The 56886-nt window shown below is 58.8% G+C and carries 55 protein-coding genes, 1 tRNA gene and 1 riboswitch (2 of these 57 running past the window's edge); of the genes, 22 read left to right on the plus strand and 34 right to left on the minus strand.

What is annotated here, in order from left to right; translation table 11 throughout:
- Positions 1 to 376, minus strand: the 5' end (the start) of a protein-coding gene (locus tag ABVT35_RS24375) for an MG2 domain-containing protein (RefSeq protein WP_368470111.1). It extends 5084 nt beyond the left edge of the window; 376 of the gene's 5460 nt are visible here — the first part of the coding sequence; its start codon is at positions 374 to 376; its stop codon lies off the left edge, out of view.
- A gap of 131 nt (positions 377 to 507) precedes the next feature.
- Positions 508 to 597, plus strand: a riboswitch (TPP riboswitch).
- On the opposite strand from ABVT35_RS24375, the gene thiD reads away from it, so the two are divergent.
- Complete coding sequence (gene thiD, locus ABVT35_RS24380; RefSeq protein ID WP_368470113.1) at positions 592 to 1392, plus strand: bifunctional hydroxymethylpyrimidine kinase/phosphomethylpyrimidine kinase; 801 nt, start codon at positions 592 to 594, stop codon at positions 1390 to 1392. It overlaps the preceding riboswitch by 6 nt.
- Positions 1393 to 1934: 542 nt before the next feature.
- Here thiD and ABVT35_RS24385 read toward each other — a convergent pair.
- Positions 1935 to 2024 (minus strand) — tRNA-Ser (locus ABVT35_RS24385).
- 440 nt (positions 2025 to 2464) lie between these two features.
- On the opposite strand from ABVT35_RS24385, the gene ABVT35_RS24390 reads away from it, so the two are divergent.
- The 14 genes from ABVT35_RS24390 (at position 2465) to ABVT35_RS24455 (ending at position 15413) form a co-directional block, all read left to right on the plus strand.
- Positions 2465 to 3187, plus strand: a complete 723-nt coding sequence (locus ABVT35_RS24390) for a 50S ribosomal protein L21 (protein WP_368470114.1) — start codon at positions 2465 to 2467, stop codon at positions 3185 to 3187.
- A 29-nt stretch (positions 3188 to 3216) separates the two neighbouring features.
- Positions 3217 to 3486 (plus strand): 50S ribosomal protein L27, encoded by a 270-nt coding sequence (gene rpmA, locus ABVT35_RS24395; RefSeq protein ID WP_368470115.1) that lies wholly within the window; start codon positions 3217 to 3219, stop codon positions 3484 to 3486.
- A 113-nt stretch (positions 3487 to 3599) separates the two neighbouring features.
- Complete coding sequence (locus ABVT35_RS24400) at positions 3600 to 4199, plus strand: GNAT family N-acetyltransferase (RefSeq protein ID WP_368470116.1); 600 nt, start codon at positions 3600 to 3602, stop codon at positions 4197 to 4199.
- Between the two features lie 214 nt (positions 4200 to 4413).
- Positions 4414 to 5448, plus strand: a complete 1035-nt coding sequence (obgE, locus tag ABVT35_RS24405) for a GTPase ObgE (protein WP_368470117.1) — start codon at positions 4414 to 4416, stop codon at positions 5446 to 5448.
- Positions 5449 to 5453: 5 nt separating this feature from the next.
- Positions 5454 to 6620, plus strand: a complete 1167-nt coding sequence (gene proB, locus ABVT35_RS24410) for a glutamate 5-kinase (protein ID WP_368470118.1) — start codon at positions 5454 to 5456, stop codon at positions 6618 to 6620.
- Positions 6621 to 6639: 19 nt separating this feature from the next.
- Positions 6640 to 7923, plus strand: a complete 1284-nt coding sequence (locus ABVT35_RS24415) for a glutamate-5-semialdehyde dehydrogenase (protein ID WP_368470119.1) — start codon at positions 6640 to 6642, stop codon at positions 7921 to 7923.
- A gap of 56 nt (positions 7924 to 7979) precedes the next feature.
- A complete protein-coding gene (locus ABVT35_RS24420; RefSeq protein WP_368470446.1) occupies positions 7980 to 8600 on the plus strand; it encodes a nicotinate-nucleotide adenylyltransferase in 621 nt (206 codons plus the stop codon).
- A 176-nt stretch (positions 8601 to 8776) separates the two neighbouring features.
- Complete coding sequence (gene rsfS, locus ABVT35_RS24425; RefSeq protein WP_368470447.1) at positions 8777 to 9232, plus strand: ribosome silencing factor; 456 nt, start codon at positions 8777 to 8779, stop codon at positions 9230 to 9232.
- A gap of 196 nt (positions 9233 to 9428) precedes the next feature.
- Positions 9429 to 9911, plus strand: coding sequence for a 23S rRNA (pseudouridine(1915)-N(3))-methyltransferase RlmH (rlmH, locus tag ABVT35_RS24430; protein ID WP_368470120.1), 483 nt, complete (start codon positions 9429 to 9431; stop codon positions 9909 to 9911).
- Between the two features lie 217 nt (positions 9912 to 10128).
- Positions 10129 to 11577, plus strand: coding sequence for a murein hydrolase activator EnvC (locus ABVT35_RS24435; RefSeq protein WP_368470121.1), 1449 nt, complete (start codon positions 10129 to 10131; stop codon positions 11575 to 11577).
- On the plus strand, positions 11567 to 12928 hold the full coding sequence (locus tag ABVT35_RS24440) for a S41 family peptidase (RefSeq protein ID WP_368470123.1): 1362 nt from the start codon (positions 11567 to 11569) through the stop codon (positions 12926 to 12928). Before ABVT35_RS24435 ends, ABVT35_RS24440 begins: the two co-directional genes overlap by 11 nt.
- A gap of 63 nt (positions 12929 to 12991) precedes the next feature.
- On the plus strand, positions 12992 to 14200 hold the full coding sequence (locus ABVT35_RS24445; protein ID WP_368470125.1) for a divergent polysaccharide deacetylase family protein: 1209 nt from the start codon (positions 12992 to 12994) through the stop codon (positions 14198 to 14200).
- A 3-nt stretch (positions 14201 to 14203) separates the two neighbouring features.
- Positions 14204 to 14716, plus strand: coding sequence for an RNA pyrophosphohydrolase (locus ABVT35_RS24450; RefSeq protein ID WP_368470126.1), 513 nt, complete (start codon positions 14204 to 14206; stop codon positions 14714 to 14716).
- A 4-nt stretch (positions 14717 to 14720) separates the two neighbouring features.
- Complete coding sequence (locus ABVT35_RS24455) at positions 14721 to 15413, plus strand: aspartate/glutamate racemase family protein (RefSeq protein ID WP_368470128.1); 693 nt, start codon at positions 14721 to 14723, stop codon at positions 15411 to 15413.
- A 49-nt stretch (positions 15414 to 15462) separates the two neighbouring features.
- Here the strand turns inward: ABVT35_RS24455 and ABVT35_RS24460 are convergent, their stop codons facing one another.
- The 8 genes from ABVT35_RS24460 to ABVT35_RS24495 form a co-directional block, all read right to left on the minus strand.
- Positions 15463 to 15861 carry a F0F1 ATP synthase subunit epsilon gene (locus ABVT35_RS24460; RefSeq protein WP_368470129.1) on the minus strand — a complete coding sequence of 133 codons (399 nt, stop codon included), beginning with the start codon at positions 15859 to 15861 and terminating at the stop codon, positions 15463 to 15465.
- 68 nt (positions 15862 to 15929) lie between these two features.
- The gene (atpD, locus tag ABVT35_RS24465) at positions 15930 to 17453 is read right to left on the minus strand and encodes a F0F1 ATP synthase subunit beta (RefSeq protein WP_368470131.1); all 1524 of its coding nucleotides are present in this window, start codon (positions 17451 to 17453) and stop codon (positions 15930 to 15932) included.
- A gap of 25 nt (positions 17454 to 17478) precedes the next feature.
- Positions 17479 to 18360, minus strand: coding sequence for a F0F1 ATP synthase subunit gamma (locus ABVT35_RS24470; RefSeq protein ID WP_368470132.1), 882 nt, complete (start codon positions 18358 to 18360; stop codon positions 17479 to 17481).
- A 42-nt stretch (positions 18361 to 18402) separates the two neighbouring features.
- A complete protein-coding gene (gene atpA, locus ABVT35_RS24475; RefSeq protein ID WP_368470134.1) occupies positions 18403 to 19932 on the minus strand; it encodes a F0F1 ATP synthase subunit alpha in 1530 nt (509 codons plus the stop codon).
- Positions 19932 to 20492: a F0F1 ATP synthase subunit delta gene (locus ABVT35_RS24480; RefSeq protein ID WP_368470135.1), complete on the minus strand. Its 561-nt coding sequence runs from the start codon at positions 20490 to 20492 to the stop codon at positions 19932 to 19934. Before ABVT35_RS24480 ends, atpA begins: the two co-directional genes overlap by 1 nt.
- Positions 20493 to 20807: 315 nt before the next feature.
- Entirely contained in the window at positions 20808 to 21164 is a 357-nt protein-coding gene (locus ABVT35_RS24485; protein WP_368470136.1) for a hypothetical protein, read from the minus strand.
- A gap of 389 nt (positions 21165 to 21553) precedes the next feature.
- The gene (locus ABVT35_RS24490; RefSeq protein ID WP_368470137.1) at positions 21554 to 21943 is read right to left on the minus strand and encodes a DUF4345 family protein; all 390 of its coding nucleotides are present in this window, start codon (positions 21941 to 21943) and stop codon (positions 21554 to 21556) included.
- Between the two features lie 22 nt (positions 21944 to 21965).
- The gene (locus ABVT35_RS24495; RefSeq protein ID WP_368470138.1) at positions 21966 to 24164 is read right to left on the minus strand and encodes a primosomal protein N'; all 2199 of its coding nucleotides are present in this window, start codon (positions 24162 to 24164) and stop codon (positions 21966 to 21968) included.
- Positions 24165 to 24589: 425 nt separating this feature from the next.
- Here ABVT35_RS24495 and fsa point away from each other — a divergent pair, with 425 nt between their 5' ends.
- On the plus strand, positions 24590 to 25243 hold the full coding sequence (gene fsa / locus ABVT35_RS24500; RefSeq protein WP_368470139.1) for a fructose-6-phosphate aldolase: 654 nt from the start codon (positions 24590 to 24592) through the stop codon (positions 25241 to 25243).
- An 83-nt stretch (positions 25244 to 25326) separates the two neighbouring features.
- Here the strand turns inward: fsa and ABVT35_RS24505 are convergent, their stop codons facing one another.
- Complete coding sequence (locus ABVT35_RS24505) at positions 25327 to 25683, minus strand: DUF1428 domain-containing protein (protein WP_368470141.1); 357 nt, start codon at positions 25681 to 25683, stop codon at positions 25327 to 25329.
- Positions 25684 to 25959: 276 nt separating this feature from the next.
- The gene (locus tag ABVT35_RS24510) at positions 25960 to 26946 is read right to left on the minus strand and encodes a LysR family transcriptional regulator (RefSeq protein ID WP_368470142.1); all 987 of its coding nucleotides are present in this window, start codon (positions 26944 to 26946) and stop codon (positions 25960 to 25962) included.
- A 42-nt stretch (positions 26947 to 26988) separates the two neighbouring features.
- Between ABVT35_RS24510 and ABVT35_RS24515 the strand changes: the two genes are divergently transcribed.
- Positions 26989 to 27633: a class I SAM-dependent methyltransferase gene (locus ABVT35_RS24515; protein WP_368470143.1), complete on the plus strand. Its 645-nt coding sequence runs from the start codon at positions 26989 to 26991 to the stop codon at positions 27631 to 27633.
- A gap of 165 nt (positions 27634 to 27798) precedes the next feature.
- Here ABVT35_RS24515 and ABVT35_RS24520 read toward each other — a convergent pair whose 3' ends face one another.
- The 5 genes from ABVT35_RS24520 to ABVT35_RS24540 all read right to left on the minus strand — a co-directional run bounded on the left by ABVT35_RS24520 (position 27799) and on the right by ABVT35_RS24540 (position 32685).
- Entirely contained in the window at positions 27799 to 28218 is a 420-nt protein-coding gene (locus ABVT35_RS24520; RefSeq protein ID WP_368470144.1) for an MAPEG family protein, read from the minus strand.
- 114 nt (positions 28219 to 28332) lie between these two features.
- Positions 28333 to 29466, minus strand: a complete 1134-nt coding sequence (locus tag ABVT35_RS24525) for an AAA family ATPase (protein ID WP_368470145.1) — start codon at positions 29464 to 29466, stop codon at positions 28333 to 28335.
- A 54-nt stretch (positions 29467 to 29520) separates the two neighbouring features.
- Positions 29521 to 31173, minus strand: a complete 1653-nt coding sequence (locus ABVT35_RS24530; protein WP_368470146.1) for a methyl-accepting chemotaxis protein — start codon at positions 31171 to 31173, stop codon at positions 29521 to 29523.
- Between the two features lie 3 nt (positions 31174 to 31176).
- Positions 31177 to 31485, minus strand: a complete 309-nt coding sequence (locus ABVT35_RS24535) for a hypothetical protein (protein WP_368470148.1) — start codon at positions 31483 to 31485, stop codon at positions 31177 to 31179.
- A gap of 270 nt (positions 31486 to 31755) precedes the next feature.
- Positions 31756 to 32685, minus strand: coding sequence for a GNAT family N-acetyltransferase (locus ABVT35_RS24540; protein ID WP_368470151.1), 930 nt, complete (start codon positions 32683 to 32685; stop codon positions 31756 to 31758).
- A gap of 246 nt (positions 32686 to 32931) precedes the next feature.
- On the opposite strand from ABVT35_RS24540, the gene ABVT35_RS24545 reads away from it, so the two are divergent.
- Positions 32932 to 33873: a tyrosine recombinase XerC gene (locus tag ABVT35_RS24545; protein WP_368470152.1), complete on the plus strand. Its 942-nt coding sequence runs from the start codon at positions 32932 to 32934 to the stop codon at positions 33871 to 33873.
- A gap of 114 nt (positions 33874 to 33987) precedes the next feature.
- Positions 33988 to 35088: a TraB/GumN family protein gene (locus ABVT35_RS24550; RefSeq protein ID WP_368470154.1), complete on the plus strand. Its 1101-nt coding sequence runs from the start codon at positions 33988 to 33990 to the stop codon at positions 35086 to 35088.
- 15 nt (positions 35089 to 35103) lie between these two features.
- Here ABVT35_RS24550 and lpdA read toward each other — a convergent pair whose 3' ends face one another.
- The 10 genes from lpdA to ABVT35_RS24600 form a co-directional block, all read right to left on the minus strand.
- On the minus strand, positions 35104 to 36516 hold the full coding sequence (gene lpdA / locus ABVT35_RS24555; RefSeq protein ID WP_368470155.1) for a dihydrolipoyl dehydrogenase: 1413 nt from the start codon (positions 36514 to 36516) through the stop codon (positions 35104 to 35106).
- A 34-nt stretch (positions 36517 to 36550) separates the two neighbouring features.
- Positions 36551 to 36979, minus strand: coding sequence for a hypothetical protein (locus ABVT35_RS24560; RefSeq protein WP_368470156.1), 429 nt, complete (start codon positions 36977 to 36979; stop codon positions 36551 to 36553).
- A 104-nt stretch (positions 36980 to 37083) separates the two neighbouring features.
- Positions 37084 to 38322 carry a 2-oxoglutarate dehydrogenase complex dihydrolipoyllysine-residue succinyltransferase gene (gene odhB / locus ABVT35_RS24565; RefSeq protein WP_368470158.1) on the minus strand — a complete coding sequence of 413 codons (1239 nt, stop codon included), beginning with the start codon at positions 38320 to 38322 and terminating at the stop codon, positions 37084 to 37086.
- 47 nt (positions 38323 to 38369) lie between these two features.
- On the minus strand, positions 38370 to 41354 hold the full coding sequence (locus ABVT35_RS24570; RefSeq protein WP_368470160.1) for a 2-oxoglutarate dehydrogenase E1 component: 2985 nt from the start codon (positions 41352 to 41354) through the stop codon (positions 38370 to 38372).
- A 276-nt stretch (positions 41355 to 41630) separates the two neighbouring features.
- On the minus strand, positions 41631 to 42542 hold the full coding sequence (gene sucD, locus ABVT35_RS24575) for a succinate--CoA ligase subunit alpha (RefSeq protein ID WP_368470162.1): 912 nt from the start codon (positions 42540 to 42542) through the stop codon (positions 41631 to 41633).
- A 3-nt stretch (positions 42543 to 42545) separates the two neighbouring features.
- Entirely contained in the window at positions 42546 to 43742 is a 1197-nt protein-coding gene (gene sucC, locus ABVT35_RS24580; RefSeq protein ID WP_368470163.1) for an ADP-forming succinate--CoA ligase subunit beta, read from the minus strand.
- Positions 43743 to 43757: 15 nt separating this feature from the next.
- A complete protein-coding gene (mdh, locus tag ABVT35_RS24585; RefSeq protein WP_368470164.1) occupies positions 43758 to 44720 on the minus strand; it encodes a malate dehydrogenase in 963 nt (320 codons plus the stop codon).
- 196 nt (positions 44721 to 44916) lie between these two features.
- Entirely contained in the window at positions 44917 to 46083 is a 1167-nt protein-coding gene (gene zapE, locus ABVT35_RS24590; RefSeq protein ID WP_368470166.1) for a cell division protein ZapE, read from the minus strand.
- Between the two features lie 19 nt (positions 46084 to 46102).
- Positions 46103 to 46609, minus strand: a complete 507-nt coding sequence (locus ABVT35_RS24595) for a protease inhibitor Inh/omp19 family protein (protein ID WP_368470168.1) — start codon at positions 46607 to 46609, stop codon at positions 46103 to 46105.
- Positions 46610 to 46755: 146 nt separating this feature from the next.
- On the minus strand, positions 46756 to 47199 hold the full coding sequence (locus tag ABVT35_RS24600) for a VOC family protein (RefSeq protein WP_368470170.1): 444 nt from the start codon (positions 47197 to 47199) through the stop codon (positions 46756 to 46758).
- 134 nt (positions 47200 to 47333) lie between these two features.
- Here ABVT35_RS24600 and ABVT35_RS24605 point away from each other — a divergent pair, with 134 nt between their 5' ends.
- Entirely contained in the window at positions 47334 to 48479 is a 1146-nt protein-coding gene (locus tag ABVT35_RS24605; protein ID WP_368470172.1) for a YHYH protein, read from the plus strand.
- 87 nt (positions 48480 to 48566) lie between these two features.
- Here ABVT35_RS24605 and msrA read toward each other — a convergent pair whose 3' ends face one another.
- Positions 48567 to 49142 (minus strand): peptide-methionine (S)-S-oxide reductase MsrA, encoded by a 576-nt coding sequence (msrA, locus tag ABVT35_RS24610; protein ID WP_368470448.1) that lies wholly within the window; start codon positions 49140 to 49142, stop codon positions 48567 to 48569.
- Between the two features lie 318 nt (positions 49143 to 49460).
- On the opposite strand from msrA, the gene ABVT35_RS24615 reads away from it, so the two are divergent.
- The gene (locus ABVT35_RS24615) at positions 49461 to 51068 is read left to right on the plus strand and encodes an APC family permease (protein WP_368470174.1); all 1608 of its coding nucleotides are present in this window, start codon (positions 49461 to 49463) and stop codon (positions 51066 to 51068) included.
- Between the two features lie 18 nt (positions 51069 to 51086).
- On the opposite strand, the gene ABVT35_RS24620 is transcribed toward ABVT35_RS24615, so the two are convergent.
- From ABVT35_RS24620 to ABVT35_RS24640, 5 genes are all read right to left on the minus strand, one after another.
- Positions 51087 to 51866 carry a succinate dehydrogenase iron-sulfur subunit gene (locus ABVT35_RS24620; protein ID WP_368470176.1) on the minus strand — a complete coding sequence of 260 codons (780 nt, stop codon included), beginning with the start codon at positions 51864 to 51866 and terminating at the stop codon, positions 51087 to 51089.
- A gap of 14 nt (positions 51867 to 51880) precedes the next feature.
- A complete protein-coding gene (gene sdhA, locus ABVT35_RS24625) occupies positions 51881 to 53704 on the minus strand; it encodes a succinate dehydrogenase flavoprotein subunit (protein WP_368470178.1) in 1824 nt (607 codons plus the stop codon).
- A 7-nt stretch (positions 53705 to 53711) separates the two neighbouring features.
- A complete protein-coding gene (sdhD, locus tag ABVT35_RS24630; protein ID WP_368470180.1) occupies positions 53712 to 54092 on the minus strand; it encodes a succinate dehydrogenase, hydrophobic membrane anchor protein in 381 nt (126 codons plus the stop codon).
- 12 nt (positions 54093 to 54104) lie between these two features.
- Complete coding sequence (sdhC, locus tag ABVT35_RS24635) at positions 54105 to 54497, minus strand: succinate dehydrogenase, cytochrome b556 subunit (RefSeq protein ID WP_368470182.1); 393 nt, start codon at positions 54495 to 54497, stop codon at positions 54105 to 54107.
- Positions 54498 to 54761: 264 nt separating this feature from the next.
- Positions 54762 to 55220, minus strand: a complete 459-nt coding sequence (locus tag ABVT35_RS24640) for a GNAT family N-acetyltransferase (RefSeq protein ID WP_368470184.1) — start codon at positions 55218 to 55220, stop codon at positions 54762 to 54764.
- Between the two features lie 235 nt (positions 55221 to 55455).
- Between ABVT35_RS24640 and ABVT35_RS24645 the strand changes: the two genes are divergently transcribed.
- Positions 55456 to 55776, plus strand: coding sequence for a hypothetical protein (locus ABVT35_RS24645; protein ID WP_368470185.1), 321 nt, complete (start codon positions 55456 to 55458; stop codon positions 55774 to 55776).
- Between the two features lie 34 nt (positions 55777 to 55810).
- On the opposite strand, the gene ABVT35_RS24650 is transcribed toward ABVT35_RS24645, so the two are convergent.
- Positions 55811 to 56886, minus strand: the 3' portion of a protein-coding gene (locus ABVT35_RS24650; RefSeq protein WP_368470186.1) for a GGDEF domain-containing protein. Its footprint extends 118 nt past the window's final position; the window shows 1076 of its 1194 coding nt (coding positions 119-1194); its start codon lies beyond the right edge, outside the window; it ends in the stop codon at positions 55811 to 55813.

Genomic DNA, 56886 nt, shown 5'->3' on the forward strand with positions numbered 1-56886 from the left:
TTTTCAGCCGCGCCGCTTCTGAATACAGGCCGCCCGGGAGAAACCCGAGTTTGGGTGGCGCACCGATGTCAGGCGCCGAGGTGGTGGAGACGACCTTTCCGGCGATGGCGCCGTCGAACGAATCCAGTCGGTTGAAATCCGATTTGAGAAAACACCACTGCGCATTGGTGTTGTAGGTGAAGGCCCGGCAATCGTCGTCGGCAAGACACATGGCCTTGCAGCGGTCGAGCGTGACCTCTTTTTCCGCCCGCAGGTCGAAACCATAAAAATCGGCATTATCATAGGTTTCGATCTGCCGCGTGTCGGCGGCAAAGCCGCTACCGGCGAGCACACCAATTGTCACAGCGACAGCCGCCGCCTTGAAATGCCTGAACATCAATTCCTCCCATCAAGGACAGATTCCTCAAATAGAACGCAACAGGAAAGTGCGAAGATTTCAAGACGTTTAGTAAAAACAATCGCCTCACGGCACTTAGGTTGTTGACATCATAACCGCCTTGGAGTGGATTGCCGTTACCGGGGTGCCGCAAGGCTGAGACCATACCCGTTGAACCTGATCTGGATAATGCCGGCGAAGGGAGTTGATCGCACATGACGATACCCAACATTCTGACGATTGCAGGTTCCGACCCCTCGGGCGGCGCCGGAATCCAGGCGGATCTAAAGACCATCGCCGCCAATGGCGGTTACGGCATGTCGGTCGTTACCGCCCTGACGGCACAAAACACCGACGGTGTCAGAAGCATACAGATCGTGGACTGCGCGTTCGTCCGTGATCAGATAACGGCTGTTTTGGATGACATCCGCATCGATGCGATCAAGATCGGCATGCTGGCAAATGCCGGCTTGATTAGCACGGTTGCCGATTGTCTCCGTCGGGCCGAAGGTGTTCCCGTTATCCTCGATCCAGTATGCATGGCAAAAGGCGGGGCGCGGCTGCTCGAACCCGGCGCAATCAGCGCCCTGAAGAGTGAACTGGCTCCTCTGGCCACGATACTCACGCCGAATCTTCCGGAAGCCGCCGAGTTGCTTGCCATCGACGAGCCCGCGAGCCGCAAAGACATGACCCTGGCGGCCAATGCGCTCCTGTCGTTTGGTTCACGCAACATCCTTCTGAAGGGCGGGCATCTCGGCAGTCGCAAGAGTTGCGACCTGCTGGTCTCAAATGACACACAGGCGTGGCTCGAAGCCGAACGGATCGACACCGCAAACACCCACGGCACCGGCTGCACACTGTCTTCCGCGATTGCCACGCTCATGCCGCAGAGCACCTCGGTCCTCGAGGCCGTCGCCGCCGCCAAGGATTACATCCACGGCGCCATACTGCACAGCGGCATGCTCTCGGTCGGTCGCGGACACGGTCCGGTGCATCATGCCTGGCGGCGGGTCTGAACCGGCCCGCCAACATCGTTACTTCCGATGTTCGGCAGTGCGGTTTCGAGCCTTCGAACGACCTTACAGAATTTCCGACTTTTCAACCTGGATCTTCGATTGCAAGATAATCGGTACAGTTTCAGAGATGGGCGATCTCCGCTGGCACCAACCGGCACCCCGGGATCCGGTCCTGCTCCATTGAGCCGTAAGCCGCATGAAGCCACCGGTAATGCAGCGTGTCGCTTTCGACGATTCCTTCGAATTCGGAAACGCCCAGGCCGTATGTCGATCTCCCGCGGCCATCGCACTGATCTCAACCGAGGACAGGCCGTTTGCAGTATAGTCCGCGGCGGTAGCCTCAAACGCATTAGCAAAATCGCTGAGGCGTCCAGCGGATGCATGCGTGCGGCCAGACGTAACCCAGGCTCGGCATTGGAGCAAAGTCCTCCCGGGCCTCCTACCATTCAATTCCTGCGTGAATTATACGGCGACATCAAGAGCGTACGCGGATTGAAGACAGGCCGCGCCAGGTCATGGAATATCAGAATTTCAAAGTGTGATGGCGGAGAGGAAGGGATTCGAACCCCCGATACGGTTGCCCGTATGCCGCATTTCGAGTGCGGTGCTTTCAACCACTCAGCCACCTCTCCGCTTCGTGGTATGCGCATGGATATGCGGGCGCTGTAATAACGATTCAAGACCGCTGACACAAGAGGCTTGTTGCACAATGGCGACCGGAAATTAATTCCTGAAAATCGGCTTTTGCCGGCAATGGGCCGAAGATGTATAAGGGGCGGTTGCAGGCATACGCGCAACGGTCTTCGAAAGCGGCAAAAATCACCCCTCCCGCCTTGACTTGGACGCGTCTTTCCCGTATCTCCCGGCTATCCATGGCGTGAGGCGACTTGCGCCATCTGTTTTGTCGGGCTCAGGCAATGTCAAAACGGCTTCGGGAAAATCCGCCATATGGCGCTTTCGGGTCTGATTTGGACTGTTGGCAAGATCTGGCGATCATTCGCAATCGACTGAATAAAAAGACGGCTGTGCGGTTCTCCGCGACAAGCCGGACCGAGCATGGAAAGGCTAAAAAATGTTCGCAGTCATCAAAACAGGCGGAAAGCAGTATACTGTTGCCGCTGACGACCTTCTGAAGGTCGAAAAGCTCGCCGGCAATGCCGGTGACACAGTTGAATTCACGGAAGTTCTGATGGTCGGTGAAGGCGCCGATGCAACCATCGGCAAGCCCTTCGTAGACGGCGCGCTGGTTACAGCCGAAGTTGTCGAGCAGGGCCGTGCGCGCAAGGTTATCGCGTTCAAGAAGCGCCGCCGGCAGAACTCCAAGCGGACCCGCGGTCATCGTCAGCACGAGACCACAATCCGTATCGCCGAAATTCTGACGGGTGGTGCCAAGCCGAAGAAGGCTGCCGCGCCGAAGAAGGCCGCAGAAAAGAAAGCTGCGGAAAAGAAGGCTGATGCAGCGCCGAAGGCAAAGGCTGCGGAAAAGCCAAAGGCGGCAGCTCCCAAGGCTGCAACCAAGGAGAAGGCTCCGGCAAAGGCGAAAGCCGCCGATGATGCGCCGGCAGCAATCTTCTCGGCACCCAAGGGTGATGCCGACGACCTGAAGAAGATTTCCGGTGTCGGCCCGGTCCTTGAAAAGAAACTGCATGCATTCGGCGTTACGCAGTATGCTCAGATCGCAGCCTTTTCGAAGGATGATATCGCCAAGCTCGACGAAGCCCTGAATTTCAAGGGCCGCATTGAGCGCGACGACTGGATCGGCCAGGCCAAGGCGCTGGCTGAGGCAGCGAAATAACCGGGTTCGAGGATTAAAGGAGTAGACCAATGGCACACAAAAAAGCTGGCGGTTCATCGCGCAACGGACGCGATTCAGAGTCCAAACGCCTCGGCGTGAAGAAGTTTGGCGGCGAAGCCGTCATTCCGGGCAACATCATCGTGCGTCAGCGCGGCACAAAGTGGCATCCGGGTCAGGGCGTCGGTCTTGGCAAGGATCACACGATTTTTGCGGTCGTGGAAGGCAATGTGAGCTTCCGCACGAAAGCCAACGGCCGCTGCTATGTGTCCGTAATGCCGCGTGCGCAAGCAGCAGAATAGCCGGTTGAAACAGCCGGCGTCTCATCGACCCGGCTGACATTTTTCAGGCCAAAAGTTCAAGGGGAGATGGGACAACCATCTCCCCTTTTCATTTGCAACCGGAGGACTGAAAAATGGAATTGGAAAGTCAGGACGACGAAAGCCATCATGAACGGGGCGGATGCCCGGTTCTGGTTACCGAAAGGCTGGTTTTAAGGACCCCGCATCTCGAAGACACAGACGCACTTACCTGTCTCGCCAACAATGCCCGGGTCGCTACGATGGTATCGCGCATGCCGCATCCCTATACCCGCAAGGACGCCACGGATTTTATCCGTCGCTCCAAAACGGGCGCGATCGGTAAATGTGTCTACGCCGTGACGAATTCCGATGACGGCCGGTTTCTCGGTTGCTGCGGGATCGAACCGCAGGACAATCCCGCAACACTGGAGCTCGGCTATTGGATCGGCGAGCCCCATTGGGGCAACGGCTATGCCACGGAAGCCGCCCATGCGGTCATCGACATGGCATTCCGCACCCGCAATATCGATTGCATCGATGTTCGTTGCCGGGTCACCAACCTCGGCTCGCGCCGGGTGATCCACAAATGCGGTTTCCAGTTCCAGGGAACCGGCATGGTCAACTCGATGGCGCTCGGCAGCGCGGTGCCCGTTGAATGGTACCGCCTCGATCGCAAGACCTGGATTTCGCTGCGCAGCTGGGCGGCGGCATAAAATCGGGGCCCGTGGCAAAGTTTGCCGCGGGCCCTTTGCTTGAAGGAACCGAACGGATGGTAAATGAACTGCAAATCCTGACAAAGGGCCCACAAACGCCTGCGAAGAGGCGATTTGTGGCCATCCGCTCACGATTGCCTTTGACCTGTGCGCAGGCGGGCTTTATCCGTATGGCCAGATTTTCAAACTACAATTGCAGGCGGATAGCGGGCACATGAAATTTCTCGATCAGGCCAAGATCAATATCCGCTCGGGCGACGGTGGCGCCGGATGCGTTTCGTTCCACCGGGAAAAATACATCGAATTCGGCGGACCGGATGGCGGCGACGGCGGACGCGGCGGCGATGTGTGGGTCGAGGCCGTTCAGGGCCTCAACACGCTGATCGACTATCGCTATCAGCAGCACTTCAAGGCCAAGACCGGCATGCACGGCATGGGCCGCAACCGGACCGGAGCGATGGGATCCGACGTCACACTGAAGGTTCCGGTCGGCACCCAGATCTTTGAAGATGACAATGAAACCCTGATCTGCGACCTGATGGAAGAGGGCCAGCGTTTCCGGCTGGCTGCCGGTGGCAATGGCGGTTTCGGCAACGCGCATTTCAAATCCTCCACCAACCAGGCGCCGCGGCGTGCCAATCCCGGCCTTCCGGGCGTTGAGAGAATCGTCTGGCTGCGCCTCAAACTGATTGCCGATGCCGGTCTCGTCGGCCTTCCCAACGCCGGCAAGTCGACGTTCCTGGCGGCTGTCACGCGCGCCCGCCCCAAAATCGCCGACTATCCCTTCACCACGCTGCACCCCAATCTCGGCGTCGCCAGCGTCGACGGCACCGAGTTCATCATAGCCGATATACCGGGGCTGATAGAGGGCGCCCATGAAGGCACGGGGGTCGGCGACCGCTTCCTCGGCCATGTCGAACGCACCCGCGTCCTGCTGCACCTTGTTTCGGCGCAGGAGCATGACGTCGCGAAAGCATACAAGACCGTGCGCGGTGAGATCGAAGCCTATGGTCAGGGCCTCGCCGAGAAGCCGGAAATTGTCGCTCTCAGCCAGGCGGATATCCTCGATGACGAGCTGCGTGCCGCCCTTGCCGGCGAACTGGAAACGGCCTGCGGCAAGAAACCTATGGTACTGTCCGCCGTATCCGGCCTTGGCATGAAGGAAGCGCTGCGGGCGCTGCGGCACATCATCGACGAGACCAAACAGGCAGAAGAGCCCGTACAGCCGGACACGCGCTGGCAGGATTGAACATCATGAGTGCCGAAGAGAACAGTCTGCGCAGCTACAGGCGCATAACGATCAAGGTGGGTTCGGCCCTGCTTGTCGACCGGCAGCACGGGCTGCGCCGGCAGTGGGTGGATGCGCTTTGCCAGGATATATCAGCGCTGCGTCGCGACGGCGCCGACGTCATCGTCGTCTCTTCCGGATCGATTGCCCTCGGGCGGACCGTCATGCAGGGCACGAGCCTCGGGCCTTCGCGCGGGCGCATCAAGCTGGAGGAAAGCCAGGCGGCGGCCGCCATCGGGCAGATTGCGCTCGCAAAGGCCTGGTCTGAGGCGCTCTCGGAACAAAATCTCGTTGCCGGTCAGGTGCTGCTGACGCTTGGCGACACCGAGGAGCGCCGACGCTACCTCAATGCCCGCGCAACCATTCACCAGCTCTTGAAAGCCGGCGCAGTGCCGGTCATCAATGAAAACGATACCGTTGCCACCAATGAAATCCGCTACGGCGACAATGACCGCCTGGCGGCTAGGGTCGCCACCATGGCCGGCGCCGACATGCTGGTTCTCCTTTCGGATGTTGACGGTCTTTATTCCGCACCGCCGGACAACAACCCCGACGCCGAGTTCCTGCACCGGATCGACGAGATAACCCCGCAGATCGATGCAATGGCGGGCGACGCCGGCTCCGAACTGTCGCGCGGCGGCATGAAGACCAAGATCGAGGCCGGGCGCATCGCCACCAAGGCGGGCTGCGCCATGATCATTGCATCCGGCAAGGTCGAGCATCCGCTTCGCGCCATCGAAGAGGGTGCACGCCACAGCCTCTTCCTGCCCAGCGCTTCTCCGGTGACCGCGCGCAAAAAATGGATTGCCGGACAGTTGGAGCCGGCGGGCCGGTTTTTTGTCGATGACGGCGCACAGAAGGCCCTTAAATCCGGAAAGAGCCTGCTGCCTGCCGGTGTACGGAATGTGACCGGCAAGTTCCTGCGCGGCGACACCGTCGCCATCTGCAATCTTGCCGGATACGAATTTGCCCGCGGACTTGCCGCCTATGGCGCTGACGAGGCAACGCTGATTGCCGGTCGAAAATCCTCCGAAATAGCTGAAATTCTTGGTTATTCGGGGCGTGCCGCCATGATCCACCGCGACGACATGGTGTTGACAGGGGCGCAATTTGCCTCGAATGAAGACGATTAAAGTAATGGGAAACGGTAAGATGTTGGACGAGGTTGCGAAGGACATGGACGTTGCAGAGCTGATGGCTGTCATCGGCGCCAGCGCGAAAGCCGCAAGCGCGCCACTCGCCATTGCGACGTCTGAGCAGAAAAACGCCGCGCTGACCGCCATGGCCGATGCGATCGACGCCGGCACGGACGCGATCCTGAAAGCCAACGCCATCGACATGGAAATTGCTGCCGGCACGGACATGGCGGCATCCTTCCTCGACCGCCTGAGACTTGACGGCGCCCGCGTTGCTGCAATGGCCGAGGGTATTCGGGCCATCGCTTCCCTGAAAGATCCGGTCGGCGATGTCATTGCCAGCTGGACCCGGCCCAACGGTCTTGAAATCGAACGGGTGCGCACGCCGCTCGGCGTTATCGGCGTGATCTATGAAAGCCGGCCCAATGTGACGGCGGACGCCGGCGCGCTTTGCCTGAAAGCCGGCAACGCGGTTGTCTTGCGCGGCGGATCGGACTCCCACAACTCTTCGAGGGCAATCCACAAATGCCTGGTTGAAGGTTTGAAATCAGCCGGCCTTCCCGAACATGCAATCCAGCTCGTACCGGTCACCGACCGCATGGCCGTTGGTGAAATGCTCAAGGGTCTGGGAGGCGCGATCGACGTGATCGTTCCGAGAGGAGGAAGAAGCCTGGTGGAGCGGGTTCAAAGTGAAGCGCGCGTTCCTGTTTTTGCGCATCTAGAGGGTCTGTGTCACATCTATGTCGACAAATCGGCCGATCTCGACATGGCAAAAGCGATTGCGGTTAACGCAAAAATGCGCCGAACCGGCATTTGCGGGGCCGCTGAAACGTTGCTGGTGGATAAAAATGCGGCCGCAACGCATCTTGTACCGCTGCTTGACGCTTTAAGCGCTGCCGGTTGCGAAATCCGGGCGTCTTCCGATGTGAAGGAAGCCTTTCCGAAGGCAATTCCCGCCAGCGAAGAAGATTGGTCCACCGAATATCTCGACAGCATCATTTCCGTCGCGCTGGTTAATGGAATCGACGGTGCCATAGAACATATCGGCCGTTATTCCTCAAACCACACCGAGGCGGTCATTGCCGAGGATGCAGCTGTTGTCGAACGGTTCATGAACGAGATCGATTCGGCAATCCTGCTGCATAATGCCTCGACCCAGTTTGCCGATGGCGGCGAGTTCGGCATGGGTGCCGAAATCGGCATCGCGACAGGCAAGATGCACGCCCGCGGGCCGGTTGGCGTCGAGCAGCTGACCTCATTCAAATACCGGGTGCGCGGCAGCGGCCAGGTCCGCCCATAGCAAATGCCGGAAGCCCGTTGACCGAACCCGATCAGATCCCAGCATCACTGTTGCGCATGCCCCATGTCGAACCGGGCATGGCTGTCGGCCTGTTCGGCGGTTCATTCAATCCACCCCATGAGGGCCATGTTCTGGTCGCCGATACTGCCATAAGAAAGCTTCGCCTTGATCAGTTGTGGTGGATCGTAACGCCCGGCAATCCTTTGAAAGACAACAGCAATCTTGCGCGACTTTCGACGCGCATTGAGTGGAGCCGCGAGATTGCCACCGATCCCCGGATCAAATTCACCGCCTTCGAGACCGCCCATAATCTTCGCTACACGGCACAAACGCTTCGCTTCGTGAAACAGCGCAACCATGGCGTGAAGTTCGTCTGGGTTATGGGCGCCGACAATCTTGCCGGATTCCACCACTGGCAGGACTGGCAATTCATCGCCAACGCCATGCCCATCGCAATCGTCGACCGGCCCGGATCGACTTTGTCCTATCTGTCTTCGATCATGGCCAAAACCTTCGGTCACGCGCGTGTCGATGAAAACGACGTGGCCGCCCTTGCCCGGATGAAGCCGCCGGCATGGACATTTATTCACGGCCCGAGATCACCGCATTCGTCGACAGCGATCCGCAAGACGCAGGAAAAACAGAGCACAAATGATCCACCAACGGACCGCAATTGAATATAGATCACCCAAAAAATCGTGATGAGCTTTGTCTTGAATCCTTAAGCTATCCATGCCTATCCTAAGGTGTATTTGCTGCAATGCGTATCGTCTGAGTCGTTTTTGCGGTTTTCGGACGGCTATTGGAGCGGGGAAACGCCGGCAATGAGGCCGTATGACGTTGCAGTCCCCGTATCAAGGGCAAATCGAAGCTTGTTCTGTTTCGGAAAGGAAAGACACTGAGAACAGCACACAGCAAGGGAAATGCCGAACACATTTCCTCATCCGCACTGGAAAGCGGCTCTGCTGCATTTCATGCGTTGAAACTGGTCCTCGCCAGCCTCGAGGAATCCAAGGCGGAAGACACTGTCTCCATCGACATTGCCGGTAAGTCTGCACTGGGCGACCACATGGTTGTTGCGTCCGGTCGGTCCAACCGTCATGTCACAGCCATCTGTGATCACCTTCTGCGCGATCTGAAAAATGCTGGTTTCGGATCGGCCAAGGTCGAAGGTTTGAGCAATGGTGACTGGGTCCTGATCGACACCGGAGACATCATCATTCACGTGTTCCGCCCCGAAGTCAGGGAATTCTACAACATCGAGAAGATGTGGATGGCTCCTGAAGTCGATGAGGATACGGTGCACTAGTGGCCCGGAACTGAATACCGTTCGGTATTGAAATAATATTCAGAACGAAGTTCAGGTTCAGCCACTAGACTGGTAAGCTTTTGTTTCTTGTATGGTATCGGGTCTCTGCCGCATTGAATGCGGCTCGACCGGAACCATTCGCACGAAGCATCAGCCGTCAACTTTGCCCGATGCGGCGGCTATAAGGCGAGGCAAAATGCGGGTGACGATTTATGCCGTGGGCCGGTTGAAGGCCGGCCCCGAAAGAGAGCTTGCAGCGCGCTATGTCGATCGCTTTTCCAAAACCGGTGCTGCCCAGGGTTTGAGCTTCACTCGCATTATCGAGCTGCCCGAAAGCCGCGCATCCAACGCCGCGACCCGCAAGCGCGAAGAGTATGCGGCTCTGCAAAAGCAGTTGCCTGCCGATTCTATCGTTGTTGCACTCGATGAACGCGGCCGCACACCTGATTCAAACGAATTTGCGGGAATGCTGGGGAAATGGTGCGATGCCGGGCGGCGCGACCTTGCCATCACGATCGGCGGTGCCGACGGCCACGATCCGCAGTTGCTTGAACAGGCCGATGTGGTGATATCCTTCGGCAAAATGACCTGGCCGAATCAGATTGTGCGTATCCTGCTTGCAGAGCAGCTCTACCGTGCATCGACCATTCTTGCCGGCCATCCCTACCATCGGAACTAAGGCATCTGCCATATCACGGCCATTCTTGAGTGCCAGACAGGCCTGATACCGTTCTGCACCAGTCAATCGGGCGACTGTCTGAAACCATCACGAATTAATACTGGGGGAGCGCAATATTGAGGCATGCAACGGGTCGATACCCGGTTCCCTTGTCTTACGGCATTGCCTCATACGGCCGGGCGGCTATGGTTGTTGAGGGGAAAATACGCGGGAATTCATGATTCGCACCTTGCAGAACATACAGCACGCACCGCACTTTGCGGCCGTGGCTTCCTGTTTCGGCACGCAACCGGTCGCACACCTGTGCGCCAGCGCCCTTTTGGTTGCCGCCATCATCGTGCAGGGTTCCACTACGCCGGCCAACGCGCAATCGCACAAGCAGGCGCGTCACGCCAACGCCGATACAAGCAAGATCGAGACCCTCAATCAGCAGCGCCAGAAAGAACTTGGCGAACTGGAACGGATCGCCGCCGATATTGAGCTCTCCAAGGAGCGGCGGGCGGCGCTTGAAGAGGGTATAGACGCGCTCAAGAAAGACCAGGCAACGCTGCGAACCGCATTGGTCCAGAGCGCAAAGACACAAAAGAAGCTCAGCGAAGACATTTCGGAGAGCGAGCTGCGCCTTGCCAGCCTGAGCGGGCGGCATGCCGAAGTGCGGCAATCCCTCAATGCGCGCCGCGGCGTTCTGGCGGAAGTCCTGGCGGCGCTGCAGAGGATGGGCAGGAACCCGCCGCCGGCGCTGCTTGTCAGCCCGGAAGATGCGCTTTCATCCGTCCGAAGCGCCATCCTGCTTGGCGCGGTCGTGCCCGAAATACGTGAGCAGACGGATCGCCTCGTCGCCGACCTGCAGGAACTGACGGATATTCGTGCTTCCATTGCCAATGAGCGGGTACTTCTTCTGGCAACGCTTGAAGAACAGGCAGAAGAAGAAGAAAAGCTGACGCTGCTGCTTACTGAAAAGCGCAAACTGGCCGACGAGAGCCTTCAAAAGCTGGAGGCCGAAGCGCGTGAATCGCGGCAGCTTGCCGCCCGCGCCGAAAGTCTTGAGGACCTTATCGCTTCGCTTGGCAATGAAATCGAGTCGGTGCGCAAGTCGATTGAGGAAGCGCGGCTTACGGAAGAAAAACGCGCTGCTGAATCGCAAAAACAAAGGGAAAAGGCGCGCGAACTCGCCAGAACGGCAAAGCCCGACGCAAGCCGCATCGCACCTGCCTTTGCTTTTTCCAGATTGAAGAACAAGCTGGAACTGCCCGTTGCCGGAAAGGCCAAATACGGTTTTGGAGAGGACGACGATACGGGCCGCCAGCTCAAGGGCATGATGATTTCAACCGGGCCTGACGCGATTGTTACAGCGCCGGCAGACGGTTGGGTGGTATATTCGGGCCCGTTCCGCTCCTATGGCCAGCTGATTATTCTCAATGCCGGAGACGGCTATCACCTTGTCATGGCCGGAATGGGCAGCACCAATGCCGATATCGGTCAGTTCGTCGTCGCCGGCGAACCGATCGGGCGTATGAGTGCAACAAAGGTCGCGTCGGCAACGGCATTGGCTCTGGCTTCGACAGAGCCGACGCTCTACATTGAATTTAGAAGAAACGGAAAACCTGTTGATCCGGCTCCGTGGTGGGCCAGCAATCCTTCCGGAAGGGTACGCAATGATTCGTAAAGTTACACTCCTGGCCGCTGGCGTCGTTATCGGCGCATTGTCCGTCAGTGCAATTCAGTCAGCCGGCACGTCTGCCGAGGCCGCCAATTCCGAGACCTACAGGCAGCTCTCCATTTTCGGGGACGTCTTCGAAAGGGTCCGGGCCCAATATGTGACGCCCCCGGAGGAAAGCGAGCTGATTGAGAGCGCCATCAACGGCATGCTCACGTCGCTCGATCCGCACTCAAGCTACCTCAACGCCAAGGACGCCGACGACATGCGCACGCAGACGCGCGGCGAATTCGGCGGGCTGGGCATTGAAGTCACACTCGACAGGGACAGCGAACTGGTGAAGGTCATCACGCCGATCGATGACACCCCGGCTTCCAAGGCCGGTGTTCTTGCCGGCGACCTGATTTCCGAGATCGACGGCGAACCGGTGCGTGGGCTGACGCTGTCGCAGGCTGTTGAAAAAATGCGCGGACCGGTCGGGTCCGACATTGATCTGACAGTCTTGCGCGAGGGTGCGGATGCGCCGATCAATATTCAGATCACCCGTGCGATCATCAAGATCAAGGCGGTCAAATACCGGGTTGAAGGCGACGTCGGATATATCCGCCTGATCTCCTTCACCGAAAAGACCTATAACGACCTTGCAAATGCCATCGAGAACATCAACGAGAAGATCCCCGCCGACAAGCTGAAGGGATATGTTGTCGATCTCCGGCTCAACCCCGGCGGTCTGCTCGACCAGGCAATCAACGTTTCTGACGCATTCCTCGACCGCGGTGAAATCGTTTCTACGCGCGGACGCAATGCCGAAGAAACCCGCCGCTACAACTCGCGGCCGGGCGATCTAACCGATGGCAAGCCGGTCATCGTGCTCGTCAATGGCGGCTCGGCAAGTGCGTCGGAAATCGTTGCCGGTGCGCTTCAGGACCACAAGCGCGCCACCATCATCGGTACACGCTCCTTTGGCAAGGGATCGGTGCAGACCATCATCCCGCTCGGTGAGAACGGCGCTTTGCGCCTGACGACGGCGCTCTACTACACGCCGTCCGGCAAATCGATCCAGGGAACCGGCATCAAGCCCGACATCATCGTCGAACAGCCGCTGCCCGAGGAATTGCAGGGACGCGTGCGCCAGACCGGCGAATCGGAACTTCGCGGCCATATCCAGGGCCAGGAAGAAACCGATGAAGGCTCCGGCTCCATCGCCTATGTCCCGCCGGAAGCCGAAGATGACGAGCAGCTGGGCTACGCCCTTGAGCTGATCCGCGGCGAAAAGACGGATCCGGCCTTCCCGCCGAACACCGACAAGACGGCCGATGCAGCCAAGGATGTTGACAAAGCCGGCAGCAAGACCGAATAAGCGAACGGAGCCGTCCGTTTCGGCAGGCGGCTCCGTCAACAATTCAACGCTGAACGGCAGGCCGTGGACACAGGCTCCGAACTCGATAAACCGCTTGGACAAGGCCGCCGGAAAAAGAAGCCGGGAGGCAAGGGCGGACGGTCGTCGCGCTCACTTTACATAGCCCTCGGCTTTGCCGTCGTCTTTGCAGGCGCCGGCTTTCTGGCGCTACAACAAAATCCGTTGCAAAAGCCGGCAACGGCTCCTGCCTCACAACCAGCTGACAGCGACACGGAAGAAACGCCCGCGCAATCAGCACAGGCAGAGAGCGGCGTTCCGGCAGATGGCCGTGTTTCCGGCAACTCGGGCGCCAATCTCAATCGCACCCTTACAGATGACGGTCAGGTTGTAACGACCATCACACCGCGCGACAGGGGTGACGACGGACCGGTCATTGTTTCGGGCGCAGAAACGGTTGGGCAGGATCCGCGCATGGCACACCTGCCCGTACCCGAACTTCTCGAAAAGTCGCAATACGGCCGGCTGCCGGTCATCGGAGCCGATGGCGGCCGCGCGGTCGACGCCTATGCGCGCCCCTGGTCGGGCGCGCGCGGCACGCGCATCGCAATTGTCGTCGGCGGGCTTGGCCTCAGCCAGACCGGAACGCAATATGCGATCAACACGCTGCCCGAGGAAATCACTCTCGCCTTCGCCGCCAGCGGCAACAGCCTGCAACGCTGGCTGCAGGAAGCAAGACGCGCCGGACACGAGGTGCTGCTGCAGGTGCCGTTCGAGCCATTCAACTATCCACAAAACAACCCCGGCCCCCACACTTTAGTTGTCGAAGACGGTGCCCAGCAGAACCTTGCCGATCTCCACTGGGCCATGGGGCGCATCACAAATTACACCGGCATCATGAATTTCATGGGCGGCCGCTTCCTGTCCGATCCGGCCGTGACCGAGCCGATTATGCGTGATCTCGCCAAGCGGGGCGTACTCTTTCTCGATGACGGAACGTCCGCCCGTTCGGTGACGGACGCCCTTGCCTCGGCGGTCGGTGTGCCCCATGCGGCGGCCGATCTGGTGGTGGACAGCTCTGTCGACCATGGCGATATCATGAAAAAGCTCGACGATGTGGAACGCATCGCCCGGCGCAACGGCTCGGCCATTGCCGTGGCCTCGGCCTTCGATACCAGTGTCAACGCAATCGCCGCATGGGCCAACGAAGCAAAAGCCAGGGGAATAGAGATCGTCTCGGTTTCGGCGCTGACGGACGATCCGGAAAAATACTGAGCCATGAAAAGAGCCAAATCAGCAATGCTACCCTACCGCCCCTGTGTCGGAATTGCCGTTTTCAACCGGCGGGGTCTGGTGTGGACCGGCCGGCGGATCCACGAAAAGAAGGGCGAGCTGACCAATTCAGGGCACCTTTGGCAGATGCCGCAGGGCGGTATCGACAAGGGCGAGGAGCCGCTGGTTGCCGCAAGGCGCGAGCTTCTGGAAGAAACCGGTATTCGCAGCGTCTCGCTGCTTGAAGAGGCACCTGAGTGGATCAACTACGATCTACCGGAAGACCTCATCGGCATCGCGCTGAAGGGAAAATACCGTGGGCAAACCCAGCGCTGGTTTGCATTCCGCTTCGAGGGCGATGAAAGCGAAATCGCCATCAACCCTCCGCCCGGCGGTCACAAGGCGGAATTTGACGACTGGAAATGGCGGCCGATCGGAGAAGTGCCCGACCTGATCGTGCCATTCAAGCGCGGCGTCTACGAGCAGGTGGTCGCCGCCTTCTCGCACCTGTCGGCGTAGCGTCATGAAGCTGATCGGCCTCATTGGTGGCATGAGCTGGGAATCGACCGCGCTCTACTATGCTGCGATGAACGAGGAGGTGAAGCGGCGGCTCGGCGGGCTGCATTCGGCGCGCATCCTCCTGCATTCGGTCGATTTTCACGAAATCGAGCAGCGCCAGCATTCGGGTGACTGGAGCGGCACCGCTGATATCCTGACCGGGGCAGCAACCGGTCTGAAAGCCGCCGGGGCGGAATTCCTGGTCATTGCAACCAACACAATGCACAAAGTGGCCGAAGAGATTGAGACCGGCTCCGGCCTGCCGGTCCTCCACATCGCCGATCCGACAGGTGAGGCGCTGACGCGTGATGGTGTAAAAACTGTCGGCCTGCTCGGCACGCGTTTTACAATGGAAGAGAGCTTCTATTCGGATCGCCTGCGCCGGTCCTTCGGGCTCGATGTCATCGTGCCGGGAACGGACACAAGGGCAGCGATCCACCGCGCCATTTACGAAGAACTCTGCCTCGGCAAAGTCACTGGAGAGACCCGCGCACTCTTTGAACGCGCCATCAGCGATTTAAAAGCCGCTGGCGCCGAGGCTGTCATTCTCGGTTGCACCGAGATCACCATGGCGGTTGATGAAACAAACAGCGTGCTGCCGGTCTACGACACCACCGTGTTGCACGCTTTTGCTGCTGTCGAACGGGCGCTGAAATAAAAACGGGCCCCGAGGGCCCGTCATTCAATCTCTCATCCGTCGGAACCGGTCAGAACGCATTCTGCAATGTCGTCAGATTGTCCAGGTGTTCGGCTATGCGCGCCTTCTCGGCGTCGCTCGTGGCATCCGCCAGATCTTCCCTGGTATTCTGGATGCGCTCCGCCAGCGCTTCATGGTCGATATCATCGACATGAACGGCTGATTCGGCAAGAATGGTACAGCCTTCAGGCAGGATGTCGGCAAAACCGCCAAAGACGACATAGCGGTTCGAGGCGCCCTCAGCGGTTTTCACCTCGACGATGCCCGGCTTGACCGTAGCCATGACCGGCGCGTGGTGCGCCATTACGGTCATTTCACCATCGGCGGCCGGCAGAATAACCTCACTAACCGCATCGGAAAGCAGCAGGCGCTCCGGAGACACGAGCTCGAAATTGAAACTGTCAGCCATGGGTTGTCACTCTATCATTCACATGGACCTTAAAGACGGGCATCGGGCCCGCCCATCCGGCGTTTCGCTTAAGCGGCTTCAGCAGCCAGCTTCTGAGCCTTCTCAATGGCCTGGTCGATACCGCCAACCATGTAGAAGGCAGCTTCGGGAAGATGGTCGTATTCACCTTCTACAAGACCCTTGAAGCTCTTGATCGTGTCTTCGAGATCAACGAGCTGGCCCGGAGAGCCGGTAAAGACTTCGGCAACGAAGAACGGCTGCGACAGGAAGCGCTCGATCTTACGGGCGCGTGCCACGGTCATCTTGTCTTCTTCCGACAGCTCGTCCATGCCGAGAATGGCGATGATGTCCTGCAGGGACTTGTAGCGCTGCAGGATCGACTGAACCTGACGGGCAACATCATAGTGCTCCTGACCAACGATCATCGGATCGAGCATACGCGAGGTGGAGTCCAGCGGATCCACGGCAGGATAAATGCCCTTTTCGGAGATCGCACGGTTCAAAACGGTCGTCGCGTCAAGGTGCGCAAAGGACGTTGCCGGTGCCGGGTCGGTCAGGTCGTCGGCCGGAACGTAAACGGCCTGCACGGAGGTGATCGATCCCTTGTTGGTGGTGGTGATGCGCTCCTGCATGGTGCCCATATCGGTCGCCAGCGTCGGCTGATAGCCCACAGCCGAAGGAATACGGCCAAGCAACGCGGACACTTCGGAACCGGCCTGCGTGAAGCGGAAGATGTTGTCGACGAAGAAGAGAACGTCCTGGCCTTCGTCACGGAACTGCTCGGCAACGGTCAGGCCGGTCAGGGCAACACGGGCACGGGCGCCGGGAGGCTCGTTCATCTGGCCGAACACCAGCGCGCACTTGGAACCTTCGGTCGAACCCTTGTTTTCCTGCGGGTCCTTGTTCACGCCCGATTCGATCATTTCCCAGTAAAGGTCGTTGCCTTCGCGGGTACGCTCGCCAACACCGGCAAACACGGAGTAACCGCCATGCGCCTTTGCAACGTTGTTGATCAGTTCCTGAATGAGAACGGTCTTGCCGACGCCGGCGCCGCCGAACAGGCCGATCTTGCCGCCCCTTGCGTAAGGCGCCAGGAGGTCGACGACCTTGATGCCGGTGACCAGAATTTCAGCTTCCGTCGACTGGTCGACATAATCCGGAGCGTCCTGGTGAATGGCCCGTGTTGCCGCGGTCTTGACCGGACCGGCTTCGTCGATCGGCTCGCCGATGACATTCATGATGCGGCCAAGCGTTTCAGCGCCGACGGGAACCGAGATCGGGGCTCCGGTATCGGTGACCTTCTGGCCGCGAACGAGACCTTCGGAACTGTCCATGGCGATGGTGCGGACGGTGTTTTCACCAAGGTGCTGCGCAACTTCCAGAATCAGGCGGTTGCCCAGATTGTCCGTTTCCAGGGCGTTGAGGATCGGCGGCAGGTGATCTTCGAAAGCGACGTCGACAACGGCGCCGATGACCTGCGTGATCGTTCCGGTTACGCCAGCGGGCTTTGCCGCGGCCTTTGCCGGAGCGCGGCGCTTTGCCGGTTTTGCTTCCGCTTCCGCGGTCTTTGTTGGGGTAGCTGCCTTAGCCATATCTTCTTACCCTCTTTCCAGAGCCTCAGAGCGCTTCCGCGCCCGAAATAATTTCAATCAGTTCTTTGGTGATCTGCGCCTGACGCTGACGGTTATAGCTGAGCGTCAGCTTGTCGATCATGTCACCGGCATTGCGTGTCGCACTGTCCATGGCCGACATGCGCGCACCCTGTTCGGACGCGCCGTTTTCCAGCAAGGCGCGGAAAATCTGTACAGCGATGTTGCGCGGGATCAGGTCGCCGAGAATGGCGGCAGCATCCGGCTCGTATTCGTAGACGGCATCCGTGCCGGCCTGCTCGGCATCGGCATCGCCGGTATCGGCCGGAATGATCTGCTGCGCTGTCGGCACCTGGGTGATGACCGACTGGAATTCCGAGTAAAACAGCGTGCAGATATCAAAGCCGCCTTCATCGAACAGGCCGATAACCTGTTTGGCGATGTCGTCGGCGTTGGAAAAACCGATACGCTTGACTTCCCTGAGGTCGACGCGGTCGATGATCAGCGAGCCGTATTGCCGCCGCAAAATGTCATAGCCCTTCTTGCCGACACAGAGGATTTTCACATCCTTGCCCTGTCCCTGCAAAGCGCTGACATGATCACGCGCCAGACGCGCGATCTGCGAGTTGAAACCGCCGCACAATCCGCGTTCCGCGGTACAGACCACCAGAAGGTGGGTCTGGTCTGACCCGGTTCCGGTCATCAGCCGCGGCGTGTCGTCGCCATCGGCAACAGCGCCGGCGATATTGCCGAGCACCGCGCTCATGCGCTGCGAATAGGGCCGAGCGGCCTCGACCGCCTCCTGGGCACGCCGAAGTTTCGCCGCGGCGACCATCTGCATCGCCTTGGTGATCTTCTGCGTCGCCTTGACCGAGGCGATCCGGTTTCTCAGATCCTTAAGTGAAGGCATCCGTTATCCGTCCGTTACTATGGTTCCGTCCGCTGAAAACACTCAGGCGAAGGACTTGGCGTAGGCATCGATGGCAGCAGTAAGCTGGCCCTTGATGTCGTCGCTCAAAGCCTTTTCAACCCGGATGGCTTCCAGAACATCCTTGCCGTCGCTGCGCATATGCGCCAACAGGCCTTCTTCGAACCTGCCAACATCGTTGACCTCGAGATCGTCGAGATAACCGTTCACGCCGGCAAAGATCACGGCAACCTGCTCTTCCGTCTTCAGCGGCGAGAACTGCGGCTGCTTCAAAAGCTCGGTCAAACGCGAACCGCGGTTAAGCAGGCGCTGGGTCGAGGCATCGAGGTCGGAACCGAACTGCGCGAAGGCGGCCATTTCACGATACTGGGCAAGCTCGCCCTTGATCGATCCGGCAACCTGTTTCATCGCCTTGACCTGAGCGGACGATCCCACACGCGAAACCGACAGACCGACGTTAACCGCCGGGCGGATACCCTGATAGAAGAGATCCGTTTCAAGGAAGATCTGACCGTCGGTGATCGAGATCACGTTGGTCGGAATAAAGGCCGACACGTCGTTGCCCTGCGTTTCGATGACGGGCAGCGCGGTCAGTGAACCGGCGCCATTGTCTTCGTTCAGCTTGGCCGCGCGCTCGAGAAGGCGCGAATGCAGGTAGAAAACGTCACCCGGATAGGCTTCACGGCCGGGCGGACGGCGAAGCAGCAGCGACATCTGACGGTAGGAAACGGCCTGTTTGGACAGATCGTCGTAACCGATCAGGGCATGCATGCCGTTGTCGCGGAAATATTCACCGATGGCACAGGCGGCAAACGGCGCAAGGAACTGCATCGGTGCCGGATCGGATGCCGTCGCAGCAACGATGATGGAATATTCAAGCGCGCCGCGCTCTTCCAGAACCTTCACGAACTGGGCAACGGTCGAACGCTTCTGGCCGACGGCGACATAAACGCAGTAAAGCTTGTCGCTTTCCTGTCCACTTTCGTGGATCGGCTTCTGGTTCAGAATCGTGTCGAGAATGATCGCGGTCTTGCCGGTCTGGCGGTCGCCGATGACGAGTTCGCGCTGGCCACGGCCGATCGGGATCAGCGCGTCAATGGCTTTCAGGCCCGTCGACATCGGCTCGTGCACCGATTTACGCGGGATGATGCCCGGAGCCTTGACGTCCACACGGGAGCGTTCTTTTGCCTGGATCGGGCCCTTGCCGTCGATCGGATTGCCGAGGGCGTCGACGACGCGGCCGAGCAGTTCCCGGCCGACCGGCACGTCCACGATGGCGCCGGTCCGCTTGACCGTGTCGCCTTCCTTAATGTCTCGGTCGGAACCGAAGATAACCACACCGACATTGTCGGCTTCCAGGTTCAGCGCCATGCCGCGAATTCCGCCGGGGAATTCGACCATTTCACCGGCCTGCACATTGTCCAGACCGTAAACACGGGCAATACCGTCACCAACCGACAGCACCTGACCGACTTCGGAGACTTCTGCCTCCTTGCCGAAATTTTTGATTTGTTCTTTTAGAATTGCGGAGATTTCCGCGGCACGGATGTCCATCAGCCGACCTCTTTCAGTGCAAGCTTAAGGGTAGAAAGTTTGGAGCGAAGTGATGTGTCAATTTGACGCGAGCCGACCTTGACGATCAGACCGGCCATGATTGACGGGTCGACGGTGACATGAATTGCCACGTCTTTGCCGGTGACGCTTTTCAGCGCCGCCTTCAATTCTGTTTCCTGGGCAGCGGTCAGCTCGTGAGCGGAGCTCACTTCCGCCGAAACTTCGCCGCGGTATTTGGCCTCGATCACACGATAGGCCCGGATAATGCCGGGAACGGCAAACAGCCGGCGGTTCTTCGCAACGACCCGAAGGAAGTTGCCGACCAGACCGGTGAAGCCTGCCTTGTCCGCAATGGCGGCAATGGCCTTGAACTGGTCGTCGGCCGAAAAGACCGGGCTGGTGATCAGCCTTTTGAGATCGTCACTGCTGTCGATCAGGGATTCGAGACGGTTGAGTTCTTCGGCAACGGCCTTTTCGGAATTGGCTTCCAGCGCCAGGTCGAAAAGGGATGACGCATACCGTTCTGCAACACCGGATATGAGCGAAGATGTGTCTGCCACGGGCACAAATTTCTCTGAACTGAATTCGAGGATTCGGAACCGGAGACGAATGTCACCGCAAATCCTTGAATTTGTTTCGATTTCTCCCCAGCTGCAGTCTCTTATTATTGATCCCTCGCCGGAAATTCGTGGTTCGTCTAGCACACGTCCGTTGGACTCGCAACACGCTTTACCCACTGCTTTGGGATGAGTTGGGGCATTATTGCCCCATAAATGAAAAAAAACCTGTCCGGCGCCACACCTATGCCGCGAACCCGGCATTTGTCTCAACACGCAAACGGCCGCCCGCAGGCGGCCGTGTTTAACAGAATCCGGTCAGTAGAGCCTGCCGCCATGGGGTGGCGGGGGAACCGGGTGGTGGGCCGGGTGGATCACCACGACGCCACTATGGGGCGGCGGTGCCGGATGATGCGGACCCACAAGGACGATGCTTTCATGGACCGGCAACCAAAGCTGCGGTGCCGGTGCCACGGCCACGACTTCCTTCTGCGGTGGTGACACCGTCGTGGAGGTTGACGGAGCTTCAGCCTGCGGTGGTGACACCGTCGTGGAGGTTGACGGAGCTTCAGCCCGGGCGATGCCTGCAATGGCAAGCCCGACGACGATTACGGCGGCCCGGATATTTCTGCGACCGCTATTCCGGTCAGTGCAGGGGCGGCACATTGATGACAATGGATGCTCCCGCGTGCGGTGGCGGAGGACCCGGAACCGGTACTGGCGGCGGTGCCGGGCGCGGTGCCGGAGCGACCGAAACCACCGGCGGACGGTGAGGCGGAGGTGGCGGCGGTGCGGCTTGGGCACTGGTTAGTGGTATTGCCGTTGCAACAAGCAGTGCGCCTGCTGCGGCGAGGCTGGTTAAAACAGTTGAGCGTCTCATGATCTGTCTCCTCAAATACGAGAGCAAATCAGGCAGTCATGTCAGGACGACATGCGTGGCTATGGCTGTCTGAATTCCGTTTGTGACATTGGATGTGTGAACGAAGGCTGCATGGTTCAACCGGCATTATGTGCTTTATCGTCACGCCAGCTCTGCGTGCATTGCATGGGATCGACAGGCAAATTTAGACATAGCCGAACACAAAGGCCAAGGGGAGCGCGGCAAGCACGGCTTCGATCAGGACCGAAACCCAGTTGAAGGGGGTTCCGGCACGGTCGAAGACGATCGCGGTAAGCCGCCCCAGCGCCGTAAATGCCCATGAAAGACCAAGCACCAGATAAAGAAACGGCTGGGCAAAAAGGATGCAGCCGATGCCGCAGCCAAGATAAAAGCCGGCCATCGTCGCCCGGCCCTCCGCAATGGCATCCGGCCGCTCCGCCATTGTCTGCAGGTGAAGGATCCTGAAGGACAATCGCGGCATGAAGAAAAGCAGCAGGCCGAAGAACACGGTGATTGCGGCAACGGCAAATGCCAGCGTCTCGCCCGTCGTGCTTGGCCAGTAAATCTGGATCATTTCATCCCTCCCATGAAGTGCGCTACATAAAGCTCTGCGGATCGATATCAATCTGAACCCGCACCGATCCGCGGATTTTTGGACCCTTGTCGATCATCCGCGCGACAAATCCCTGAATGTCGGCCTGCCTGCCGCCGTGAACGAGCAGCCGGTAGCGATAGCGGCCGCGGATCAGCGAAAGCGGCGCTTCCGCCGGACCCAGCACCTGGATATCGCCGGTCCGCGGCGCTGCCTGGCGCAGTCCTCGCGCATGGGCTTCGGCCTCGACACGGTTTGCCGCCGACACGATCAGCGCCGCCATGCGCCCGAACGGCGGAAGCTTGGCTCTTTCGCGTTCATCGATTTCCCGCTCATAGAAAGCCTCACGGTCGCCGGAGACGATCGCCTGGATGACCGGATGATTCGGCTGATAGGTCTGCAGCAGGCCGCGGCTTTTCCTGCCAAAGCGTCCGGCCCGGCCCGTTACCTGCGACAAAAGCTGAAATGTGCGCTCGGCGGCCCGCGGGTCGCCATTGGCAAGCCCGAGATCGGCATCGACGATGCCGACCAGCGTCATCATCGGAAAATTGTGCCCTTTGGCGACGAGCTGTGTGCCGATGACGATGTCCGCCTCGCCCTTGGCGATGGCTTCCAGCTCAAGCCGCAGGCGCTTGATCCCGCCCATCATGTCGGACGACAGGAGAATTGTGCGTGCATCCGGAAAATGCCGGTCGATCTCCTCGGCGATACGCTCGACGCCGGGTCCGCACGCCACCAGATGATCGAGCGTGCCGCATTCGGGGCAGGCTTCCGGAGTCCGCTCCGCATGGCCGCAATGGTGGCACTGCAACTGGTTCCTGAAACGATGCTCGACCAGCCAGCTCGAACAGTCCGGGCACTCAAACCGGTGCCCGCATACCCGGCACAGCGTCAGCGGTGCATAGCCGCGGCGATTGAGGAAGAGCAATGCCTGTTCGCTGGCCTCGATGGTCCTGCCGACGGCCTCGAGCATGACGGGCGACAAAAATCCGCCGCGTGCAGGCGGATCGCGCCGCATGTCGATGAGGTGAAGGTCGGGCAATGCGGCGCCGCCAAAGCGCTCGGGCAGATGAATGTTGTTGTATTTGCCGTTCTCCGCATTGACCCGGCTCTCGATGGAAGGCGTTGCCGAGGCGAGGATTGCCGGAAAGCCGCCAATATGGGCACGCACAACCGCCATGTCCCTTGCATTGTAAAAGACCCGGTCTTCCTGCTTGTAGGCCGCGTCGTGCTCTTCGTCGACGACGATCAGTCCGAGATCGGAAAACGGCAGGAACAGCGCCGAGCGGGCGCCCGCAACAACCCGAATGTCGCCATTGGCGGCCTGCCGCCACACTTTTTCGCGCATGCGCGGCGCGATATCCGAGTGCCATTCCGCCGGCTTACAGCCGAAGCGCCGTTCGAACCGCTCGAGGAAAGCCGAAGTCAGTGCAATTTCGGGAAGCAGAATAAGCACTTGGCGGCCCTGGCGGATCGCCTCGGCGACGGCCTCGAAATAGACCTCCGTCTTGCCGGATCCGGTGACGCCATCGATCAGCGAGACGGCGGGGGTATTGCCTTCCGGCCGCAGCAGCATCTCCACGGCAGCCTGCTGGTCGGTGCTGAGTTCCGGCTGGCGATAGTCGGGATCAGGGGCAGGCACCACCGGCTGCGGCGGGATGAAGACGGTCTCGAAAACGCCCTGTTTTATAAGACCGTCCACGACGCTGAGCGAGACTCCGGCAGCGCGGGCGAGACCCGACCGCGTCCAGCTGAAACCGTCTTCGGCGAGCGCGATCACCCGCGCTCTCGCGGACGTCATGCGCTCGGGCCGCAACTCGCCGATACGCAAGCCCTCCGTCGGCGCTTCCGGCTCAAAAGCCGCCGGTGCGCGAAGCGCCATGCGTGCCACCATTCCCGGCGGCGAAAGCGTATAGGCGGCTACCCAGTCGAGAAACCGGCGCATATCCCCCGCAATAGGAGGGCAGTCGAAGGCGAGCGTGATCGGCCGCAGTTTTGTGGCGTCAACCTGATCGGTCTCGCCATCCCAGACAATGCCCGCAACCTGCCGCGGTCCAAGCGGCACCTGGACGATCGAACCTGGCTGAACATGCATGTCTTCGGGTACGGCATAGGAATAAGGTGTAGGCGTCGGCAGCGGCACCAGCACCGGTACGGTCATGACGGGCTGGTCGGTCAGCGGCAGTTGCGGCGAATCTTTCATCTTGGTGGTGACCTTGACCGCGATTGCTCAGAGCAAGATTGGATCAAATAGGAGCGTTTGACCGAGGCGATTGTGGTCGCTGACAAGGCGGGTTGTGCGCCGTGGTGCTAACCCACCACAAGCGCGAGCCAACGCAGTCAGGGGACAAAATCGCCCGGCCCGATCAACTTTGTGTTTCATCTTGCTCTTTCCTTTCAAGGGTGGCGGACAATCGGCCCATCGTTCGCACTCAAATTCGTCCACCGGACGAATTTGCGCGACGTGCTCACCGTTGCGCCGCTTGCCCGATGTACCACATCGCGCTGCGCGACGCGCCTAGCCGAATGAACCGATTTTCCGCCATCAAATGCTTCTATTTGATCCAATCTTGCTCTAAAGAAAAGCCGCGACCGCTAATAAACCGCTCATGAGAGACGAGACATACAATGAAATTTTTTGTCGACACGGCAGATGTGGACGAGATCCGCGAACTCAATTCGCTGGGTCTGCTGGATGGCGTAACCACCAACCCGTCGCTGATCATGAAGTCCGGCCGGGACATCATGGAAGTCACCAGGGAAATCTGCGCAATCGTTGACGGCCCGGTTTCCGCCGAGGTCACCGCCACCGATTTTGACGGCATGATGGGCGAAGCCGAGATCCTCTCGAAGATCGCCGACAATATCTGCATCAAGGTACCGCTGACATTTGACGGGCTGAAGGCCTGCAAGGCGCTGACATCGGCCGGACACAAGACCAATGTGACCCTGTGCTTTTCCGCCAATCAGGCATTGCTTGCAGCCAAGGCCGGCGCAACCTTCATCTCGCCGTTCATCGGCCGGCTTGACGACACGGCCATGGACGGCATGGACGTGATTGCCGAGATCCGCAGGATCTACGACAATTACGGCTTTGCTACCGAAATCCTTGCCGCATCGATCCGCACGGTCAACCACGTCAAGGAAGCGGCGCTCATCGGTGCCGATGTCGCCACCGTACCGCCCGCAACGCTGCGCGCGCTGGTCAAGCACCCGCTCACTGACAAGGGCCTCGAGGCCTTCCTCGCCGACTGGCAGAAGACCGGACAGTCCATCGGCTGACGCCAGTCGGACCTGTAAATGAAGGCGGCGTCAAACCCGCCTTCTTTGCTCAGTGACAATGCCTCAATGCAGGCAGGCTTCCCTCACCCGCGCCCCATCGTGTGGATCGGCTCGAAGCCGCCATAGATAAGACGCCTGGCATCGAACGGAATTTCACCCGAAACCTCCAGACGCTTGTCCTTGAGCATCCTTGCTTCGGCGGCATCGACACTCGCCTTGTCTGGCCACACCTGCCATGAAAACACGATCTTTTCTCCGGCCTTCGCATCGACGGCGCGGCGGAAGTCCGTGTGTTTGCCATCGGGAACATTATCCTCCCAGGATTCGACGATCTCGAGACATCCATATTCCTTGAAGATTTCCGCCCCGTTTCTTGCCCATTTCCGGTAGGCCTCGAACTTTTCCTCGGGCACGGGAATCACGAATCCTGCGATATACATTGCTGAGACTCCTCGGGCTTGCTGTGCGTCTGCCGGGTCTGCCGTGCGGTATTGCGATTATGGCATCGTGCGGTAAAGAGTCGATCCGTGGCGGCGCTGCAGTTCATTGCGTCAGGGTATCGCAACGGAAATGACGGCTTTTACCGGGCCATAGCTGCCGTTCGTGCTTATTGCAGCCAAGGTCAGCACTGAGCCCAGAGTGACAAATGCTGCAAACGGCATGAATGTCGGCATTGTCTTCATGTGCACAATTAAATTGAAGCACGTGCTCAGACATCAGCGGTGACTTCTAGCTATCTTCCCAAGTTGATTTGCCAGAAAATCAAATACAGTTCTGATCCGGGGACTTGTTTGAAATTCTCTGTGCGTGACCAGCCAAACAGGGAATTCCAAAGATGGTACATCCGCAAACACTTTTTCTACTCCCGGTTCAAGCTCGCCCAAAACTTCTGGCATCATTGAAACTCCGAGGCCTGCCTTTACCATTTCCCACGTGACTATGTTAGAATGAGGTTGGATCGCAAAACTCTCCGCCCTAAGCGAAACACCTATATTTTGCATTGCTGTAATCAAGCGTTCTGAATCGGGAATACCAACAAAGCTGTGGTCAGCTACTTCTCGCAACGAGCGAGGTCGGCCCTCTCTATCGAGATAGGCGCTAGCGGCATATAGATTGGTGCGCAAGTCTCCGACGTGACGCGCAATGAGTTCCGGTTCATGTGGACGCGCATGCCGAATGGCAATGTCTGCCTCGCGCTTCATCAGATTCTGAACATCGTCTGACTCTTGGATACGTATGGTGATTCCGGGAGCCGATTCACGTAGGGGAGAAAGGATACCTGGCAGTATCGCAGCTGACATGAGATCAGTTGCCGCTAACACAACATTCCCAACAACCTCCTGTGATTGCCGATCTGCCGTCATGGAAATGAGCGTCGCTGCCTCCCCCATCGAGCGCACGTGGTTCAGTAGTTCTTGCCCGGCCTGCGTGAGGGATTGTCCCTTCACGCTGCGTTCCACCAGTATGGTGCTAAGCGACGCCTCAAGAGCTGCGATTTGTCTGCTTATTGTCGGCTGGGTCGTGTTCAGTACACGCGCAGCTGCGCTGAATGAGCCTTCTTCAGCCGTTGCGAGAAAGGCCTTAACTTGGTTCCAGTCAAAAGAGATCGCCGACCAGTTCATATATTTGCGTATACTAAACCAACAAATTTCGTCAATCGACCGCGTACAAACGCATAGATAGTTTCTCGCCAAAGCTGCCACTCACACGCCACAACCCGCCCAGAAGCAGGAGAACGACGCAAAATGAGCAAATCGCAAGACTTCTGGGATAAGTCAGCTGACAACTATGACAGAACCGAAGAACGGTTTGAGTACATTCACAGCCGAACCCGCGAGTGCGCAAAGAAACATCTCAAAGATACGGATGTCGTTCTTGACTATGGATGTGGGACGGGCACAACCGCCTGCGAACTCGCAAGTCAGGTGAAGGAAATTCATGCGATTGATATCTCATCAAGAATGATCGAAATCGCGAAAGATAAAGCGGCTGACGGAAACGTTGCAAACTTAGACTTTGCACAGGCCGATATCTTTGATGAAAGATACGAGAGAGAATCCTTCGACGTGATCCTGGCTTTCAACATGTTACACACGGTGCCTGACCCACAGGCGGTTGTGCGCAGAGTGCTTGAGCTGCTGAAGCCCGGCGGCACATTCATCTCTGTAACGCCTTGTCTGGCGGGCAGGATGTCGTTTCTGGTCAGCTTGCAAATTCTGTTGGTTCGGCTGTTGCTGAAAATCGGTGTAATCCCAGTTCCCATAAGAAGGCTGAAAAAATCCGATTTAGACGGTTTGGTATCTGACAAGAATTTTCAGGTTGTGGAGGCTGAAGAAATTTTCAGGGGTGCCTCCAGCTATTTTGTAGCGGCAACGAAAATTGGCGGGTAATTTTGTTCCCATAGATGTCAGTTGACACTCACATTGCAGACCTTGTCCCCGCCTTGGCGAATAGCCGCTGTGTCCGCGCTGCGGACCTCAACGCAATCCGCATGAAACGTCCGCTCTGCCCAAACCCGCCGCAAAGGCCTGTGTCCGGAACAGCCCTGTCAGCCCCTACAAAACCGCAATTATAACCACAAACACCATGGCAATATTGAGCACCCAGCCCGCCACATAGGTGAATGACCGCACGCTTTGTGCCGGCTTGCCGATATTCTGCAGATAGACGAATGTATACAAAAGCCGCACCACGACCGTGGCCCACACCAGGATGGCGACCCAGGTCGCGGATGCGCCGAGCAGCATTGCGAACATGGTCGGAATCGCGAACTGGGCATAGTTTTCAACCGCGTTCATGTGGGTGCGGTGCAGACGATAGTTCGTATCGCCGTAGTCGTTTGCGGGTTCCGAACCCGGCTTGATATCAGCGCCGGCTTTTTTTGCAGCAACGGCCGGCGTCAGAACCAATATGATGATGCCGGTGATCATCAGTCCGATAATGCTGCCGCCATAGGGAGCGAGTGCCTCAACCATTCTCTTTTCCTCTTGTTTTCCAAGTATCTAGGAACGTTCGGCGAGTATCATACAGACAGGCCTTAAAGGACTGCAAGCCCTCCATCGCTCCTGCCCGGCCGGCTGTGCGGCATGTCAATCATCCTCATCGTCCATGCGCCCCGTCAGGGTCATGCCTTCTATCCAGGTCGCACCGTCGCGGCGGATGACGGTTTTGGCGCGCACGCCGCAGCGCTCCGAAATCGCGTCGGCCAGCGCATCGGAGTGGGTGACAACCCACACCTGGCTGTCGGCCGAGGCACTGGCGATCATGCCGGCAAGCGCCGGCAGCATGTCGGGATGAAGGCTCGCCTCCGGCTCGTTGAGCGCAATAAAGCGCGGCCGCCGATAGGACAAAAGCGCCGCCGCCAACGCCAGGAAGCGGATCTGGCCGTCCGACAGTTCACGCGGCTGGAAGATACGCTGCGGAAAATCCGGAAGCACCAGCCCGAAACTCGCATATTCCTCCGGCTCAGGAATGGAAAGCGCCGCGCCTGAAAAAGCATCATAGACGGCCCGGTCGAGATCGATCGTGTCCTGGCGCGTATGGGCAAGTGTTGCCAGCACTGCCGCGATATTGGCCCCGTCCTCCTCAAGCATCGGTGCAGTGATGGCAAGACAGGGGCGGCGCAGCGGCGAACCGGCATCGGAGCGGAAACCGTGATAGAACCGCCATTGCCCGATCATATGGCGCAGTGTGCTGATTTCGGGATAACGGCCCGCATCGCCAAGCATGTAGAGTGCGGTCTCCGACGTCATCGCCTGTTCGGGATAGTCTGCCATGCGGCCGTTTTCGTCGCGCACCGAAATATGCCCGCCCTTGCGCTTCATCAGCATATGCGGCCGGCGGCCGGTGTCGATGGTCAGTTCCTCTGCCTTGATCTGGGCTTCATGGCTGAAGCCGGCTCCCGCCGGTATCCGGAAGCCGGTTTCAATGGCGTAGTTGTAGATAATCCCGGTATCCTCATCGACGATCTCCGCCGTGAGTTTGATCCGCGCTTTCTGGTGATTTTTCGTGCCGCCACTCCAGAAGGCAGAGTAAATCCCGCCCTCCTGTGCAATCAAATGCGAGAACCGACCATCGGCCGCCGCCTTGATGAGCTGCAGCGAGCGGTAGAGATTGGATTTGCCGGCGCCGTTGGCGCCGACGAAAAGATTGACCGGTCCAAGGTCCATTCGGATCGAGCGAAGGGACCGGTAGTTTTCGGCAGACATGGAGCGCAGATACATGCGCGGAGGCTAGAATGAGTCGCCGGCTCCAGCAAGCCGGCGACAATGATTTGATCAGGCTGCCGATTCCTCGCCGTAATAGGCCTCATCGTCGGCAATATCCGTCTCTTCGAACTCCGCGTTATGTGCACTGCCAGGTGAAACAGTACCGCCAAGTTCGAACTGGGCGATCTTGGCCGTCAGGCCATCAAGCTCCATCGCAAGACTGTGCGTCGATGCCGTGGTCTGCTCCACCATCGCCGCATTTTGCTGGGTGAACTGATCCATCTGGCTGACCGCCACATTGATCTGCTGCAGGCCAGCCGACTGTTCACGCGACGAGCTGGCGATGGCATCGATGTGCTGATCGATATTCACCACCTTGCCGGCGATGCTGTTGAGCACCGAACCCGTCTTGTTGACGAGTTCGACACTGGAATTGACGTTCACGTCACTTGCTTCGATCAGCGTGGTGATTTCCTTTGCCGCATTGGCCGCACGCTGGGCCAGCTCCCGTACCTCCTGCGCGACGACGGCAAATCCCTTGCCGGCCTCACCGGCCCGGGCCGCTTCCACGCCCGCATTAAGGGCGAGAAGATTGGTCTGGAAGGCAATATCCTCAATGACACCGATGATCTGGCCGATCTTCTTGGATGATTCTTCCAGCTCGTCCATGGCCTTGATGACCTGCTCGACAATGACACCGGACTCGTCGGCATCGACCTTTGCCTCCGATACCATCTTTCTGGCCTCTTCGGCCCGCTCGACGGCGTTCTGGACGGTCGTGGTGATCTGGCCGAGCGCGGCGGCGGTTTCTTCCAGCGATGCCGCCTGCTGCTCCGTGCGGCGGGAAAGATCGTCGGTCGCGTTGCGGATTTCGACAGACCCCGAATTGATGTTGCTGGCGCTCAGATTAATGTCGCCGAGGGCGCTCTGCAGCTGGTCGACGGCACGGTTGAAATCGACACGCACCTGATCGAGCTCGCCATCAAATGTTTCATCAATTCCGCTTGAGAAATCACGGTCGGCAAGCCGGCCGAGCCCGGCGGCAATCTGTTCGATGGCGGTGTTGAGCTCGTGGGCGGCCTGCTCCTTTTCCGCATCGCGCATGGCCCGCTCTTCGTTTGACTGCACGTGCAGTTCCTCGGCCTTGGCCGATTCTTCGGCAAGTGCCGCCTGAGCGGACTGCGCATCGCTTGTCGCGCTTTCAGCCGCAATCAGCGATTTTTCCACCGACCAGGACATGACCAGCAATACGCCGCTCTGCAGAACCAGAACGACGGCGTGCAGGACGACACGGCTGAGATCGGATTCCCCCGGGAAAACGGCCAGCGGCAGCACGAAATACAGGATGAGGTGATGCAGCGCTGTCGCGCCGGAATAGGCGACGATCGCCCGCCAGTCGATCCAGGCGGCACAAACCGCAAGCGAAGCGAAGAAGTACATATGCATGTCTATTTGCAGCGGCGAATTGACAAAGCCGTAGACCAGCAGGGAAACCAATGCGAATTGGGCAATCGATGTAACAATACGTGTCGCCGGGCCGGTGCGGTCGAAATACCATGTGAGCGTTGCGGCGGCAGATACCGCAAACCCACCACCAAGAAGAACAGGCAGAGAGGCTTCCGTGCCGTAGATGGCCCGGGCGGCCAGCAGCGCGAAATTGACCCAGAGCAGGGCCACAACGCCAATAGATACTTTCGAGCGAAGGGCTTCCAGTGCGTTCATTTCCTAATTCCTTCTAAGGCAACCTGCCGCGAGCGCATGATCGAGGACCACAAGCGCCCCGCGGCTCATGAGCCGGGATGCGAAATCCGTTTGATTGGAATGTGCGATAGCAACCCAGTTAAACCGGCCGCCATCGACAAATGTTCCATCGGCCCGGGAGATGATCTCGATCACTCGCCCGGCGTGGCTCCAGGGCGGTGCGACAACAATCACATAAGGGCTTCTCGGAACGGCAAAAGCCAAAAGCAGCACAACGGCGACAAGCGTCGCGTTGGCGGCAATGATGCTCCAGCCTTTGTTTGTGACGGACAATCGCACACACCGAAAAGGGCCGCACAAAATACTGCGGACCGGCCTTTGTCACATTGCTCGAAAAGAGCCCGTTTGGCGGCGGCATCATGCCTCAGGAAACGCAATATCTGCAGCAATATATGCCGAATATCCTCGCAGTAGGGCGTCTGCGTATGTTCCGGATTCCGGACCGTTCAACGCCGGAAACCATGCTGCGCTGCATGCGCCAGGCCGCATATTAGAGAGTCAATTCTTTCGGCATGGTAAACAGGTTGTAATCTGTTGCCTTGGCTAGGCCTCTTCGGAAACGCGCGCGTTCTCGAACTGGAATTTGCGGTCCGGATCGCTGGCCAGATCGAACACGCAGTGATGTTCAAGAGCCTTTGTGATTTCGGTGACGTCGCCCTCAAGTTCCTCTGGTGGAATAAGCTGACCGATATTGAATTCGAAGGTCTTGCTCTTCTTGTTCAACACCTCGTGGAACACGGTCATATCGCGCAGTTCGGTTGAGTGTTTGGCAAACCAGTAAAACAGCCCCGAATTGCGCGCCGACATGTGAACGGGCAGCACCGGAAGGCCGTGTCTGCGCGCAAGACCAACAGCGGAAGCTTTCCACGGACGTTCATTCAGCTTGCCGTTGGCCCAATAGGCAATGCGTCCGGAGGGGAACAGAATGGTGGCCTTGCCCTCTTCCACGGCACGGTTGGTCAGCCGCAGGGTTTCCCTGGCCTTGAGCTTGCTCTTGTACTCCTCGCGCCACTCGACCGGGATGATCAGCTCGACATAGCGCGGATTGACCCGGATGGCATCCCTGTTGGCAAAGAACATCATGTCCGGACGCCGGTCCTTCAACAGGTCGAAAACCGCAACACCGTCGGCAATGCCGGTCGGATGGTTGCTGACCATCACAAATCCGCCGTTTTCGGGGATGCGTTGCTTGTTGCGGACCTTCAGCTCGAGATTGAGCAGGTTGCTGGCATATTCCATCGCATCGTAGCCGGGCATATTGGCTATGGCATCGGCAAACTCGATAGCCTGCCGGTAATGCAGAAGAATATGAAGAAACGGCCGCATGACCGGCCAAAGCGGGTGCTTGACGATTTTCTGGCCGCGTTCGGCAATCAGCTGATCGACAATATGGCCCGGCTGCCCCTGGGAAACGAGAGCAATACGATCTGCCAGATCATCCAAACTCATCAACTGGAAGCGCTTTTGGGTCATTTACCATCCCCGCGTACGTATAACGACACTATCGCAGCAAAATGTGTACTCACAATGACAAGGACCGCCCCGCCTCCCACATGTCAGGTTAACAATAATATAACCGCTGCGAGCAACAATGCCACTGCAATCAACTGAAAGCCAACTAATGCTTTTGTATGCCGACTTCAAGCGCCGTGGCAGAGTGTTCCTCAGCTAAAGTCCTGGAAACAGGATATTATTTGATAAAGTGAGATTTGACCGGACATGACGGAAGACACGTTTGTCATCGTCTCGAAACCCGACCTCCAGGAGCAGCAGCGGGCCTGGCACGACAACCTGAAGCTTGAGCGCCGCCTTTCCGCAAATACGCTGGACGCCTATTTGCGCGATTTAAGGCAGTTTCTTGTCTTTTTGACCGGTCATCTGGGTGGCGCGCCGGGATTGTCGGACATAAAGGCATTACGTCCCGCCGATATGCGTGCATTTCTTGCACACAGGCGTAAAAACGGCGCCGGAGCCCGTACCCTCGGCCGCAGCCTTGCCGGAATCCGGTCTTTTCTGCGTTTTCTCGAAAAACGCGGGCTCGCCAATGCCGCCGGCATCAACGCCATGCGCGCGCCAAGGCAGCCGAAATCTTTGCCGCGGCCATTGACCGACAAACAGGCCGTTGCGGTCACGCGCAGCGACGAGCATCTCGCCGAAGAACCCTGGGTCGCGGCGCGCAACGCGGCGGTGCTTGCCCTGCTGTATGGCTGTGGCCTGCGAATTTCGGAGGCGCTGGGCCTGTCGCCGCAAGATCTGGCCGGAAATCCGGCCTCGTTGCAGATAACCGGCAAGGGCGGAAAGATGCGGATGGTTCCGCTGCTGCCTGCAGCCCTTGCCGCGGTGCGGGAATATCAGCGCCTTTGCCCTTGGCATCTGGAAGCCGAAAAACCGCTGTTTCGCGGTGTCCGCGGCGGTACCCTGCAGCCCGCCATCATCCAGCGCGAAATGCGCAAGTTGCGAGCCGCTCTTGGTCTTCCCGACAGCGCAACGCCGCATGCATTACGCCACTCCTTCGCAACGCATTTGCTGGCTGGCGGCGGCGATCTTCGCTCCATCCAGGAACTGCTCGGCCACGCCAGCCTTTCAACGACCCAGGTTTACACCGGCGTCGACACCAAACGGCTGCTTGAAACCTATCAAAAGACACACCCGAGGGCCTGATAGGGTTTTGTTAACCGAATGCCCGCCTGTTGCCGCTTTGCCGGGCTTTGTTAACCGTTTGGAACCGGCTTTGCGGCTAGTTTGTCCGCTATTGCTTAACGTATCGGAACGGTCATGACATTCATTTCTTCGCCGCAGGATCTGTTCAAACCCGTGCGAACAAACTGGGCATTTTTAGCCGGCATTGCGGTGCATCTGCTTTTTGCCCTCTCTTTTTTCGTTGTTCTGGCGCTGGCAACAACGCGGGCGCAGGCCGAGGAACTGGCCTGTAATGGAAAAAACCTGATGGATGTCATGGCCGAGGAACAGCCCGAGACCCTTGCCGGGATCCTTGCCGAAGCGGCAAAGGTTCCGAACGGCAACAGCCTTCTATGGAAAATCGAAAAGGAGGGCGTCAGCCCGTCCTGGCTCTACGGCACGATGCATACCGCCGACCCCCGCGTGCTTGAATTGAATGACGCGGCACAATCCGCGTATGACACCGCGACGACCGTTGTCACCGAATTGAAAGACATAGCGAATGTCGACCGGAAAATGCTTGCTATGATGGCCGACCCCGAATTTGCGATGCTTCCCGACGGCGCAACGCTGCAGGACCTGCTTGACGAGGAAGGCTATGCATCGGTGGAAACGGTGCTGGAATCCCGCAACATGCCGATGACATTCGCCTCCCGCATGAAACCGTGGCTCGTTTTCAGCCTCATTTCCATTCCCGAATGTGAGCTTGTCAGAAAAGGCCAGGGCAATGCCGTGCTTGATCAGATGTTGGCCAAGCGCGCCCTGGAGCAGGGCAAGTCTCTTGTCGGCCTGGAAACCGTCGAAGAGCAGATTTCAGCCATTGCCGGTCTGCCGCTGGATGTTCAGGCATTGCTTTTGGCCGACACGGCCGCGATGGGACCAATTCTTGATGATGTATTCGCAACCATGACCGAACTGTATCTCGACGGGCAGATAACCACGGTCATGCCGCTGATCCAGGCAATGTCCGCGGATGCCGACACAGCCGACGGTGACAGCGATGCGAAAGCCGGCGCCTATGCCGCGTTCGAAAAACGGCTGGTAGAGACCCGCAACCACACCATGGCCGAACGCCTGCAGCCGGTTCTTGCCGACGGCAATGCCTTTATTGCGGTCGGTGCATTGCACCTGCCTGGCGAAGAAGGTGTGGTTCAGCTCCTGCGCGACGGCGGCTACACGGTCACCGCCGTCCGGTAACCGCTGCCGCACCGCCTACATGTGGATTGGTTTGTCGAAGGCGCCGAGAGCAGCTTCCTTGACAGCTTCCGACATTGTCGGGTGCGCGTGGCAGGTGCGGCCGAGGTCTTCGGCACTGCCGCCGAACTCCATCAACACGGCTGCCTCGTGGATCATTTCGCCCGCACCAAAGCCAACGATATGAACGCCGAGAACGCGGTCGGTCGCCTTGTCCGCTATCACCTTGACGAAGCCGTTGGACTGAAGCATGGCCCGCGCTCGGCCATTGGCCGAAAACGGAAATTTGCCGACCTTGTAGGCAACGCCCTCGGCCTTGAGCTCCTCTTCCGTTTTGCCGACCGATGCGACTTCCGGCTGCGTATAGACAACGCTCGGAATGACCCCGTAATTCACATGTCCGGCCTGGCCGGCCATGATTTCGGCAACGGCCACACCCTCGTCCTCTGCCTTGTGGGCAAGCATCGGACCGGCGACGACGTCGCCGATGGCGTAAATGCCCGGAATATTGGTGCGGTAGTGCTCGTCGATATGGATCCGGCCCAGATCGTCGACAATCACGCCGGCATGTTCGAGTCCGAGGTCTTCCGTATAGGGTTTCCGGCCGGTCGCAACCAGCACGACATCGGCATTGATGGTTTCCGCTTCACCGCCCTTGACCGGCTCGAACGTGACTTTCGCCGATTTGGTGGTGGCCTTTACCCCGGTTACCTTGCAGCCGAGTTTGAAGGTAATGCCCTGCTTTCCAAGCATGCGCTGGAACTGTTTTGACACTTCACCGTCCATCGGCCCCAGGATCTTGTCGAGAAATTCGACGACGGTCACCTTGGCGCCAAGCCGGGCCCAGACCGAGCCAAGCTCCAGGCCGATGACGCCGCCGCCGACGACCACCATGTGGTTCGGCACTTTGGCAAGTTCCAGCGCGCCGGTAGACGAAACGACGATCTTCTCGTCAAAGGTCACATCGACGCCCGGAATACCAGCCACATCCGATCCGGTTGCAATGACGATATTGGTTGTTTCGATTTCAACACTGTCGCCCTTGCCGTCGGCCACGGAAACTTTGCCTTCGCCGACGATCGTGCCTATGCCGGTAAAGACATCGATCTTGTTCTTTTTCATCAAAAAGGCGATGCCTTCGACATTGGACTTAACGGTCGCATCCTTGTGCGCCATCATCTTTTCAAGATTAAGCTTCGGCTTGCCTATCTCGACGCCAAGTTCAGGAAGGGAATGCCCAGCCTCGGCAAACATCTCAGAAGCATGGAGCATGGCTTTGGATGGAATGCATCCGATGTTCAGACAGGTTCCGCCTAGTGTGCTGCGCTTTTCGACCACGGCCGTTTTCAGGCCCAGCTGTGCGGCTTTGATCGCACACACATAGCCGCCCGGACCGGTCCCAATCACAATGAGATCGTAGCGTTCAGCCATAAGACTTTCCTTTTCTGTCTTTTGTAGCGGCTGCCTATTCCTGGCAGGCCGATAGTGTCAGTATTTCAATCTCGTTCTGTGCAAGGCCGGCAACAAGGTCGGGCATTCGCTCACCGAGCGCCGCCGCCAGCCCGTCGAGCCGCAAATGACCCGCCGCCGGCTCGTTGGCAGCGGAAAGATCGCCGATTTTTCCGTCCGCAGTGACCGTGCGAACCAGCCCCTGCCAAACCGTGCAGGCGGCCATTTCCTCGCCGGTTGCATCACCGTCGGGACATTCATCAAGAACAACACCGGCTATGCCGCCCTCTTCCTCCGCCGGATAGGTATAGCCTTCAAACTTTGCACCTGCGCCCTCAACCAGAAGGAAAAAGCTCAGATCAGGTGCGCCCGAAAATTCCAGCATTATGCGCTGGTCCGCAGCGCTATAGCCGGCCAGCGCCTGCGGGCAGTTCCGTCCGCTCATGGCTTCCGCCCAACCCGGAGCCGCGGTGACAAGAACCGCGGCCAGGGCAGTGATTGGAAGAGGAGCGGATTTCATCTCGATCGTATCGATTTGTCCCGCCGATCCTAAAGATCGAGGACGAGTCGCTCCGGATCCTCGAGGCTGTCCTTCACGCGCACCAGGAAGGTGACGGCCTCCTTGCCGTCGACGATGCGATGGTCATAGGAAAGGGCCAGATACATCATCGGGCGGATAACCACCTGTCCGCCAAGCGCCACCGGCCGCTCCTGGATCTTGTGCATTCCAAGAATTCCGGACTGGGGCGCATTGAGGATCGGCGACGACATCAACGAACCGTATACACCGCCATTGGAGATGGTGAATGTTCCGCCCTGCATGTCGGCCATGCCCAGTTCGCCGCTGCGGGCCGCCAGTCCAAGTCTTCCGATCTCCTGCTCGATACCGGCGATCGACATCTGGTCCGCATCGCGCACGACCGGCACGACAAGACCCTTGTCGGTGCCGACGGCAACGCCGACATGGCAGAAATTCTTGTAGATGATGTCGGTGCCGTCGATCTCGGCATTGACGGCCGGAATTTCCTTCAGCGCATGACACACGGCCTTGGTGAAGAAACCCATGAAGCCGAGCTTGACTCCATGTTTCTTCTCGAAGAGTTCCTTGTATTTCTTGCGCAACTCCATCACCGCCGTCATATCCACCTCGTTATAGGTGGTGAGCATTGCCGCGGTGTTTTGTGCGTCTTTCAGCCGGCGTGCGATTGTCTGGCGCAGCCGGGTCATCTTGACCCGTTCTTCCCGCGCCTCGTCCTCGCCACTCGAGGGCGCGCGGGCCGCAGCGGGTGCCGCCGGTGCCGGTGCCGGTGCTGAAACACCCTTCGCCAGCGCATCGATGACGTCGCCCTTGAGCACCTGGCCGCGCTTGCCGCTACCGGCAACCTGGTCGGCGGCGACATTGTTTTCCGCCAGCATCTTGGCCGCAGACGGTGCCGGCGGCATATCGGTGCCGCCCGGCTGGGAAGCCGCTGCGGGAGCCGCCGCTTCGACCGGTGTGGAATTGGCAGCCGGCGCGGCCGCTGCCTCGGCCTTTGCGGGCGCCGCTGCCGCACCTTCGGCTATCTGTCCGAGAAGCGCGTCAACCTCGACGGTGTCGCCCTCATTGGCGGTGATCTCGGAAAGCGTACCGGCTGCCGGCGCCGGCACTTCGATCGTCACCTTGTCGGTTTCGAGTTCGACAACGGGCTCATCGGTGGCGATCGCATCGCCAACCTTTTTGAACCAGGTTCCGATGGTCGCCTCGGTAACGGATTCGCCGAGAGTGGGAACGCGAATTTCTGTGGCCATGTGTTCAGTTTCCGTTTCTCAAATTGATGGCTGTCTTTATTGGCAGGCTATCCGCCCAGGGCATCTTCGAGGAATGCCTCGAGCTGCGCCTTGTGCTTGGACATGATGCCGGTTGCCGGCGACGCTGCGGCCGGACGGCCGGTGTAGCGCACGCGTTGATACTTGGCGTCGATATGGGCAAGCACCCATTCCAGATACGGATCGATGAAGGCCCATGCGCCCATGTTTTTCGGCTCTTCCTGGCACCAAACCATTTCAGCTTCGCGGAAGCGCGACAATTCGTTGATCAGCGCTTTGGCCGGGAACGGATAGAGCTGCTCGAGCCGCAACAGGTAGATATCGTCGACACCGCGCTTTTCGCGTTCCTCGTAAAGATCGTAGTAGACCTTGCCGGTACACATGACGACACGGCGGATCTTGTTGTCCTTCTGCAACTTGATCGGCTGGTCCTTGCGCACTTCCGCGTCGTCCCAGAGCAGCCGGTGGAACGAGCTATCGCCTGCCATTTCCGACAGTTGCGAAACGGCCCGCTTGTGGCGCAGCAGCGATTTCGGCGTCATCAAGACCAGCGGCTTTCTGAAATTCCGCTTCATCTGACGGCGCAGGATGTGGAAATAGTTGGACGGCGTCGAACAGTTTGCCACCTGCATGTTGTCTTCCGCACAAAGCTGCAGGAACCGTTCCAGTCGGGCAGACGAATGTTCAGGCCCCTGGCCCTCATAGCCATGCGGCAACAGACATACGAGGCCCGACATGCGCAACCATTTGCGCTCGCCGGAGGAAATAAACTGGTCGAAGACCACCTGGGCGCCGTTGGCAAAATCACCGAACTGCGCTTCCCAAAGGGTCAGCGCATTCGGCTCGGCCAGCGAATATCCGTATTCGAAGCCGAGTACCGCCTCCTCCGAAAGCATCGAGTTGATGACTTCGTAGAGTGCCTGCCCCTTGCTCAGATTGTTGAGCGGAATATAGCGCCGCTCATCGGTCTGGCTGTAAAGCACCGAATGGCGCTGCGAGAACGTGCCGCGTTCGCAATCCTGGCCGGAAAGACGCACCGCATGGCCCTCTGTCACCAGCGAACCGAATGCCAGCGCTTCAGCCGTCGCCCAGTCGATGCCGTCGCCGGTCTCGATCATCTTGGCGCGATGGTCCATAAAGCGCTGTACCGTGCGGTGAGCGTCGAAATCATCCGGCACGGTAGCCAGCTTGCGGCCCATATCCTTGAGGTTTTTGACCGTCAGCGCGGTCTTGCCGCGGCGCTGTTCGTCCTGATTGTCGGCAACACGCATGCCCGACCACACGCCGTCGAGCCAGTCCGCCTTGTTAGGCTTGTAGGAATTGCCCGCTTCGAACTCCTGTTCCAGGAACGCGCGCCAGTCGGCCTTCATCTTCTCGACTTCGCCCTGGCTCAAAAGCCCTTCGCCAATCAGTTTGTGCGCATAAATCTGCAGCGTCGTCTCATGCGAACGGATGCGCTTGTACATTTTCGGCTGGGTAAACGCCGGCTCGTCACCCTCATTGTGGCCGAAGCGGCGGTAGCAGAAGATATCAAGCACAACGGGCTTATGAAATTTCATGCGGAACTCAGTCGCAACCTTCGCCGCATAGACCACGGCTTCCGGATCGTCGCCGTTGACGTGGAAGATCGGCGCTTCGATCATCTTGGCCACATCCGAGGGATAGGGCGATGAGCGCGAGAAGCGCGGGTTGGTGGTAAAACCGATCTGGTTGTTGACGATCACATGGACCGTTCCGGCAACCCTGTGTCCGCGCAGGCCCGAAAGGCCGAGGCACTCGGCCACCACGCCCTGTCCGGCAAAGGCGGCGTCGCCATGCAGCAGCAGCGGCAGAACCTTGACGCGCTCGGTCAGAGGCACGATTTCTTCGCGTGGCACGCCGGCCAGAAGATCCTGCTTGGCGCGCGCCTTGCCCATGACGACGGGGTTGACGATTTCCAGGTGCGACGGGTTTGCCGTCAACGACAGATGAACCGAATTGCCGTCGAATTCACGGTCCGAAGAAGTGCCGAGGTGGTACTTCACATCGCCTGATCCTTCGACATCGTCCGGCGTAAAGGATCCACCCTTGAATTCGTTGAAGATGGCGCGGTGGGACTTTCCCATCACTTGGGAAAGAACGTTCAGCCGGCCGCGGTGCGACATGCCCAGAACGATTTCCTTCAGCCCCATCTGGCCGCCGCGCTTGATGATCTGCTCAAGCGCCGGGATCAGCGCTTCGCCGCCATCGAGCCCGAAGCGCTTGGTACCCTTGTATTTGACGTCGATGAACTGTTCGAAACCTTCCGCTTCAATCAGTTTCTGCAAGATCGCGATCTTGCCGCGCGGAGTAAATTCAACGCCCTTGTCCGGACCTTCGATGCGCTGCTGGATCCATGACTTTTCCTCCGGGTTGGAGATATGCATGAATTCCACGCCGATCGTCGAACAGTAGGTCCGCTTGAGGATGTCGAGCATCTCGTTGATCGTGGCGTATTCGAGCCCGAGAACATTGTCGAGAAATATTCGGCGGTCGAAATCGGCCGGTGTGAAGCCGTAATTTTCGGGCGAAAGCTCGTTGTAGTCTTCCTTTTCCTCGGCAATGCCGAGCGGGTCGAGCTTGGCGTGCAGATGGCCGCGCATGCGATAGGCACGGATCATCATGATGGCGCGCACTGAATCGCGCGTTGCCTGCTGCACTTCGTCATCGGACAGAACGGCTATGCCGTTTGCCGACTTGCCTTTGAGCTTGGTTTCAATGTGCTGTTCGACTGAGCCCCAATCGCCATCGAGTGCGGAGACCAGCTCGCCATTTTCGGCGATTGGCCAGTTGTCGCGTTTCCACGATGCGCCGCGCGCTGCCTTGCGCACAGCATCGGCATCATCGTGCAGCGCCGAAAAAAAGCTCTGCCACTCGGCCGGCACCGAGGACGGATCGTCCTCGTAGCGGGCGTAGAGTTCTTCGATGTATGATGCGTTGCTGCCGTATAGAAATGAGGTTGCCTGAAAGGTTTCGTTGGCGTCCTGTCTTGCCATCTGCCCTCTGCGGGAAAGACCCGCCTCCTTGGTACGCTGCGGTCTTGCCGCATGGATTTTGCACCCGTCTCAGGTGCGTCGCATTTCCACCCAGTGGCCAAATATGCAGCGCGGACCCATTCTTGGGTAGTCCTGCTCTACACATTTGCCGGCTCCGTACCGCCCTACCGGCACGAAGACCCTGCCAATGCGCCGTTTTCAGCGCTTTTTTGCCGGTGACACAATTGTGTGTCTTCCGGTTTACCGGGGCGACGCAGACGCCGCCCCGAAACTCAATCAGCCCTTCAGAAGTTCGACGAGCGTCTTGCCGAGCTGAGCCGGCGAAGGAGACACCCGGATACCGGCTGCTTCCATCGCTGCAATCTTGTCTTCCGCGCCGCCCTTGCCGCCGGAGATGACAGCGCCGGCGTGGCCCATGGTGCGTCCGGGCGGTGCCGTGCGACCGGCAATGAAGCCGACCGTAGGTTTGGAACGGCCCTTCTTCGCTTCGTCAGCGAGGAACTGGGCGGCATCTTCTTCCGCCGATCCGCCGATCTCCCCGATCATGATGATCGACTGGGTCGCATCGTCGGCCAGATACATTTCCAGAACGTCGATGAATTCGGTTCCTTTGACCGGGTCACCGCCGATGCCGACTGCGGTCGTCTGGCCGAGCCCCTCATTTGTGGTCTGGAAAACCGCTTCATAGGTAAGCGTGCCGGAACGCGATACGACGCCGACCGAGCCTTTCTTGAAGATATTGCCGGGCATGATGCCGATCTTGCATTCTTCAGGCGTCAGAACGCCCGGACAGTTCGGTCCGATAAGGCGCGAAGAGGATTTCTCGAGTCGCGCCTTGACCTTGACCATATCGGCGACCGGAATGCCCTCCGTGATGCACACGATCAGCGGGATTTGCGCATCGATGGCTTCGATGATGGCTGCCGCGGCTCCTGCAGGCGGCACATAGACGACCGAGGCATCGGCTCCTGTGCGCTCCTTGCCCTCGGCAACGGACGAGAAGATCGGCAGATCGACAGTGCCGTCGCCGACATTGCCCGACCAGACTTCACCGCCCTTTTTCGGGTGGATGCCGCCGACCATCTTGGTTCCGTAATAGGCGAGTGCCTGTTCGGTGTGAAACGTACCGGTTTTTCCGGTCAGTCCCTGCACCAGTACTTTTGTGTCCTTATTGACGATGATGGACATTGATCAGGCTCCCTTCACCGCTGCGACGATTTTCTGAGCGGCGTCATCCAGATCGTCCGCGGCGATGACATTGAGGCCACTTTCATTGATGATCTTCTTGCCCTTTTCGACATTGGTGCCCTCCAGGCGCACTACCAGTGGCACCTGCAGGCCGACTTCCTTCACCGCAGCGACCACGCCTTCGGCAATTGTGTCGCAACGCATGATTCCGCCGAAAATATTGACGAGAATGCCCTCAACCGCCGGGTCCGCGGTGATGATCTTGAAGGCCGCCGTTACCTTCTCCTTCGAAGCGCCGCCGCCGACGTCGAGGAAGTTGGCAGGCTCCGCGCCGTAGAGCTTGATGATATCCATCGTTGCCATGGCAAGGCCGGCGCCATTGACCATGCAGCCGATATTGCCGTCGAGCGCCACATAGGCGAGATCGAACTTGGAAGCCTCGATTTCCTTTTCGTCTTCCTCCGTCGTGTCGCGCAGTGCGACGATATCGTCGTGGCGAAACAGCGCGTTGCCGTCAAAGGAGACCTTGGCATCGAGCACCCGCAGCCGCCCGTTCGTCATGACAATCAGCGGGTTGATTTCCAGAAGGCTCATGTCTTTTTCGACGAAGGCCTTGTAGAGAATGGGAAACAGCGTCAGCCCGTCATTGCGTGCCTCGCCGGAAAGTTCCAGCGCGTCGCACAGCTGCGCCGCGTCACTGGCCGTCACTCCGCTGTCAGGACTGATCGGTAGCGTGAGGATCTTTTCCGGCGTCTCTTCCGCCACGGCTTCGATGTCCATGCCGCCTTCGGTTGATACGACAAAGGCCGGGCGCCCGACCGTGCGGTCGACAAGGATCGAAAGGTAAAGTTCCCGGTCGATGTCTGCACCATCCTCGATATAGAGGCGGTTAACCTGCTTGCCGTCCGGTCCGGTCTGTTTTGTCACCAGCGTATTGCCGAGCATTTCGGACGCATTGGTGATGACTTCATCGACCGACTGCGCCAGCCTCACGCCACCCTTTGCATCGGGCGAAAGTTCCTTGAACTTGCCCTTGCCGCGGCCGCCTGCATGGATCTGGCTCTTGACCACATAGAGCGGGCCGGGAAGCTTGCCGGCAGCCTCAGCGGCCTCGCCGGCGTTGAAGATCGGCACGCCCTCGGCGACCGGTGCACCAAAGCTCTTGAGAAGAGCTTTGGCCTGGTATTCATGAATGTTCATGGATGAATGTTCCTGTTACTTCAGGTTGGGCGCGATGGCGATGCAAGCCTCGCACAGTCCGGCAACCGCTCCGACAGACTTGTCGAAGGCTTCCTTTTCGGACTTGTTGAGATCGATCTCGATGACCCGCTCTACGCCGCCTTCACCAATGACCGTCGGCACGCCGACATACATGTCCTTGACGCCGTACTGGCCGGAAAGATACGCGGCGCAGGGCAGCACGCGTTTCTTGTCTTTCAGATAGGCCTCGGCCATGGAAATAGCCGATGCGGCCGGCGCGTAATAGGCCGATCCGGATTTTAACAGGCCAACGATCTCGGCGCCGCCGTCGCGGGTGCGCTGGATAATCTCCTCAAGCCGGCCCTTCGAGACCCATCCCATTTTTACAAGGTCGGGCAGGGGAATGCCGGCAACGGTCGAGTAGCGCGCCAGCGGCACCATGGAATCGCCATGGCCGCCCAGCACGAAGGCCGTGACGTCTTCAACCGAAACATCGAATTCATCGGCCAGAAAATGACGGAAGCGCGAGCTGTCGAGCACACCGGCCATGCCGACGACCTTGTTCTTCGGGAGACCGGAGAATTTCTGCAGCGCCCAGACCATGGCGTCGAGAGGGTTGGTGATGCAGATGACGAATGCGTCAGGAGCGTATTTCTTGATACCGGCGCCGACCTGTTCCATCACCTTCAGATTGATGCCCAGAAGGTCATCGCGGCTCATGCCCGGCTTGCGCGGAACGCCTGCCGTCACGATGCATACATTGGCGCCTTCGATGGCTGCATAATCATTGGCACCGGTCATTTCGGCGTCAAAGCCGTCTACCGGTCCGGACTGGGCGATATCGAGGGCCTTCCCCTGGGGAATGCCTTCTGCAATATCGAACAATACAACGTCGCCCAGTTCCTTTAACGCTGCCAAGTGAGCAAGCGTGCCGCCAATCATACCTGAGCCAATCAAAGCGATTTTATTTCGCGCCATATAATGACACCTCCGAGATCCATTTGTCCCCGCGGCAAACTGCGTCAGCATGCCGCAAACCGGGGAGTTGATTAGACTCCTTCATCGATTTTGGCAACTCAAACTTTCGATATCAGAAAATTCAAACGGTTAGATGCTGGAACTCTTACGTAAACGTAAAAATATCAGAGCTTTATCCGACTTAAGTTGAACGGGATCATGCACTTTCCGCGGCCAGATTGACCGCCCGGCTTGCCGCCAGATAGTCGGCGCTCTGCATTTCGAACAGCCTGGATGCAGTGCGCGCAAACTCAAACCCCTCCGCACCACGCTTGCTGACATAGAGTTCTTCGGGAACGGCGGCAGCTGACATGAACAGCCGTGTGCCCGCGTCATAGAGCATGTCGATCAGATTGATGAAACGTTTCGCCTCATTGCGCCTGTCCTCGTCCATCACCGGAACATTTTCAACGAACACCGTGTGGTAGCGATGTGCAATGATGTGGTAGTCGCTCGCTGCCAGGGGCCGCGCGCAAAGCTCGTCGAATGAAAAACGCGCAATGCCGCCGGCTTCCAGGGGCACTTCGATCTGCCTGCCCTTGACGCCGATCTTGTGCGGATGGGCGATCTGGCCGATCGTCAGATCCTGCCATGCATGGGCCATGGCCATCCGCGTCTCGTCATTGAGCGGCGTCAGATACACCGGCAGCTGCTGAAGCTTCTCCAGCCGGTAGTCGGTCCGCGCATCCAGATTGAAAACTTCGACACGCGATTTCAGGAGATCGATAAAGGGCAGGAAGAGCTGACGATTAAGACCGTTGTGATAGAGATCGTCCGGCTCGACATTGGACGTAGCGACCAGCAGGCAGCCGCGCGCAAAAAGTTGTTCGAACAGCCGCGACAGGATCATCGCGTCGGTTATATCTGTCACCGAGAATTCGTCGAAACACAGCACCCAGGCCTCGCCGATCAACTGGCTGGCGACCGGCGGAATCGGGTCATCCTGCTTGGTTTCGCCGCGCTTCAGCGCCTGGCGATGCGCATAGATTCGCTCATGCACATCGGCCATGAAGTCGTGAAAATGGACCCGCCGCTTACGCTGCGCCGTTATCTGCTCGTAAAAGAGGTCCATCAGCATTGTCTTGCCGCGGCCTACGGCGCCATGGATATAGAGGCCGCGGACCGCGGGCTGTGACTTCTGCTTGCGGGCGAACAACCATCCCAGATGGCTGGACTTGGTGGTCAGGCGGCGCTCGCGGATATCCGCCAGGATACGGTCCAGCATTTCTGCCAGACGCAGCTGCGCCTCGTCGCTTTCGATCTCACCGCTGTCGACCAGCGCTCCATAGCGTTCGACAACTGTGATCCGGTCGGCAATGTCCATAAGCGCGGCTGCGGGTCTGTTACCGGTTGAGGCTGATTGGCTGGCCGACCGCCGTGGTCCCGTCAAACCGCTTGTCGCCGGACTTGTAGAGCGTAGCGAACTGGTTTCCCGAAGAATCGTTCAGCACCACCTGCTTGCCCTGCACGTCCCAGGCCGAAATCAGTGCCGCCTGATCCGTACAGCCGCGTGACGCGGCCCGGTATCCGCCGGTCCACTTGGTCAGGGCCAGGAACACATCGCAGCTGTTGCCGCCGGTCGAAATCGTCCAGCGACCGACCATGGAATCGCGTGTGACCTCCGGCGCATTGGCTGCAACCTGTTGCAGCTCCTGCTCGCTCGGACCCTGCGTCGTCGGCGCATCCGGAAAATCCTGTCCTGCCGGGGACAATTGCCCGCTTTGGACATCTCCGATCGGTGCCGGAGACAGCGGTGCGGGCTGGCCGAACCTCGGATTAAAGCCGGTTCGCGAGCACCCGGCCATGGCGACCACAGCACTCAACGTAATCAGCGCAATACATTTCCGCATCAAACTTCCCCACATGCATTTACCCGGGAATCACCGGTGTCCCTCATGTCAACACCTATATCCGGTTTGGGGGGATTCAATACATAAAGATGGCAAAATTTGTATTAAATTTGCACAATATTGCGAAAACACCGGGTTGTCGGCGGCTAAACCACCCGTGACGGAACCCAGATATAGCCCTCCGGGCCGACAATATGACACTCACGCAGACCGTGAGGCTTGTCCAGGCAACCGGAAAGTACGGTGCAATCATCGCTCAGCTCGCCGGCACGCGCTTCAATCCTGTCCGGATCAACACCGTAGACCCTGATCTCAACCCCCTGACCCCTCAATTCCGCGCCCTCGACAACACCAAGCATCGGATGATCGGCATAGGTGTGGTCGCAATGCAGCATGAATACCGAACCGGCAAGTTCTACCGCGGCAAAGTCCTCATCGAAATAGAGGATCATTGCCCCAAGCACGTCGCGGCAAAACCGAATCTGCGCCTCGATATCCCGCACCAGGAGGTTTATTCCGACACCGCGTGGCAGACTGCGGCCAAATTCGCTGGCATCCATCCATGGCTGTTTTGTTCGCCTCATGATCATCTGCGCATCCTCGTGTCTCGACCACGTGATTCAATTTAACCGCCTTGCACATTAAGAATTGTTAACTTGCCAGCTTGTCGTATCGGTCAAATACTTCGCGCGAACATCACAGCGGGGCGCAACCAGGGGACATCATGACGGAAATACTTGAATCTAATCGCCCGAAGCACAGGTTTTTCTTGCGGTCCGCAACCGCGGCCGCGATGATTGCAGGCGGTGCCGGCGCCGCAGCCGGCCACGACATCCCGCTTGGCGACGGAAAAATCTCCAACCAGCCCAAATCTGGTTTTGTTTACTCCTGCCAGCAGCGTTTCGACCCGAACGCTCCTGGCGCCCATGCCTCCGGCAGTTGGCTGGGTAAAACAACATGGGATCCGGAAAAAAAGCCCTATGTTCAGGGATCTGTTGACTGGCCAGCCGAAATCAGCATCACCCGCGAGGGCGATAAACGGATCGTCAAGGCAAACAATCTGCCGACCCACCCAACCGGTATATTCCCCATCCAGCGAAGCGATCCGGCCTACAAATACGACCGCAATCACGGACGTATCACCGCTCAGAACATCCTTTTGGAAATGCCTGCCGTTCCGAAGATCGCCGCAAACCCCAGCTGTGTATCCATGGGCATGATCGGGTTTTCGGTAACCAATGCCGCGATGTACAACGCGCTTGACGCCAGGGGCGAGGATGCACCGGCTCATGAAATGCAGGATAAGTGCGGCGGCCACCCGCAACAGTCGGGCCAGTATCACTACCACAACATGACACCATGCGTTGACGATACACGCTCTCAGCCGGGCGGACATTCCGATCAGGTCGGATTTGCACTGGACGGATTCGGCGTATTCGGAAAATTCGGCGAGAAAGGAAAAAAGCTCAAAAATGCCGATCTCGATGCCTGCCACGGGCATTCCCACACGATTGAATGGGACGGCGAGAAACGGAAGCTTTACCACTATCACATGACCGACGAATATCCCTATTCGATCGGCTGCTACATGGGAACGCCGGTGAAGCTGCCACGTTCGATGAGTGGTGTGCCGCAGGGGCCGCGCGAAGGCGGCGGCCAGCGCCCGCGTCGTGGACAGGGCGGCCAGGGCGGACCCGGTGGCGGTCCCCAGCAGGTCATATCAACGGCTGCAGCCCAACTCGGCGTTTCGCCGGAACAGCTGCGACAGGCTGTCGGCGCCCCACCGCCGGATTTTCAGCGCGCATCCCGCATGCTCGGAATACCGGCAGATACGATCAGACAGGCAATGGATCAGGCGAGAAGCAGATAACAAGAGCGCTCTAGGCGCGGACGCCGGCACCAATCCCACTGAGGCGCGGGAAGATCGGTGCTGGTGTATTGCCGGCTCGGCTTGCTGTTATTTGACGATGCCGCGATGAGCGTCCTCACCCCAGAGGCTCTCGACCCGCGCGTCGCGGCGGCAACCAAGCCGGTAGAAATTGTAGCGAACGGGGTTTTTCAGATAGTAATCCTGATGATAGTCCTCAGCCGGATAAAACTTGCTCGCCGGCACAATGAGTGTGGCGATCTTCTGCCCCAGGATCTTCATCGCCTCCGCGCTGGACAGCTCAGCCTGTGATTTCTGCTGATCGTCAAGCGTGAAGATCGCTGTCGTGTAGCTTTCGCCGCGGTCGCAGAACTGCCCGTCGGCGTCGGTCGGATCGACGCTGCGGAAGAAGACGTCAAGCAGGGTCTCGTAGCTGACCTTTTTGGGATCGTAGGTGATTTTCACCGCCTCCCGGTGCCCCGTGGTTTCAGACACAACGTCCCTGTAGGTGGGATTGTCGAGATGACCGCCGGTATATCCGGAAACCGTTTCGACAACGCCGGGAACATGGTCGAAATCCGATTCAACACACCAGAAACATCCGCCTGCAAAGATCGCCGTCTCGGTTTCTGCAGGCTTTTCGCTCTGCGCATTGACCGGTGACATCGGCGCATATCCCGCCACGGCCGCCACCGCGGCGCTGGCTGCAATTGCCGCAACGATCAAGACCTTACGCATGTTCTACTACTCCGCTTTATCCACCGGTTTGCCTTTACGCCGGCCATAGGCGCAGATGAATTGTGCCCGCACAAGTCAAACCGTCTCACGAGGTCGTGACCAATTCATTACCGCCGGCCCGCAAGGCCGCACGGTGGCCGGCAACGGCGCCAGTTGATTAGCCGTAAAACAATATCGGTGTTCAACCGCAGCAAATGAATGCATAGTTCCGGGTAAACCAATTGCTGCATGGAGTCCGGGATCGAAATGCAAGAAAGCAAGCTGAAGCGGGAGATAGGCCCGATCGGGCTTACCGCACTTGCCGTAAGCGGCATCATCGGCTCCGGCTGGCTGTTTGCACCCCTGCTGGCTGCCAAGCTTGCCGGTCCGGCCGCAATCATCGCCTGGTTCATCGGCTCGTTCTCCATGCTGCTTCTGGCCCTGACATTCGCCGAAATCTCAGCGATGTTTCCGCTTCCGGGCGGCATTGCCAGCATTCCGCAGGTCACCCACGGAAATGTTGTCTCAATCGCCATGGGCTGGACCGCATGGCTGGGTTACCTCCTGACTGCGCCGGTGGAGGTGGAGGCAACCCTGCGCTACCTCGGCCAGTACGCGCCCTGGCTGTTCGACGCCTCGGCATTTGAAAATCTGTCTTTTGCAGGCTCCATGGCAGCACTCGGCCTGATGGTTCTGTTTGTCATACTCAACGCGCTTGGCGTCAAACTGTTTACAACCATCAACACATCGATCACCTGGATCAAGCTCATCGTTCCAATCATCATAACGGTGATGTTTGTGGCCTCGTCATTCGAACCGGCAAACTTCACCGGCACCGGTGGCTTTTCGCCCTACGGGGTCGGCGGAATCCTGGCAGCTGTCTCCTCCGGCGGCGTGATCCTTTCGATGATCGGCTTCCGCCATGCCATCGACATGGCGGGCGAAGTGCGCAATCCGGGCCGTATCGTGCCGCTTGCGATGATCGCAGCCATGCTGATCTGCCTGCTGCTTTATCTCGGCCTGCAGGTCGCATTCATAGGCGCATTGCAGCCGGCCGATCTTACGAACGGATGGTCGGGGCTGCATTTCACCCACCCCGGTGGCCCGCTCGCCTCGGTCGCTACCGCCCTCGGCCTCCTGTGGCTGGTCAGCCTGATGAACACCACCGCCGTCATATCGCCCTTCGGCAGCGCGCTGGTGGCAGTGGGCGCAAATGCACGCCTGGTGCTTGCCATGACCGGAACGAAATTCATGCCGGCGCTGTTCGCCAGGCTGTCGCGGTTCGGCGTGCCTTTCAATGCGCTGCTACTCAATCTCGTCATCGGCTGGCTCGCCGTTGCCTTTCTCGATTTTTCAGAAATCGTCGCCGCGCACAGTTCCCTGGTCGTCCTGTCCTTCATCGTCGGGCCGATTGCGGTCGTGGCGCTGCGCTCCCTCGCCGCTGACTACACACGCCCCTTCCGGCTGCCGTTTGTCCGTGCGATCGGCTATGCGACGTTCATTCTGGCGACGCTGATCGTCTACTGGAGCGGATGGCAGACAATCCAGATCCTCGGGCTGGCGATGGCGGTCGGCGCATTGATATTCGCGGTTCGTCTGCGTTCGATGGACAGGGATGAACTCGATCTCCAACAGGCGGCCTGGCTGCTGCCCTATTGTATTGGCGTCGGCCTCATTTCGTGGCTGGGCAGTTTCGGTGGTATCGGCTTGATCGGCGAAGGCTATGACATTGCCGTCTGTGCGGTATTTTGCGCGTTCATTTACCGGCTGGCCCTGCGTTCGGCACTGTCACAGGTGCAGTTCGACCAGCAGGCTGACGATATCCTGGCGCGCATCGGCTACGACAAGGCCGTGCTGCGGGATCTGGAAGTCTAAAAGAACAAAGGCGCCGGTTTACACCCGGCGCTCAACCATCATTTTCTTGATTTCGGCAATCGCCTTGGCCGGATTGAGGCCCTTCGGACAAGTCTGCGCGCAGTTCATGATCGTGTGGCAGCGATAGAGCCGGAACGGATCTTCGAGTTCGTCCAGCCGCTCGCCCGTCGCCTCGTCACGGCTGTCGATCAGCCAGCGATAGGCTTGCAGCAGCACCGCGGGACCGAGATAGCGGTCGCCGTTCCACCAGTAGCTCGGGCAGGAGGTCGAGCAGCAAGCGCACAAAATGCATTCGTACAGGCCATCCAGCTTGACACGGTCCTCATGCGACTGCAGCCATTCCGTTTCGGGTTCCGGCGACGTGGTTTGCAGCCACGGTTCGATGGAGCGGTGCTGGGCGTAAAAATTATTCAGATCCGGCACCAGGTCCTTGACCACGGGCAGGTGGGGAAGCGGGTAGATCTTCACCGTTCCGTTGATGTCGTCCATGCCCTTGGTGCAGGCAAGCGTGTTGGTCCCGTCGATATTCATCGCGCAGGAACCACAAATACCCTCGCGGCAGGAGCGGCGCAGCGTCAGGGTGGAATCGACCTTGTTCTTGATCCACAACAACCCGTCGAGAACCATCGGACCGCAATCGTCGAGATCAACATAGTAGGTATCGATCGACGGGTTCTTGCCGTCATCCGGCGACCAGCGGTAGATCCTGAATTCCCGCAGGTTCTTTGCGCCATCGGGTTTCGGCCAGGTCTTGCCCTCGGTCATCTGCGAGTTTTTTGGAAGCGCGAGTTCTACCATTTGCTCGATTCCTCCTAGTAGACACGCTTCTTGGGCGCGATCTTGGCAAGCTCAATGCCGCCTTCTTCTTCCGTTGTCAGCGTCTCGGTGTGAACCGGCCGATAGTCGAGTGTTACCTTGCCGTTGCCACTGATCCAGCCCAGCGTATGAATGCGCCATTTCTTGTCGTCGCGATCGGGGAAATCCTCGCGCGCATGGGCACCGCGGCTTTCCTTGCGCGCCTCGCCGCCATAGACGGTCAGCATTGCGCAATCGGCAAGATTGTCGAGTTCCAGCGTCTCAACGAGATCGGAATTCCAGATCATCGAGCGGTCCGTGGTGCGCACATCGGCGAGCTCCTTGTAAATCCCGTCCATGCTGCGGCAGCCCTGCTCCAGCGTTTCCTGGGTGCGGAACACGGCGGCATCCTTCTGCATGGCGTGCTGCATCTTGTCGCGCAGGTCTGCGGTCGGAATGGATCCGTTGGCATGGCGCCTGCGATCGAAGCGATCCATGATCCTGTCGAGGCAGGCCTGCGGCACATGCGGCACCTCGCCGTGCCGGTCGACGACTTCGCCGGCCTTGATGGCAGCGGCGCGGCCGAAGACGACCAGATCAATCAGCGAGTTCGATCCGAGGCGGTTGGCGCCGTGCACCGAGGCGCAGCCGGCCTCGCCGACAGCCATCAGGCCGGGCTGGATGCGGTCGGGGTCGCCCTTAGTGGGATTGAGCACTTCACCGTGATAGTTCGTCGGAACGCCGCCCATATTGTAGTGGACCGTCGGCAGGACCGGGATCGGGTCGCGGGTCACATCGACGCCGGCAAAGATTTTTGCCGATTCCGAAATTCCGGGAAGACGTTCGGCCAGAACCGCAGGATCGAGGTGATCGAGATGCAGGAAGATGTGGTCCTTCTTCTTGCCAACGCCGCGTCCCTCGCGGATTTCCATGGTCATGCAGCGCGATACGACATCGCGTGACGCAAGGTCCTTGGCCGACGGCGCATAACGCTCCATGAAGCGTTCGCCCTCGGAATTGACCAGATAGCCGCCCTCGCCGCGCGCGCCTTCGGTGATGAGCGTTCCGGCACCGTAGATGCCGGTCGGGTGGAACTGCACGAACTCCATATCCTGAAGCGGCAGCCCGGCGCGGGCGATCATGCCGTGGCCGTCACCGGTGCAGGTATGCGCGGAAGTGGCCGAGAAATAGGCACGGCCATAGCCGCCTGTTGCCAGTACAACCATCTTGGCGCGGAAGATGTGGATCATTCCGTCGTCAAGGTTCCAGGCCACGACGCCGGTACACACGCCGTCATCGCTCATCAGAAGGTCAATGGCAAAATATTCGATGAAGAATTGCGCGTTGTGGCGCAGCGACTGACCGTAAAGCGTATGCAGGATTGCATGTCCGGTGCGGTCGGCTGCCGCACACGTACGCTGCACGGGCGGGCCGTCACCGAATTCTGTCATGTGGCCGCCAAACGGCCGCTGGTAGATCTTGCCCTCTTCTGTTCGCGAAAACGGCACGCCATAGTGCTCGAGTTCGTAGACAGCCTGCGGCGCCTCGCGAGCCAGATATTCCATGGCGTCCGTGTCGCCGAGCCAGTCGGATCCCTTGATGGTGTCGTACATGTGCCACTGCCAGTGGTCGGGCCCCATGTTCTGCAGGCTCGCGGCAATGCCGCCCTGGGCCGCGACCGTGTGCGAGCGGGTCGGAAAGACCTTGGTAATGCAGGCTGTGCGCAGTCCCTGCTCGGCCATGCCGAGCGTTGCGCGCAGGCCGGCGCCGCCCGCTCCGACGACAACCACATCGAATGTATGTTCGGTGGTCTGGTAAGCCGGTTCCGTGTTGTTCGCCATCGAGAGATCAGCCTCCAAATCCGAGTTTCAAAATCGCAAACAGCGACAGGGCGCCGACAACGACCGTAAAAAAGCTGTTGAGCATCAAAAGCGCAATCTTCCTGCCTTCGCCGTGCACATAATCCTCGATGATGACCTGCATGCCGAGGCGCATGTGGATGAGCCCGGACAGAACCACCAGGCCCATCAGAACGGCGACGATCGGATTGCTCAGCGCGCCGGACACGGTCTCGTAGGATTCACCCTGATAGACCATGATGAAGATGACAAAAAAGATGGTAAGCGGAATGTTTGCGACGGAGGTCAGTCGCTGGCGCCAGAAATGATCCGTTCCCTCCTTTGCCGAGCCCAGCCCGCGGACCTTGGAGAGCGGAGTGCGCATATCCATGACAAAGCTCCTTTAAGCAAAGATGAGGGCGATAGCCCAAAGGATGATCGTCAGCGCAACCGAACAGGCCAGCGTCGCCCAGGCAATCCTGGTGCTCGCATGTTTTTCGAGGCCGCGGCCAGTATCCCAGACGAGATGCCTGATACCGCCGATCATGTGGTGCAGCAGCGCCCAGGTGTAACCGAACAGAACCAACCGGCCGATGATGGATCCGAATATGGCGTTGGTGAACTCGAAATAAGCCGGCCCCGCCGCCGCAGCAATCAGCCACCAGGCCACCAGAAGCGTTCCGAAATAGAGCGCGCCGCCGGTTATGCGGTGTACGATCGACATCACCATGGTCGGATACATGTGATAAATGGACAGATGCGGGGAAAGGGGTCTGTTTTGCGTGGCGTTGGCCATGGGGCCTCCGAAATGAAATCAGTGTCTTGTCCCGGCACGGCAACGAACGGCCGTGGCACATTGAGGCATGTTAATAGTGGCTTTACAGCGGTGCGTCAAAGCGCGCACGGCACCGCATAAAGGCCAACGGCCACGGTCCGTGGTCGTCTCGACGTTTTAGAACGCTTCCAAATCGATTGAAAGCCGCCAAAAGTCTAAAAACCCGTAGAAACTTGGCCGCGAAATTTTTTTTGCACTGCCGCATTTACAGCGCACAGCCCGCTACTATCGATCAAAATGCATGACGAAACTGGCCCAGTCCGCAGTGGTTGCGAGACTCTCATAGAGCTTCCTGCCTTCGTCCGGCTGACGCGGCGTGTTAAGCACCATCCTGCTCCAGCCGCGTGATTCGCCCTCCTCGGCGAGCACATCCAGCATCGCCTTGGCAATGCCCTTGCGGCGTTGCTCATGGTGAACGAACAGATGGTCGACCTGGCCGAAACGCATGCCCGTGACAGGGTCGGGCAGGTCATAAAAAACCAGAAAACCGACAAGTCTGCCGTTCAGGCGCGCGCCGAGCAATTGGGCGACACGGTCCTGCAGCAGCGTTTCGGCATGAAACTCGTCCGGACGCCGGGGCGCTCCGCGCTTGAGCGACTGTGCATAGGCCGCAATCAGCGGTGCGAGCTCGCGCGCATCGTTCAGCCGCATCAGATTTATGTCGATTTTCGGTTCGGCGGTCATTGTGCTCACTCTATTACGGATGCCAGATCAGTCGCCACTCTTGTAGCCGGGTTGGCGGCAAAGGTCACCCGGCTGCGGGGACACAGCGCCGGTCTTAACCTTAACAAAAGGTTTATCACGGCCTTCATGGTAAACGGAGTGTAAAAATCCTAGATTAAACAGCAGGATATACACGCGCCATCGAATGATCTGATGTGGCGGCCTATCCGCGTTCGTTAACGAAGTGAGCATTGTCATGCCAAATCGAGTTATCAAGTATCTGGTCGTCGCTGCAGCAGCTGCCGCGCCTGCGCTGGCCACCGTGCCCGCCATGGCCGACAACGGCCTGCCGACCCACATCAAGGGTCTCGGAACCTACTCGGGCGGCATATCCGCCAAGCGTTTCAAGGGAAACGGCATTTATTTCTACGTCGACAACGGCCGCGAATACTATCCGCAGCCATTGCCCGAAAAACCGCCCTTGCCGCGCAACGGTGCCAAGATTATCGACGTCGGTGACGCACAACCGGCAATGGATTGTGATCAGGCGACCAAGATTTGCGTGATCCGGCCATAGACGGGCACCGGAAGACTTATTGAGATGTGGCGGACTAACGTCCGGAGCGCTTTGAAAAGCTGATTCCGGACAGCTGCTCGGAATCGCCTGCCTCTCCGATCAAACGCACACAATTGCGGCCTTCGCGCTTGGCGGTGTACAGGGCCCGGTCGGCACGCACATAGGCCTCTTCAATGGCCTCGTCCTGTGCAACCTGGGTAACGCCGAAACTTGCGGTAAAGCGCACATTCGCGTCGAGTTCCGGATAGCTCGTCGATGCAAAGGCCACTCGCAGCCATTCGGCAAAGAGCCGGGCTGCGCGCGCATCCGAGTTGCGCAGGTAAACGCAAAATTCCTCACCTCCGACACGGCCGCAAATATCACCCTCGCGGGCACCGGCCCTGACAAGCCTGCCAAAGGCGGCAATAACCCGGTCGCCAACAAAGTGGCCATGATCGTCATTGATCGATTTGAAACGGTCGAGGTCACAGATAATCAGCGATGCAGGTGCCGTCGATTGCACGTTGTTGCGGGTCTGGTGCACCGCTGCCTGAAAACCGTGCCGGTTGAACAGGCCGGACAGGCTGTCGGTTTCGGACTGCCCTTTCAGTTGCATCACGAGCTGATTGGCAAGCCGTAGCATCAGGAATGTCGCCAGACCGATCACAATCATGGTGTTGTTTATGTGCATGGCGATGGCGACACCGGAAAGCGTGCCGTCTGCAGCGCTTTCGGCTGCCAGTGCCTGCAACGGCGGGCGGGACAAATAGTTGAGAATGGCCAGGCCGAGAAACCCGACAAACACGCGGTCCTTCCTGCCGATCTGTGACTTCATCAGCAGGTAAAGCCCGATGCCCTGCACACACGCCAGTGACAGAGCCGCAATGGACGAGGTCACGATTCCCGCCGGGAAAAACATGCCGGCGACAAAGTTCAGCACCAGCGTGCCGGCGAGCATCCCATCGATAATCCGCCAAGGAATCCGGCTATCCAGATAGCTGGCAATGCCGACATTGAGGCAGCTAATAGCCATGATATTCAGTGCAAAAACAACGAAACGTGTGATTGGTTCCGGTGCGAAGAGCGGTACGGCTATGGATGCAACGCCCATGAGAAGAACGGCTGTAAAGC

The organism is Hoeflea sp. TYP-13, assembly GCF_040932035.1.
Lineage (GTDB): Bacteria > Pseudomonadota > Alphaproteobacteria > Rhizobiales > Rhizobiaceae > Hoeflea_A.

Bases quoted from the DNA above. Each gene is read 5' to 3' on its own strand.
- thiD (WP_368470113.1), top strand. From the start codon at position 592: ATGACGATACCCAACATTCTGACGATTGCAGGTTCCGACCCCTCGGGC.
- ABVT35_RS24390 (WP_368470114.1), top strand. From the start codon at position 2,465: ATGTTCGCAGTCATCAAAACAGGCGGAAAGCAGTATACTGTTGCCGCT.
- rpmA (WP_368470115.1), top strand. From the start codon at position 3,217: ATGGCACACAAAAAAGCTGGCGGTTCATCGCGCAACGGACGCGATTCA.
- ABVT35_RS24400 (WP_368470116.1), top strand. From the start codon at position 3,600: ATGGAATTGGAAAGTCAGGACGACGAAAGCCATCATGAACGGGGCGGA.
- obgE (WP_368470117.1), top strand. From the start codon at position 4,414: ATGAAATTTCTCGATCAGGCCAAGATCAATATCCGCTCGGGCGACGGT.
- proB (WP_368470118.1), top strand. From the start codon at position 5,454: ATGAGTGCCGAAGAGAACAGTCTGCGCAGCTACAGGCGCATAACGATC.
- ABVT35_RS24415 (WP_368470119.1), top strand. From the start codon at position 6,640: ATGTTGGACGAGGTTGCGAAGGACATGGACGTTGCAGAGCTGATGGCT.
- ABVT35_RS24420 (WP_368470446.1), top strand. From the start codon at position 7,980: ATGCCCCATGTCGAACCGGGCATGGCTGTCGGCCTGTTCGGCGGTTCA.
- rlmH (WP_368470120.1), top strand. From the start codon at position 9,429: ATGCGGGTGACGATTTATGCCGTGGGCCGGTTGAAGGCCGGCCCCGAA.
- ABVT35_RS24435 (WP_368470121.1), top strand. From the start codon at position 10,129: ATGATTCGCACCTTGCAGAACATACAGCACGCACCGCACTTTGCGGCC.
- ABVT35_RS24440 (WP_368470123.1), top strand. From the start codon at position 11,567: ATGATTCGTAAAGTTACACTCCTGGCCGCTGGCGTCGTTATCGGCGCA.
- ABVT35_RS24450 (WP_368470126.1), top strand. From the start codon at position 14,204: ATGAAAAGAGCCAAATCAGCAATGCTACCCTACCGCCCCTGTGTCGGA.
- ABVT35_RS24455 (WP_368470128.1), top strand. From the start codon at position 14,721: ATGAAGCTGATCGGCCTCATTGGTGGCATGAGCTGGGAATCGACCGCG.
- ABVT35_RS24460 (WP_368470129.1), bottom strand. From the start codon at position 15,861: ATGGCTGACAGTTTCAATTTCGAGCTCGTGTCTCCGGAGCGCCTGCTG.
- atpD (WP_368470131.1), bottom strand. From the start codon at position 17,453: ATGGCTAAGGCAGCTACCCCAACAAAGACCGCGGAAGCGGAAGCAAAA.
- ABVT35_RS24470 (WP_368470132.1), bottom strand. From the start codon at position 18,360: ATGCCTTCACTTAAGGATCTGAGAAACCGGATCGCCTCGGTCAAGGCG.
- atpA (WP_368470134.1), bottom strand. From the start codon at position 19,932: ATGGACATCCGTGCCGCGGAAATCTCCGCAATTCTAAAAGAACAAATC.
- ABVT35_RS24490 (WP_368470137.1), bottom strand. From the start codon at position 21,943: ATGATCCAGATTTACTGGCCAAGCACGACGGGCGAGACGCTGGCATTT.
- ABVT35_RS24495 (WP_368470138.1), bottom strand. From the start codon at position 24,164: ATGAAAGATTCGCCGCAACTGCCGCTGACCGACCAGCCCGTCATGACC.
- fsa (WP_368470139.1), top strand. From the start codon at position 24,590: ATGAAATTTTTTGTCGACACGGCAGATGTGGACGAGATCCGCGAACTC.
- ABVT35_RS24505 (WP_368470141.1), bottom strand. From the start codon at position 25,683: ATGTATATCGCAGGATTCGTGATTCCCGTGCCCGAGGAAAAGTTCGAG.
- ABVT35_RS24515 (WP_368470143.1), top strand. From the start codon at position 26,989: ATGAGCAAATCGCAAGACTTCTGGGATAAGTCAGCTGACAACTATGAC.
- ABVT35_RS24520 (WP_368470144.1), bottom strand. From the start codon at position 28,218: ATGGTTGAGGCACTCGCTCCCTATGGCGGCAGCATTATCGGACTGATG.
- ABVT35_RS24525 (WP_368470145.1), bottom strand. From the start codon at position 29,466: ATGTATCTGCGCTCCATGTCTGCCGAAAACTACCGGTCCCTTCGCTCG.
- ABVT35_RS24530 (WP_368470146.1), bottom strand. From the start codon at position 31,173: ATGAACGCACTGGAAGCCCTTCGCTCGAAAGTATCTATTGGCGTTGTG.
- ABVT35_RS24540 (WP_368470151.1), bottom strand. From the start codon at position 32,685: ATGACCCAAAAGCGCTTCCAGTTGATGAGTTTGGATGATCTGGCAGAT.
- ABVT35_RS24545 (WP_368470152.1), top strand. From the start codon at position 32,932: ATGACGGAAGACACGTTTGTCATCGTCTCGAAACCCGACCTCCAGGAG.
- ABVT35_RS24550 (WP_368470154.1), top strand. From the start codon at position 33,988: ATGACATTCATTTCTTCGCCGCAGGATCTGTTCAAACCCGTGCGAACA.
- lpdA (WP_368470155.1), bottom strand. From the start codon at position 36,516: ATGGCTGAACGCTACGATCTCATTGTGATTGGGACCGGTCCGGGCGGC.
- ABVT35_RS24560 (WP_368470156.1), bottom strand. From the start codon at position 36,979: ATGAGCGGACGGAACTGCCCGCAGGCGCTGGCCGGCTATAGCGCTGCG.
- odhB (WP_368470158.1), bottom strand. From the start codon at position 38,322: ATGGCCACAGAAATTCGCGTTCCCACTCTCGGCGAATCCGTTACCGAG.
- ABVT35_RS24570 (WP_368470160.1), bottom strand. From the start codon at position 41,354: ATGGCAAGACAGGACGCCAACGAAACCTTTCAGGCAACCTCATTTCTA.
- sucD (WP_368470162.1), bottom strand. From the start codon at position 42,542: ATGTCCATCATCGTCAATAAGGACACAAAAGTACTGGTGCAGGGACTG.
- sucC (WP_368470163.1), bottom strand. From the start codon at position 43,742: ATGAACATTCATGAATACCAGGCCAAAGCTCTTCTCAAGAGCTTTGGT.
- mdh (WP_368470164.1), bottom strand. From the start codon at position 44,720: ATGGCGCGAAATAAAATCGCTTTGATTGGCTCAGGTATGATTGGCGGC.
- zapE (WP_368470166.1), bottom strand. From the start codon at position 46,083: ATGGACATTGCCGACCGGATCACAGTTGTCGAACGCTATGGAGCGCTG.
- ABVT35_RS24595 (WP_368470168.1), bottom strand. From the start codon at position 46,609: ATGCGGAAATGTATTGCGCTGATTACGTTGAGTGCTGTGGTCGCCATG.
- ABVT35_RS24600 (WP_368470170.1), bottom strand. From the start codon at position 47,199: ATGATCATGAGGCGAACAAAACAGCCATGGATGGATGCCAGCGAATTT.
- ABVT35_RS24605 (WP_368470172.1), top strand. From the start codon at position 47,334: ATGACGGAAATACTTGAATCTAATCGCCCGAAGCACAGGTTTTTCTTG.
- msrA (WP_368470448.1), bottom strand. From the start codon at position 49,142: ATGTCACCGGTCAATGCGCAGAGCGAAAAGCCTGCAGAAACCGAGACG.
- ABVT35_RS24615 (WP_368470174.1), top strand. From the start codon at position 49,461: ATGCAAGAAAGCAAGCTGAAGCGGGAGATAGGCCCGATCGGGCTTACC.
- ABVT35_RS24620 (WP_368470176.1), bottom strand. From the start codon at position 51,866: ATGGTAGAACTCGCGCTTCCAAAAAACTCGCAGATGACCGAGGGCAAG.
- sdhA (WP_368470178.1), bottom strand. From the start codon at position 53,704: ATGGCGAACAACACGGAACCGGCTTACCAGACCACCGAACATACATTC.
- sdhD (WP_368470180.1), bottom strand. From the start codon at position 54,092: ATGGATATGCGCACTCCGCTCTCCAAGGTCCGCGGGCTGGGCTCGGCA.
- sdhC (WP_368470182.1), bottom strand. From the start codon at position 54,497: ATGGCCAACGCCACGCAAAACAGACCCCTTTCCCCGCATCTGTCCATT.
- ABVT35_RS24640 (WP_368470184.1), bottom strand. From the start codon at position 55,220: ATGACCGCCGAACCGAAAATCGACATAAATCTGATGCGGCTGAACGAT.
- ABVT35_RS24645 (WP_368470185.1), top strand. From the start codon at position 55,456: ATGCCAAATCGAGTTATCAAGTATCTGGTCGTCGCTGCAGCAGCTGCC.